Annotated in this window: 44 protein-coding genes and 2 pseudogenes (2 of these 46 running past the window's edge); 25 read left to right on the forward strand and 21 right to left on the reverse strand. The window is 62.0% G+C overall.

Features of this window, described 5'->3' with window-relative positions; translation table 11 throughout:
• The 4 genes from AC5ZGW_RS15190 to AC5ZGW_RS15205 form a co-directional block, all read left to right on the forward strand.
• Positions 1–1,250, forward strand: the 3' portion of a protein-coding gene (locus tag AC5ZGW_RS15190; protein WP_130225291.1) for an FAD-dependent oxidoreductase. It extends 139 nt beyond the left edge of the window; 1,250 of the gene's 1,389 nt are visible here — the last part of the coding sequence; its start codon lies off the left edge, out of view; its stop codon occupies positions 1,248–1,250.
• An 11-nt stretch (positions 1,251–1,261) separates the two neighbouring features.
• Complete coding sequence (locus AC5ZGW_RS15195; protein ID WP_130225254.1) at positions 1,262–2,266, forward strand: ABC transporter substrate-binding protein; 1,005 nt, start codon at positions 1,262–1,264, stop codon at positions 2,264–2,266.
• Between the two features lie 136 nt (positions 2,267–2,402).
• On the forward strand, positions 2,403–3,176 hold the full coding sequence (locus AC5ZGW_RS15200; RefSeq protein ID WP_130225256.1) for an ABC transporter ATP-binding protein: 774 nt from the start codon (positions 2,403–2,405) through the stop codon (positions 3,174–3,176).
• Positions 3,169–3,996: an ABC transporter permease gene (locus AC5ZGW_RS15205; RefSeq protein WP_165435163.1), complete on the forward strand. Its 828-nt coding sequence runs from the start codon at positions 3,169–3,171 to the stop codon at positions 3,994–3,996. The genes AC5ZGW_RS15200 and AC5ZGW_RS15205 overlap by 8 nt, the downstream gene beginning before the upstream one ends.
• A 124-nt stretch (positions 3,997–4,120) precedes the next feature.
• Here the strand turns inward: AC5ZGW_RS15205 and gtdA are convergent, their stop codons facing one another.
• Positions 4,121–5,161, reverse strand: coding sequence for a gentisate 1,2-dioxygenase (gtdA, locus tag AC5ZGW_RS15210; protein ID WP_130225258.1), 1,041 nt, complete (start codon positions 5,159–5,161; stop codon positions 4,121–4,123).
• Positions 5,162–5,265: 104 nt separating this feature from the next.
• On the opposite strand from gtdA, the gene maiA reads away from it, so the two are divergent.
• From maiA to AC5ZGW_RS15225, 3 genes are read left to right on the forward strand one after another with little or no spacing between them, the layout of a single operon-like run.
• Positions 5,266–5,898 (forward strand): maleylacetoacetate isomerase, encoded by a 633-nt coding sequence (maiA, locus tag AC5ZGW_RS15215; RefSeq protein ID WP_130225259.1) that lies wholly within the window; start codon positions 5,266–5,268, stop codon positions 5,896–5,898.
• Positions 5,888–6,403, forward strand: a complete 516-nt coding sequence (locus tag AC5ZGW_RS15220; protein WP_028167905.1) for a MarR family winged helix-turn-helix transcriptional regulator — start codon at positions 5,888–5,890, stop codon at positions 6,401–6,403. The genes maiA and AC5ZGW_RS15220 overlap by 11 nt, the downstream gene beginning before the upstream one ends.
• Complete coding sequence (locus tag AC5ZGW_RS15225) at positions 6,403–7,590, forward strand: 3-hydroxybenzoate 6-monooxygenase (RefSeq protein WP_130225260.1); 1,188 nt, start codon at positions 6,403–6,405, stop codon at positions 7,588–7,590. Before AC5ZGW_RS15220 ends, AC5ZGW_RS15225 begins: the two co-directional genes overlap by 1 nt.
• 278 nt (positions 7,591–7,868) lie before the next feature.
• Here AC5ZGW_RS15225 and AC5ZGW_RS15230 read toward each other — a convergent pair whose 3' ends face one another.
• The 3 genes from AC5ZGW_RS15230 to AC5ZGW_RS15240 all read right to left on the reverse strand — a co-directional run bounded on the left by AC5ZGW_RS15230 (position 7,869) and on the right by AC5ZGW_RS15240 (position 11,528).
• Positions 7,869–9,479 (reverse strand): benzoate-CoA ligase family protein, encoded by a 1,611-nt coding sequence (locus AC5ZGW_RS15230; RefSeq protein ID WP_130225261.1) that lies wholly within the window; start codon positions 9,477–9,479, stop codon positions 7,869–7,871.
• Entirely contained in the window at positions 9,476–10,606 is a 1,131-nt protein-coding gene (locus AC5ZGW_RS15235) for an FAD-dependent monooxygenase (RefSeq protein WP_165435164.1), read from the reverse strand. Before AC5ZGW_RS15235 ends, AC5ZGW_RS15230 begins: the two co-directional genes overlap by 4 nt.
• Positions 10,607–10,751: 145 nt before the next feature.
• Positions 10,752–11,528 (reverse strand): cysteine rich repeat-containing protein, encoded by a 777-nt coding sequence (locus AC5ZGW_RS15240; RefSeq protein ID WP_130225262.1) that lies wholly within the window; start codon positions 11,526–11,528, stop codon positions 10,752–10,754.
• 232 nt (positions 11,529–11,760) lie between these two features.
• Between AC5ZGW_RS15240 and AC5ZGW_RS15245 the strand changes: the two genes are divergently transcribed.
• Complete coding sequence (locus tag AC5ZGW_RS15245) at positions 11,761–12,960, forward strand: efflux RND transporter periplasmic adaptor subunit (protein WP_165435165.1); 1,200 nt, start codon at positions 11,761–11,763, stop codon at positions 12,958–12,960.
• Positions 12,961–12,970: 10 nt separating this feature from the next.
• On the forward strand, positions 12,971–16,129 hold the full coding sequence (locus tag AC5ZGW_RS15250; RefSeq protein ID WP_130225264.1) for an efflux RND transporter permease subunit: 3,159 nt from the start codon (positions 12,971–12,973) through the stop codon (positions 16,127–16,129).
• 180 nt (positions 16,130–16,309) lie between these two features.
• On the opposite strand, the gene AC5ZGW_RS15255 is transcribed toward AC5ZGW_RS15250, so the two are convergent.
• On the reverse strand, positions 16,310–17,311 hold the full coding sequence (locus AC5ZGW_RS15255; RefSeq protein ID WP_130225265.1) for an NADP-dependent oxidoreductase: 1,002 nt from the start codon (positions 17,309–17,311) through the stop codon (positions 16,310–16,312).
• A 212-nt stretch (positions 17,312–17,523) separates the two neighbouring features.
• On the opposite strand from AC5ZGW_RS15255, the gene AC5ZGW_RS15260 reads away from it, so the two are divergent.
• Both AC5ZGW_RS15260 and AC5ZGW_RS15265 read left to right on the forward strand, forming a co-directional pair.
• The gene (locus AC5ZGW_RS15260; protein WP_028167897.1) at positions 17,524–18,813 is read left to right on the forward strand and encodes a dicarboxylate/amino acid:cation symporter; all 1,290 of its coding nucleotides are present in this window, start codon (positions 17,524–17,526) and stop codon (positions 18,811–18,813) included.
• Between the two features lie 12 nt (positions 18,814–18,825).
• The gene (locus tag AC5ZGW_RS15265; RefSeq protein ID WP_130225266.1) at positions 18,826–19,737 is read left to right on the forward strand and encodes an amino acid ABC transporter substrate-binding protein; all 912 of its coding nucleotides are present in this window, start codon (positions 18,826–18,828) and stop codon (positions 19,735–19,737) included.
• A 235-nt stretch (positions 19,738–19,972) separates the two neighbouring features.
• Here the strand turns inward: AC5ZGW_RS15265 and AC5ZGW_RS15270 are convergent, their stop codons facing one another.
• Entirely contained in the window at positions 19,973–20,926 is a 954-nt protein-coding gene (locus AC5ZGW_RS15270; protein ID WP_349645061.1) for an ATP-grasp domain-containing protein, read from the reverse strand.
• Positions 20,927–21,217: 291 nt separating this feature from the next.
• Here AC5ZGW_RS15270 and AC5ZGW_RS15275 point away from each other — a divergent pair, with 291 nt between their 5' ends.
• Both AC5ZGW_RS15275 and AC5ZGW_RS15280 read left to right on the forward strand, forming a co-directional pair.
• The gene (locus AC5ZGW_RS15275; RefSeq protein WP_028163358.1) at positions 21,218–21,991 is read left to right on the forward strand and encodes a ferredoxin--NADP reductase; all 774 of its coding nucleotides are present in this window, start codon (positions 21,218–21,220) and stop codon (positions 21,989–21,991) included.
• A gap of 318 nt (positions 21,992–22,309) precedes the next feature.
• Positions 22,310–23,935 (forward strand): FMN-binding glutamate synthase family protein, encoded by a 1,626-nt coding sequence (locus AC5ZGW_RS15280; protein ID WP_463327059.1) that lies wholly within the window; start codon positions 22,310–22,312, stop codon positions 23,933–23,935.
• A gap of 199 nt (positions 23,936–24,134) precedes the next feature.
• Here the strand turns inward: AC5ZGW_RS15280 and AC5ZGW_RS15285 are convergent, their stop codons facing one another.
• The 4 genes from AC5ZGW_RS15285 to AC5ZGW_RS15300 all read right to left on the reverse strand — a co-directional run bounded on the left by AC5ZGW_RS15285 (position 24,135) and on the right by AC5ZGW_RS15300 (position 29,259).
• Positions 24,135–25,448, reverse strand: coding sequence for an ABC transporter ATP-binding protein (locus AC5ZGW_RS15285; protein WP_130225267.1), 1,314 nt, complete (start codon positions 25,446–25,448; stop codon positions 24,135–24,137).
• 104 nt (positions 25,449–25,552) lie between these two features.
• The gene (locus tag AC5ZGW_RS15290) at positions 25,553–27,541 is read right to left on the reverse strand and encodes a carbohydrate porin (RefSeq protein ID WP_130225268.1); all 1,989 of its coding nucleotides are present in this window, start codon (positions 27,539–27,541) and stop codon (positions 25,553–25,555) included.
• A gap of 489 nt (positions 27,542–28,030) precedes the next feature.
• Positions 28,031–28,306 carry a hypothetical protein gene (locus AC5ZGW_RS15295; protein WP_130225269.1) on the reverse strand — a complete coding sequence of 92 codons (276 nt, stop codon included), beginning with the start codon at positions 28,304–28,306 and terminating at the stop codon, positions 28,031–28,033.
• Positions 28,307–28,425: 119 nt separating this feature from the next.
• The gene (locus tag AC5ZGW_RS15300; protein ID WP_130225270.1) at positions 28,426–29,259 is read right to left on the reverse strand and encodes a creatininase family protein; all 834 of its coding nucleotides are present in this window, start codon (positions 29,257–29,259) and stop codon (positions 28,426–28,428) included.
• Between the two features lie 114 nt (positions 29,260–29,373).
• Here AC5ZGW_RS15300 and AC5ZGW_RS15305 point away from each other — a divergent pair, with 114 nt between their 5' ends.
• From AC5ZGW_RS15305 to AC5ZGW_RS15325, 5 genes are read left to right on the forward strand one after another with little or no spacing between them, the layout of a single operon-like run.
• Positions 29,374–30,393, forward strand: a complete 1,020-nt coding sequence (locus AC5ZGW_RS15305) for an ABC transporter substrate-binding protein (protein WP_130225271.1) — start codon at positions 29,374–29,376, stop codon at positions 30,391–30,393.
• Positions 30,394–30,413: 20 nt separating this feature from the next.
• Positions 30,414–31,223 carry an ABC transporter ATP-binding protein gene (locus AC5ZGW_RS15310; protein ID WP_130225272.1) on the forward strand — a complete coding sequence of 270 codons (810 nt, stop codon included), beginning with the start codon at positions 30,414–30,416 and terminating at the stop codon, positions 31,221–31,223.
• The gene (locus AC5ZGW_RS15315; protein WP_130225273.1) at positions 31,220–32,008 is read left to right on the forward strand and encodes an ABC transporter permease; all 789 of its coding nucleotides are present in this window, start codon (positions 31,220–31,222) and stop codon (positions 32,006–32,008) included. Before AC5ZGW_RS15310 ends, AC5ZGW_RS15315 begins: the two co-directional genes overlap by 4 nt.
• On the forward strand, positions 32,008–32,994 hold the full coding sequence (locus tag AC5ZGW_RS15320) for a 2-hydroxyacid dehydrogenase (protein ID WP_028163367.1): 987 nt from the start codon (positions 32,008–32,010) through the stop codon (positions 32,992–32,994). The genes AC5ZGW_RS15315 and AC5ZGW_RS15320 overlap by 1 nt, the downstream gene beginning before the upstream one ends.
• 13 nt (positions 32,995–33,007) lie before the next feature.
• Entirely contained in the window at positions 33,008–33,706 is a 699-nt protein-coding gene (locus AC5ZGW_RS15325; RefSeq protein ID WP_130225274.1) for an AprI/Inh family metalloprotease inhibitor, read from the forward strand.
• Positions 33,707–33,955: 249 nt separating this feature from the next.
• Here the strand turns inward: AC5ZGW_RS15325 and AC5ZGW_RS15330 are convergent, their stop codons facing one another.
• Positions 33,956–35,623: a methyl-accepting chemotaxis protein gene (locus AC5ZGW_RS15330; protein WP_130225275.1), complete on the reverse strand. Its 1,668-nt coding sequence runs from the start codon at positions 35,621–35,623 to the stop codon at positions 33,956–33,958.
• A 321-nt stretch (positions 35,624–35,944) separates the two neighbouring features.
• Here AC5ZGW_RS15330 and AC5ZGW_RS15335 point away from each other — a divergent pair, with 321 nt between their 5' ends.
• A complete protein-coding gene (locus tag AC5ZGW_RS15335; protein ID WP_130225276.1) occupies positions 35,945–36,319 on the forward strand; it encodes a hypothetical protein in 375 nt (124 codons plus the stop codon).
• Between the two features lie 89 nt (positions 36,320–36,408).
• Here AC5ZGW_RS15335 and AC5ZGW_RS15340 read toward each other — a convergent pair whose 3' ends face one another.
• Positions 36,409–36,600, reverse strand: a complete 192-nt coding sequence (locus AC5ZGW_RS15340) for a hypothetical protein (RefSeq protein ID WP_130225277.1) — start codon at positions 36,598–36,600, stop codon at positions 36,409–36,411.
• 202 nt (positions 36,601–36,802) lie between these two features.
• Between AC5ZGW_RS15340 and AC5ZGW_RS15345 the strand changes: the two genes are divergently transcribed.
• Positions 36,803–40,669 carry a DUF4082 domain-containing protein gene (locus tag AC5ZGW_RS15345; protein ID WP_130225278.1) on the forward strand — a complete coding sequence of 1,289 codons (3,867 nt, stop codon included), beginning with the start codon at positions 36,803–36,805 and terminating at the stop codon, positions 40,667–40,669.
• A 60-nt stretch (positions 40,670–40,729) separates the two neighbouring features.
• On the opposite strand, the gene AC5ZGW_RS15350 is transcribed toward AC5ZGW_RS15345, so the two are convergent.
• From AC5ZGW_RS15350 to AC5ZGW_RS15365, 4 genes and pseudogenes are all read right to left on the reverse strand, one after another.
• On the reverse strand, positions 40,730–41,158 hold the full coding sequence (locus AC5ZGW_RS15350; protein ID WP_130225279.1) for a GNAT family N-acetyltransferase: 429 nt from the start codon (positions 41,156–41,158) through the stop codon (positions 40,730–40,732).
• Positions 41,159–41,247: 89 nt separating this feature from the next.
• The gene (gene aac(3), locus AC5ZGW_RS15355; protein WP_130225280.1) at positions 41,248–42,087 is read right to left on the reverse strand and encodes an aminoglycoside 3-N-acetyltransferase; all 840 of its coding nucleotides are present in this window, start codon (positions 42,085–42,087) and stop codon (positions 41,248–41,250) included.
• A 152-nt stretch (positions 42,088–42,239) separates the two neighbouring features.
• A pseudogene (locus AC5ZGW_RS15360) lies at positions 42,240–42,407 on the reverse strand (JAB domain-containing protein); the annotation flags it as partial.
• Positions 42,408–42,572: 165 nt separating this feature from the next.
• On the reverse strand, positions 42,573–42,854 hold the full coding sequence (locus AC5ZGW_RS15365; RefSeq protein ID WP_130225295.1) for a helix-turn-helix domain-containing protein: 282 nt from the start codon (positions 42,852–42,854) through the stop codon (positions 42,573–42,575).
• Between the two features lie 236 nt (positions 42,855–43,090).
• On the opposite strand from AC5ZGW_RS15365, the pseudogene AC5ZGW_RS15370 reads away from it, so the two are divergent.
• Positions 43,091–43,432, forward strand: a pseudogene (locus AC5ZGW_RS15370) (aldo/keto reductase); the annotation flags it as partial.
• A gap of 363 nt (positions 43,433–43,795) precedes the next feature.
• Here AC5ZGW_RS15370 and AC5ZGW_RS15375 read toward each other — a convergent pair.
• From AC5ZGW_RS15375 to AC5ZGW_RS15385, 3 genes are all read right to left on the reverse strand, one after another.
• Entirely contained in the window at positions 43,796–44,863 is a 1,068-nt protein-coding gene (locus AC5ZGW_RS15375) for an NAD(P)/FAD-dependent oxidoreductase (protein ID WP_130225282.1), read from the reverse strand.
• A 530-nt stretch (positions 44,864–45,393) separates the two neighbouring features.
• Positions 45,394–46,671 carry a DUF7986 domain-containing protein gene (locus tag AC5ZGW_RS15380; RefSeq protein WP_496113932.1) on the reverse strand — a complete coding sequence of 426 codons (1,278 nt, stop codon included), beginning with the start codon at positions 46,669–46,671 and terminating at the stop codon, positions 45,394–45,396.
• Positions 46,608–46,808 (reverse strand): hypothetical protein, encoded by a 201-nt coding sequence (locus AC5ZGW_RS15385; protein WP_245474657.1) that lies wholly within the window; start codon positions 46,806–46,808, stop codon positions 46,608–46,610. The genes AC5ZGW_RS15380 and AC5ZGW_RS15385 overlap by 64 nt, the downstream gene beginning before the upstream one ends.
• Positions 46,809–46,987: 179 nt before the next feature.
• Between AC5ZGW_RS15385 and recD2 the strand changes: the two genes are divergently transcribed.
• Positions 46,988–49,159: an SF1B family DNA helicase RecD2 gene (recD2, locus tag AC5ZGW_RS15390; RefSeq protein ID WP_130225296.1), complete on the forward strand. Its 2,172-nt coding sequence runs from the start codon at positions 46,988–46,990 to the stop codon at positions 49,157–49,159.
• Positions 49,160–49,399: 240 nt separating this feature from the next.
• Here recD2 and AC5ZGW_RS15395 read toward each other — a convergent pair whose 3' ends face one another.
• Positions 49,400–51,310, reverse strand: coding sequence for a S9 family peptidase (locus tag AC5ZGW_RS15395; protein ID WP_130225283.1), 1,911 nt, complete (start codon positions 51,308–51,310; stop codon positions 49,400–49,402).
• Positions 51,311–52,719: 1,409 nt separating this feature from the next.
• Here AC5ZGW_RS15395 and ltrA point away from each other — a divergent pair.
• The 3 genes from ltrA (at position 52,720) to AC5ZGW_RS15410 (ending at position 56,329) form a co-directional block, all read left to right on the forward strand.
• Complete coding sequence (ltrA, locus tag AC5ZGW_RS15400) at positions 52,720–54,219, forward strand: group II intron reverse transcriptase/maturase (protein ID WP_349645062.1); 1,500 nt, start codon at positions 52,720–52,722, stop codon at positions 54,217–54,219.
• 258 nt (positions 54,220–54,477) lie between these two features.
• Positions 54,478–55,308, forward strand: a complete 831-nt coding sequence (locus tag AC5ZGW_RS15405) for a helix-turn-helix transcriptional regulator (protein ID WP_130225284.1) — start codon at positions 54,478–54,480, stop codon at positions 55,306–55,308.
• Positions 55,309–55,411: 103 nt separating this feature from the next.
• Positions 55,412–56,329: a glutathione S-transferase family protein gene (locus tag AC5ZGW_RS15410; protein WP_130225285.1), complete on the forward strand. Its 918-nt coding sequence runs from the start codon at positions 55,412–55,414 to the stop codon at positions 56,327–56,329.
• 606 nt (positions 56,330–56,935) lie between these two features.
• Here AC5ZGW_RS15410 and AC5ZGW_RS15415 read toward each other — a convergent pair.
• Positions 56,936–57,671 carry the 3' portion of an IS110 family RNA-guided transposase gene (locus tag AC5ZGW_RS15415; protein ID WP_130225286.1) on the reverse strand. 335 nt of this gene lie beyond the right edge of the window, so 736 of the gene's 1,071 nt are visible here — the last part of the coding sequence; its start codon lies off the right edge, out of view — the gene reads right to left on this strand; the stop codon is at positions 56,936–56,938.

Consider the following 57,671-nt stretch of genomic DNA (forward strand, 5'->3'; position numbering starts at 1 on the left):
GTGCGGGGCGGCGCACGCTCCTGATCGAGCGCTACGGCTTTCTCGGCGGCATGGGCACCGCCGCGGGCGTGACCAACTTTTGCGGATTGCACGCCAATGTCCACGGCGAAGCGCATCGGGTGGTGCAGGGCATCGCCTCCGACCTGCTGGATCGAATCGACCGTCTCGGCGGGCTGAACAAGCCGCATCTGATCCTCGGCAAGATCCTGGCGCAGGCCTATGACACCGCGGCCTACAAGATCGCGGCCGACGATCTCCTGGCGAGCCACAAGGTCGATATCCTTTTCCATGCGCTCGGTGCCGGCGTCGTGATGGATGGCGAGAAGCGCATCGGCGCGCTGATGGTAGAGACTAAGGCTGGCCGCCGCGCGGTGCTGGCCAGCATCTTCATCGATTGCTCAGGTGACGGCGATCTCGCCGCCTGGGCCGGCGCGCCGTACGAGATTGGCGATGAGCAGGGCAGCATGCTCTACCCCTCCATGATGTTCCGTCTCAACGGCATCGACCCCGAAAAGGCCGGGGACGCCTGGCGCACGATCCCGGCGCTGATGGAAAAGGCGGAAGCCGCCGGTACCCACCAGTTTCCGCGCAAGGCCGCCATCGTGCGGCCGCAGCGCTCGCAGATCGAATGGCGGGTGAACTTCACCCAGCTTGCGCGCGAGGACGGCTCGGCCGTCAATGGCCTCGAGCCCGATGACCTTACCCGCGGCGAGATCGACGGCCGCCGCCAGGCGATCCAGGCGTTCGAATTCCTGCGCACGGTGCCGGGCTTCGAGAATTCCTACATCGTCGACCTGCCGCCGCAGCTCGGCATCCGCGAAACGCGGCGCGTGGTCGGTGGTTACAAACTCAGCGTCGAGGATGTGCTCGGCTGCGCCTCGTTCGAGGATTCCATCGGCGTCAACGGCTGGCCGATCGAGGCGCATGTCGCCGGCGATGTCATCTTCAAGTTCCCGCCGATCCCGGAATCGCGCGGCTTCAACGAACTGCCCTATCGCATGCTGGTGCCTGAATGCGTCGACAATCTCCTCATTGCCGGGCGCTGCGCCTCGATGACCCATGAGGGACAGTCGGCGGCACGGGTCTCCGGCGCCTGCTTTGCCATGGGGGAAGCGGCAGGCTCGGCCGCCGCGCTGGCGCTGTCCGGCAATACCAGGCCGCGCGACATCGCTGTAGACAGGCTGCAACAGGGACTGAAACAGCAGGGCGCCTTCATCGGGCGCGAGCAGAAAGTTCCTGACGGATTGTGAGGAGAAAGTGGATGAAGGGTTTTGTGCGGCTTGCGCTTGCGGGCCTGCTGGCGCTGACGGCGAGCGGGACGGCGCGGGCCGATGAGCTGCTGAAGGCCAAGATCGGCGTGCTCCGGCTGTCGTCCTCGGCGCCGGTGTTCATCGCGCAGGACAAGGGCTATTTCCGCGAGGCCGGGCTCGATGTTGAACTGAAATTCTTTGACGCGGCGCAGCCGATCGCGGTCGCCACCACTTCGGGCGATGTCGATTTCGGCGTCACCGCCTTCACCGCCGGGCTCTACAATCTCGCCGGCAAGGGCACGCTGAAGGTGATCGGCGGCATGAGCCGCGAGAAGGCCGGGTACCCCTTGATCGGCTATTTCGCCTCAAACAACGCCTATGCGGCCGGGCTGAAGACGCCGAAGGATCTTGCGGGCAAGCGCGTGGCGGTGACGCAGGTCGGCTCCAGCTTTCATTATTCGCTCGGCCTGCTCGCCGACAAATATGGCTTCAAGCTTGCGGACGTGAAGGTGGTGCCGCTGCAATCGCTCTCGAACGCGGCCGCCGCGCTGAAGGGCGAAACCGTCGATGCGGCGCTGCTGCCGGTCTCGACCGCGCGCCCGCTGATGGAGACGAACGGCGCCAAACTCCTCGGCTGGGTCGGCGACGAGACGCCGTGGCAGCTTGGCGCTGTGTTCGCTTCGCCAAGGACGCTTTCAAACAAGGCGCTGGTGACGAAACTGCTTGCAGCTTTGGTGAAGGCCGACCGCGAATATCACGACGTGATCCTGGCCGCGATGAAGAACGGCACAGCACCGATCAACGAAAAGACAAAACCGCTGCTCGACATCATCGCCAAATACACAAATCTGCCAGTTGAGCAGGTGGTGGGCAATTGCGCCTATATCGATCCCGACGGCAAGCTCGACGTCAACAACGTCGCCAACCAGATTTCCTGGCTGCAGGAGCAGGGCTTTGTCGACAAGGGTTTTGATGCGGACAGCATCATCGCGAAGGAACATGTGAAGCCGGATTGATACCGTAGTCGCCGTCATGGCCGGGCTTGTCCCGGCCATCCACGCACTTTGTGGCCAGGGAAAGAAAGACGTGGATGCCCGGGACAAGCCCGGGCATGACGAGCGAGAACGAAGTGCGGAGCCAAGCAAGAGCCAGATGGACCTGATCGCCGACCATATCAGCCACCGCTTCGACACGCTCGACGTGCTCGACGACGTCTCGTTCACGGTGCGGGCGGGCGAGGTGGTTGCGATTGTCGGCCCCTCCGGCTGCGGCAAGAGCACGCTGCTCTCGATCCTCGGCGGCCTGTTGCGGCCGAGCGGCGGCGCGGCCGAGCTGCGCGGTGCGCCACCGAAGGACAGCCTCAATCCGCTGACCTTCGTGTTCCAGGATTTTGCGCTGCTGCCCTGGTGCACGGTCGAGGAGAACGTCGCGTTCCCGCTCGAGCATGCGGCACTCAGTGCTGCGGAGCGCCGCGGCATCGTCGATGATGCGCTCCGCCGCACCGGGCTTTTCGATTTTCGTGGGACCTACCCAAAACAGCTTTCCGGCGGTATGCGCCAGCGCGTCGGCATTGCGAGGGCGCTCGCCGTAAAGCCGGCAATCCTCTTGATGGACGAGCCGCTCTCGGCGCTGGATTCGCAGACGCGCGAACTCCTGATGGAGGATTTCGTCCGCCTGCTTGCCGACGGCGCAATGGGCGCAGTCTATGTCACGCATAATCTGGAGGAAGCGGTGCGGCTTGCAGACCGCATCGTGGTGCTGTCGCGCCGGCCCGGACGCATCCGCAAAGTCGTGCCCATTGCGATGACGCGCAGCGAGCGCGGCGACAGGGACGTGCGCGAAAAACTGCTGGTGCTGCAGGACGAGCTGTGGTCGCTGATCCGCGAGGAAGCGATCGATGCCGAGCGCGAGGTGCAGCATGCTTGAGCGCGCGCCACCAGAGACACCATCGGATATCGACGCCAAGCCGCGGCCGGTCGCGTTTCGCGGCGCCGGCTTCACGCCGAGCACGGGGCGCGCGTCGGGCTGGATCGCGCTCGCGCTCGTCATCGCACTGTGGCAACTGGCGGGCAGTGCCGGATGGGTCAATCCGCTGTTCCTGCCCCCGCCATCGGCGATCGCGGTCGCGACCTATAAGCTCGCGATGTCGGGCGCGCTCTGGCAGCATCTCGGCTGGTCGGTGATGCGGATCGGCGTTGGCTGGCTGCTTGGCACGGTGGCCGGCGTCATCGTCGGTTTCGCGATCGGCCTGTCGACGCTGGCACGCGGCGTCGGCATCACCTTCATCTCGGCGCTGTTTCCGATTCCGAAGATCGCGCTGCTGCCGCTGTTGATCCTCTGGCTCGGGATCGGCGAGGAGCCCAAGATCGCGACCATCGCGCTCGGGGTGTTCTTCTCCACAGCGATCTCGGTCTATAGCGGCGTCGATGCTGTGCCGCGCAATCTGATCCGCATGGCGCAAAGCTTCAACGTGCCGTTTCATGCCATCGTGCGGCGCGTGATCTGGCCGGGCGCGCTGCCCTCGATCCTGGCGGGTTTTCGCATCACCGCCTCGGTCGCGCTGCTATTGGTGGTGAGCGCCGAGATGATCGGCGCGCAGTACGGCATCGGCGCTTTCGTGCTGCAGGCCGGCAATCTGATGCAGACCGATCAACTGCTCGCCGGCGTCGTGATCCTGTCGCTGTTCGGGCTCGCAGTGGGGAAGCTGATCAATTTGCTTGAGGCGAGGTTGCTCCACTGGCGATGAGAGGTGGTTCCGCTCCACCACAGCCGTCATGCCCGGGCTTGTCCCGGGCATCCACGCTCTTGCTCTCCTGTTGCGCCAAAGGCGTGGCTGGCCGGGTCAAGCCCGGCCATGACGGAGACGGCGTTTACGCGTTGCCGCGGTCTTCACGGAACAGGTCGAGCTTCTGCTGCACCGGGCGGTCGGAGAAGCTGAAAAGCACCGACTCGACATCCGCCTCATGCGTGACCCAGTGCCAGCTCGGCACCACGAACAGGTCGCGCGGGCCCCATTCGAAGGTCTGCTCGCCGATCCTGGTGCGGCCCTTGCCCTCGATCGCGGCGAATACGGTCGCATCCGTTGAGCGATAGCGCGCGGTCTTGAAGCCCTTCGGCAGAAGCTGGATGAAAGTGCCGATGGTCGGCATCGCATAGTCGCCGGTCTCGGGATTGGAGAATTTCAGCTTCAGGCCGTGACAGGCGTCCCATTCGTCGCGCGCCTTGGCCCGCTCCAGCGCTTCGCGGGTGTAGCTGTAGGGATAGTTGAAGATCGGCGACGTCTTCGACGCGCGCTTCTGGTCGACCGGCAGCAGGTTGTGACCATAGCGCGCAAAGCTGTCGCCGGCGGGTTTTGTGATCTGCTGCTGATCTTCCTTCGCGCCCTCGGCGAAGGAAGCGTCGAAGAACTGCACCATTGGGATGTCGAGCCCGTCGAGCCAGAACATCGGCTCGCTGGTTTCGTTGGAATGGTCGTGCCAGGTCATCGACGGCGTGATCACGAAATCGCCCGGCGACATCGCGGTGCGCTCACCGTCGACGGACGTATAAGCGCCCTTGCCCTCGAGCACGAAGCGCAGCGCCGATTGGCTGTGGCGGTGGGCCGGGGCGATATCGCCGGGCACCACCATCTGCACGCCGGCAAACAGCGACGTCGTGATCTTCGATTGCCCGCGCAGGCCGGGGTTTTCCAGCACGAGCACTCGACGCTCGGCTTCCTTGGCCGTGATCAGCTTGCCTGCCTCATTCATGTAGTCGCGGATCTGGTCGAACTTCCACAGGTGCGGCCGGCAGGCGCTCCTCGGCTCCGGCGTGATCAGATCGTTCATCACGTTCCAGAGCGCGGAAAGATTTTCGCCGTCGATCTTCTTGTAGAACGCCTCGCGCTCCGGCGTCTTCTGCACCGCTTCCATGGCAGGCCTCCCGTCCATTTCTATGTTGTTCGCTGATTGACAGCATACTGACAATATGGCTAGCGTCAACTTGAAGAAAATCAGAAGACACCAGGGAGGTTCCGATGAAGCTGCACGGCTATTTCCGCAGCAGCGCCGCGTATCGGGTGCGGATCGCGCTGAACCTGAAGGGGCTCACCGTTGAGCATCTGCCGCATCATCTTCGCAAAGGCGAACAATGCGCGCCCGCCTATCTCGCAATCAATCCGCAAGGGCTGGTGCCGACATTGGAAAGCGATGCGGGCGCGATACTGACCCAGTCGCTCGCCATCATCGAATGGCTCGACGAGAGCCATCCAGAACCGCCGCTATTGCCAACGGATTCGCTGCAGCGCGCAAAAGTCCGCGCCTTCGCGCAGGCCATCGCCTGCGACACCCATCCGGTGCAAAACCTGAAAGTGCTGGCGCGGCTGCGACAGCTTGGCCTGCCTGAAGAAAAGGTAACGGAATGGGCGGCCTGGGCTAACCGCGAGGGGCTTTCGGCCTGCGAGATATTGGCTGCGGGCGGAGCAGGGCCGTTCTGCTTTGGAGCTATGCCGACGCTGGCCGACCTTTGCCTGGTGCCGCAGCTTGCTAATGCGCGGCGTTTCGGTGTCGATGTCAGCGCTTTTCCGCGGCTGCTCAAGGCGGAAGCCGCAGCCAAGGCAATGAGGGCGTTTGCCGACGCCGCTCCGGACAAGCAAGGCGATGCCGAATAATAACAAGCCAACCCTTGTTACCATGGACGCGGTCTATACCGCGCCCGGCTATCTGTTCCGGCGGATGCAGCAGATCGCTGTCTCGATTTTTGTCGAGGAGTGCAGGGCGTTCGACCTGACGCCGGTGCAATATGCCGCGCTGATCGCGATCCACACCCATCCCGGCATCGATGCGACGCGGCTGTCCGCCGTGATCGCCTTCGATCGCTCCACGCTCGGCAATGTGATCGAGCGGCTGCAGACCAAGGGTCTGATCGAGCGCAAGTCCGATTCCGATGACAAGCGCGTCAAGCTGCTCACCATCACCCGGCAGGGCGCTTCGCTGCTGCGCGAGATCATGCCCGTGGTTGACCGTGCCCAGGCGCGGATGCTGCAGCCGCTCAAGCCTGCCGACCGCAAGACGCTGATGGCGCTGCTCGCGCAGCTCGTCGATCTCAACAACGAGGCCTCGCGCGTGCCGCTGCGCGCCGAGGACGCCCTCGAACATCTCGGGAAGTCGGGCTGATGGCAAAGAGCAACCTGCCGGTCCTGATCGCAGGTGGCGGCATCGGCGGCCTTGCCGCGGCGCTCGGGCTTGCGCAGAAGGGCATTCGCTCGATCCTGCTGGAAAAGTCCGCCACGCTCGGCGAGATCGGCGCCGGCATCCAGCTCGGCCCGAACGCATTCCATGCCTTCGACTATCTCGGCGTCGGCGAGGCCGCACGGCGCATGGCCGTCTATATCGACCAGCTCCGCCTGATGGATGCACTCACCGCCGAAGAGATCACCCATGTCGATCTGCGCGAGCCGTTCCGAACCAGGTTCGGCAATCCCTATGCTGTGGTGCATCGCGGCGATTTGCATGGCGTGTTCCTGCGCGCCTGCCGCGAGCACGAACTGATCGAGCTGCGCGTCAGCAGCGAGGTGACCGGCTACGAGCAGGACAGTGCCTCGGTCACCGCGCACCTCGCCAATGGCGAGCGCGTCACCGGCCGGCTCCTGATCGGCGCCGATGGTCTATGGTCGAACATTCGCAAGCAGGTCACATCGGATGGGCCGCCGCGCGTGTCCGGCCACACCACCTACCGTTCGGTGATCCCGACCGAAGAGATGCCGGAGGATCTGCGCTGGAACGCGGCGACGCTGTGGGCCGGGCCGAAATGCCATATCGTGCATTATCCGCTGTCGGACTGGAAGGTATTCAACCTCGTCGTCACCTATCACAACGACGCGCCGGAGCCGGTCGCGGGAAAGCCGGTCAGCGATGAAGAGGTGATGCAGGGCTTTCGGCACGTCCATGCGCGTGCGCAAAACATCATCCGTCACGGCAAGAACTGGCGGCTCTGGGTGTTGTGCGACCGCGATCCGAACGAGCGCTGGGTCGACGGCCGCGTCGCGCTGCTCGGCGATGCCGCGCATCCGATGCTGCAATATTTCGCGCAAGGCGCGTGCCAGGCGATGGAGGATGCGGTGTGTCTGTCGCACATGCTGTCGCATCACGACGACCACGCAGTCGCGCTGGAGCATTACCGTGCACAACGCTTCCCGCGCACCGCGCAGGTGCAGCTTTGGTCGCGCGCGATCGGTGAGCACATCTATCACCCCGCCGGCGACCACGCCCGTTTCCGCAACGCCATCATGGGCGCGAAGACGTCCGAGGATTATTACCAGGATCTCGCCTGGCTCTATGGCGGCACGGGGTTGGGAGTATGATCCTCGCGCCACATACTCCGCCGTCGTCCCGGGCTTGACCCGGGACCCATAACCACGAATGTTGATGTGACGTGATGTCCGTGCGGCAAGCTCCACCTCTCCCCTTGTGGGAGAGGTCGGAATCCAAGCGCAGCTTGGATTCCGGGTGAGGGGTATGCCTCCGCGAGTCGTGGTCCCTCGATAGACCGCGACCCCTCACCCGGATCTCATTCCGCTTCGCTACATGCGCTCCGGCCTCTCCCACAAGGGGAGAGGCGGGGCAGTTGCGTAAGCGGATATTACATCTTCATCACCGCCTGCCGGTCGATCTTGCCTGTTCCCGTTTTCGGCAGCTCGTCAATAAACTTGATCTCGCGCGGATATTTGTACGGCAGCAGCTTTGCCTTCACGTAATCCTGCAGCCGCTTCGCCGTCTCCTCCGCATCGAACGCGCGGTCGTTCATCACCAGCACCGCCTTCAGCGTCATGCGTCTATCAGGCAGTTCGGCGGCGAAGACTGCGCATTCGCGCACGTCGGGATGATCGGCGAGGCAGAGCTCGACCTCCAGCGGATAGACCCATTGGCCTGATATCTTGATCAGGTCGTCGGCGCGGCCGCGGAAGAAATGGAAGCCGTCGCGGTCGCGGACGAAGCGGTCGCCGGTGTAGATCCAGCCGCCATCGCGCACGGTCTCGGCGGTCTTGTCGGGACGATTCCAGTACAGCGGCGTGTTCGAATCGCCGCGCACCCACAAAATGCCTTCTTCGTTGTCGGCGACCTCGCGGCCGTCCTTGTCGCGCAGCAGGATCTCGTAGCCGGGGACGCGTACGCCCGCAGCGCCCAGCTTCTTCCTGTCCGCGCGGTTGCAGAGATAGATGTGCAGCACCTCGGTCGAGCCGAGACCTTCGATGATCTCGAGCCCGGTCAGTGCCTTCCAACCGTTGAAGACGTCGGCCGAGAGCACCTCCGCGGCCGAGATCGCCATGCGCAGTGAGGAGAAATCGGCCTTGTCAGCACCGTCGGCCTTGGTCAGCGCGGTGTAGAGTGTCGGCAGTCCGAAGAACACGGTCGGACGATACTGCTCGATCGCGGCGAAGATCGATGCCGGCTTCGGCTGGCCGGGCAAGAGCAGCGTGGCGGCGCCGACCGAGAACGGGAAAGTGATGGAATTGCCGAAGCCATAGGCGAAGAAAATCTTCGGCACCGAGAAGCAGATGTCGCCCGGCGTCAGCTTCAGCACGCTGCGGGAGAATGCCTGCTCGCTATAGGCCATGTCGTGGTGTAGATGCACGATGCCCTTGGGTCGGCCGGTCGAGCCGGAGGAATACATCCAGAACGCCATCTCGTTGCGATGGGTGTCGGCTGTGGCGAGCTCGGTCGAAAAACGCGGCAGCCATTCATCGGCCAGCAGGGCCTGCGGTACGGCAGGCTCGCCGGCCGCGCCATTGACCACGATCAGCGTTTGCAGCGGCGTATCCGTGCAGGCCTCAATGCTGAAGCGCGAGCAGAACTCGGCGTCGGCAACCGCGACCGTTGCGCTCGCGTCCGAAAGATAGAACTGCAGGAGGTCCGGCGGCGTCAGCGTGTTGATGAGCAGCGGCACGAAGCCGGCGCCGATAGCACCGAAGAAGGCCGCCGGATAGGCGGGGGTGTCGTCCAGGAACAGCAGGATGCGATCGCCGCGCTTCAGGCCCAGAGAAGCGAAGCCATGGGCCCAGCGCGCGGCGTCGGCGCAGAGTTCGCGGTAGGTCCGCGTTCCCGCCGGGCCGGTCAATGCCGTCAAATCCCCGCGGCCCTGCGCGAGATTGTCGAACAGGATGCGGCTTGCGTTGTAGCGCTCGGACAGCGCAAAGCCGATCTCGCGCGCGCCCGGACTGTCCGATGGTACCTGGTCGGCGATCTCGTTCACGACTTGCTCCTCGAGGCCTCGTAGCCTGCCATGAAGTTCGGCGACATCGCGCGCAGCCGCGCGTCGTCGATCCGTCCCGAACGGGTGATGTAACTGAAGGCAAAATCCATCGGGTCGAGCTTCATGTGTTCGGGGAATTTCTCGTACCAGTCGGCGCTGGTGCGCGCCGCCGTCACCAGCTTCTTCACGATCGGTTTGCGTTCGGCTTCATAGCGGTGAAGGGCGGTGGAGACATGCGCCTCGGATTCGAGCGCCTTCGTCAGCGCAATCGCGTCCTCGATCGCAAGGCGGGTGCCGGAGCCGATCGAGAAATGCGCCGAGTGCAGGGCGTCGCCGATCAGCACCATGTTCTTGAACGACCAGTGCTCGTTCCAGATCCACGGGAAGTTGCGCCACAGCGATTTGTTCGAGATCAGCGGCTGTCCGCCGAGCGTCTCGGCAAACACCTCCTCGCACACGGACTTGGCGTGATCGGCGTCCTTGTTGGCGAAGCCATAGGCGTGCCAGGTGGCACGGTCACACTCGACCAGGAACGTGCTCATGGTCGGCGAATAGCGATAGTGGTGAGCATTGAAGGCGCCGCGTTCGGTCTTGACGAAGGTCTGCGATAGCGTCTCGAACCGCTTCGCGGTGCCGTACCAGACGAACTTGTTGGACGAATAGGACAGCGAGGTCCCGAAGTCGCCCTCAAAACTCCGGCGCACCAGCGAGTTCAGCCCGTCCGCGGCGACGATCAGGTCATAGCCTTGCAGCGCGTCGACCGACTGGATCGGTTTTTCGAATTGCGGGGTGACGCCGACCGCGCGGACGCGCTCCTGCAACAGGGAAAGCAGCGCAAGTCGGCCGATCGAGGAGAAGCCGACGCCGTCGATCTCGACGCTCTCCCCGCGCAGGTTGAGCGTGATGTTCTTCCAGCTTTCCATGTTCGGCGCGATGGCGTCGACCGTATCGGGATCGTCGGCGCGCAGGAATTCCAGCGCCTGGTCCGAGAACACGACGCCGAACCCCCAGGTCGCACCGGCCGGGTTCTGCTCGAACAATTCGACGACTGCGTCCGGGTGCCGCCGCTTCCAGAGATAGGCGAAATAGAGGCCGCCGGGACCTCCGCCGATCACGGCGATACGCACGATATTCCTCCCGATTGACAGTGTACTTACGATTTTGCGCCTAGACTATCCGCAGGGCGCGCCCGGCGCCACCGGAAAGTTTCGGTCAGCCTGATTCAGCTTGTTCTCGTGTTCCGCTGCGCGGAGCGGGCCGGTCGCGGCGGGCTCACCGCGCCGCGAACTGTCCCAGCACTTCCTTGCAGGCGGGCGACAGCGAGGCGGCATTCGAGGCTAGGCACTGCGCGATCCGGCCGCCTCCCGGCGCAACGCCGCCACACAGCGAGCGTACGTCGGCGCCGCAGGCCGACCGCACGACGAGCAGTTCTTCGCGCGGACGCAAGGGCCGCAGTACGATCCCTGCCGCAGGCGCCGCCGGCGCGGTAGCCGCAGCAGTGGAGCCGTCGCCTGCCGCTGGCGCCGCACCACCACTCGCGGCCGCAACTGCCTCACCGCAAGCGGGCGAGAGCCTCGCCTTGTTCTTCTCGAGGCATCGCAGTGCGGGGGCGCCGCCGGTCGGCACGCCGGGACAGACCTTCTGATAGTCGGAACGGCAGGCGCTCCGGATCGCGGAAACCTGCGCCTCGGTCGGCTTGGCCTGCGTGCCCGCCGCTTTCGGCTTCGCTGCGCTGGTTGCCGCCGCCGGCGCCTCGGTCTTGGTAGGGGCCGGCGCCGTCTCCGCCTTCGGTGCGGCCGGTGCTTCTACTGCACGCACCGCACCGGCGCAGCCTGCAGACAAGCTCGACATGTTCTTCTGCAGACATTGCAGCGAAGCTTCGCCGCCGGGCGGAATGCTGGAGCAATGCGCCATGTAATCGTTGCGGCATTGCGACTTGATCGCCTCACGCTGGGCCTCGCTCGGCGCCTGCGCCAGCGCTGCGGTCGCAAACAGCACGACGGAAAACGGCAGGGCGCGCCCGCATGCGCGCTTCAATGTCTTGATCATGTAAGCAAACCCTTTGTTGTCGACGGAAGCCGCCGCTTCAACCGAAGTTCATTCTTGCGAAGTTCGTTCTTGAAGAAGGTCGCTCTTGAAAAGTCTGGTACGGCAATCTTAGTGGGCGGTATCATTTTCTGTTTCGGGTTCCACTGCAAGCCAATTGTTGCTATGGATGCATCGCGACAGTCGTCTCCGGATGAACGCCTCTTTGCGGGGCAAGTTGAACTGGTGCACGGAAATGAAGCTTGCGCGCCCATCGGCCTGTTGCGGATCGAACCATGGCGCGCGACCGGCCGCTGCGCCCCTGTTGCGCATTAGCTTCCTGCTGTCCGTCTTGGTCGGTTCAAGTGGCTGCGAGCAAAATACTTTCGTGCCACCGCCGCCACCAAAGGTGGAAGTCGCGATTCCGGTGCAGCGCAGCATTACGCGTTTCCTGGAGACAACCGGCACCACCGCGCCGGTCAAGAGCGTTGACCTGGTGGCGCGCGTGCAGGGTTTTCTGCAGTCGATCGATTATCAGGACGGCACCTTCGTCAAGCAAGGCACCACGCTGTTCACGATCGAGCCTGAGACCTACAAGTTGAAGCTCGAGCAGGCAAAGGCGGCGGAGGTGGGCGCGCAAGCGACGCTGAAGCAGGCGGAGACCGATTTCAAGCGCCAGATCGACCTGGTGCAGCGACAGGCGGTCTCGCAGGCGACACTCGATACGTCGACGGCGAATCGCGACAACGCCCAGGCCAGCCTGCAGCAGGCGCAAGCCAATACCCGGATCGCAGAGGTCAATTACGGCTACACCAATGTGACGGCACCGTTCGACGGCATCGTCAGCGCGCACCTCGTCTCGGTCGGCGAACTCGTCGGCTCGACTTCGCCGACGCAGCTTGCCAGCATCGTCCAGCTCGATCCGATCTGGGTCAATTTCAACGTCAACGAACAGGACGTGTTGCGCATCCGCGAGGACGCGAGGCGGCGTGGTCTCTCCGTGGCCGAGCTGCGTCAGTTGCCGGTCGAGGTCGGCCTGCAGACGGAGACCGGCTATCCGCACAAGGGCAAGCTCGACTACATCTCGCCGATCCTCACCCAGTCGACCGGCACGCTGCCGGTGCGCGGCATCTTCGACAATCCCGACCGCACGTTGTTGCCGGGCTTTTTTGTCCGCGTCCGCGTGCCCTATGACCAGCAGCAGGACGCGCTGCTGGTGCCCGCTACCGCGCTCGGCAGCGACCAGGCCGGCCGCTATGTGCTGGTCGTCAACGCCGACAACGTGGTCGAGCAGCGCAAGGTGGAAACCGGACAGCTCGAAGGCGAATTGCGCGTCATCGATAGCGGGCTGAAGCCGGACGACCGCGTCCTCATCGCCGGATTGTTGCGCGCGATCCCCGGCCAGAAGGTCGATCCGCAACTGCAGAAGATCGAAGCCTCCGCATCGGCGAAGTGAGGGGGCGGCCATGATCTCGAAATTCTTCATCGAGCGGCCGGTCCTTTCCAACGTCATCGCGATCCTGATGATCCTGATCGGCGGCGTGGCGCTGCTCAACCTGCCGGTCGCGCAATATCCCGACGTGGTGCCGCCGACCGTGCAGGTGACGACCCGCTATCCCGGCGCATCCGCCAAGACCGTGATCGACACCGTGGCGCTGCCGATCGAGCAGCAGGTCAATGGTGTCGAGGACATGCTCTATATGCAGTCCTATAGCGGCGCCGATGGCACCTATACGCTGACGGTCACCTTCAAGATCGGTACCGATCTCAATTTCGCGCAGGTGCTGGTGCAGAACCGGGTGTCGAGCGCGCTGTCGCAATTGCCGCAATCGGTGCAGAGCCAGGGCGTAACGGTGCAGAAGCGGTCGACCTCGATCCTGCTGTTCGTGACGCTAACCTCGCCGAATAAGACCTATGACAGCCTGTTCCTTTCCAACTACGCGACCATCAGCATCAGGGATGAGCTGTCGCGGCTGTCAGGGGTCGGCAACGTCACCGTGTTCGGCGCCGGCCAATACTCGATGCGGGTCTGGCTCGATCCGAACCAATTGCAGGCACGCGATCTGGTGCCGCAGGACGTCATCCAGGCGATCCAGCAGCAGAGCCAGCAGGTCACGGCGGGACAGGTCGGCATGCCGCCGACGCCGCCCGGCCAGGCGTTCCAGTACACGCTGAACGTTGCCGGCCGGCTTGATGACACGAGCCAGTTCGAGAACATCATCGTCAAGACCGGAAACGTCGGCGACGTCACCCGCGTCCGCGACGTCGGCTGGGTCGAGCTCGGCGCCCAGACCTACAGCCAGATCTTCTCGCTCAACAATAAGCCTTCCACCGGCATCGGCGTGTTCCTGTCGCCCGGCGCCAACGCGCTCGAGGTCGAGAAGGCGGTGGAGAAGAAGATGGTGGAACTGGCCAAGCAGTTCCCGCAGGACATCAAATACGACACGCCGTTCGACACCACCATCTTCGTCCAGGCCTCGATCAACGAGGTCTACAAGACGCTGATCGAGGCCGGCCTCTTGGTGCTGATCGTGATCCTCGTCTTCCTGCAGGACTGGCGCGCGATGCTGGTGCCGGCGACCACAGTGCCGGTAACCATCATCGGCGCGTTCGCGGCGATGGCGGCGCTCGGCTTTTCCATCAATCTCTCGACGCTGTTTGCGATCGTGCTGGCGATCGGCATCGTGGTCGACGACGCCATCGTCGTGGTTGAGGGCGCCGCGCACAATATCGAGCGTGGCCTGTCCGGCCATGATGCGGCGATCAAGGCGATGGATGAATTGTTCGCGCCGATCGTCGGCATCACGCTGGTGCTGATCTCGGTGTTCCTGCCGGCGGCGTTCCTGCCGGGGCTCACCGGGCGCATGTACGCGCAGTTCGCGCTGGTGATCGCCGCGACCGCTCTGATCAGCGCCATCAATGCCGCGACCCTGAAGCCGACGCAGTGTGCGCTGTGGCTGCGCCGGCCGGTGCCGCTGGAGCAGCGCAATGTCTTCTACCGCGGCTTCAATGCCCTCTATGAGCGGCTGGAGCGCGGCTATGCGCGGCTGATCGGCGGGCTGGTCAGGCACAGCAATGTTTCGGTCGTGGCTGCGCTGATCCTGATCGGTCTTGCCGGCTACGGCCTGTCGCGGGTGCCGACCGGCTTCATCCCGATCGAGGACCAGGGCTATCTGCTGGCTGCAGTGCAATTACCCGATGGTGCTGCGTTGGATCGGACACAACGTGTCCTCGAAAGGGTCAGCGAGATGGCCGGCAAGTCGCCCGGCGTGCAGCAGGTGGTCTCCATCGCCGGCATCTCCGCGCTCGACAATAGTTCGAGCCTGGCGAATGCCGGCGTCGCTTATTTGATCCTGAAGGATTGGAGCCAACGCGGGCCCGGCGAGGATCTGCGCTCTCTGGTGTTTGGGCTGAACGACAAGCTGGCCGAGATCGAGGAGGCGCGCATCCTGGTGATTCCCCCGCCGCCGATCCAGGGCATCGGCAATGCCGCCGGCTTCGCGATGCAGGTCGAACTCCGCGACGGCAATGCCGATTACGCCAAGCTGCAGGCGATCACCGGCGCGGTCGTCGCCAATGCGCAGACGCAAAGCGCGCTGCAGCGGGTCAGCTCGTCCTTCCGCTCCATGGTGCCGCAATACGACGTCGAGGTCGACCGGACCAAGACCCAGACGCTGAACGTCACGACCGACCAGATCTTTTCGACGCTGTCGAGCTATCTCGGCGCGAGCTACGTCAACCAGTTCAACAAATTCGGCCGCACCTTCCAGGTCTATGTGCAGGCGGATTCGAAATTCCGCCTGAACCTGCGCGACATCCAGAACCTGATGGTGCGCAACAGCCAGGGCGAAATGGTCCCGCTTGGCACCGTCGCCACGATCACGCCGTCGGTCGGGCCGTCGCTGATCAGCCTCTATAATCTCTACCCGTCCGCCTCCATCATCGGCCTGCCGGCGCAGGGCTACAGCTCGGGACAGTCAATGGCGTTGATGGAGCAGATCGCCGCAAAGACGCTGCCGCCGGGTACGGGCTTTGAGTGGACGGCGATGTCGTATCAGGAGAAGGCAGTCAGCAACCAGATCTACTATGCATTCGGCCTTGCCTTACTGCTGGTCTACCTGGTGCTGGCCGGTCAGTATGAGAGCTGGTACGCGCCGATCTCGGTGATACTCGCTGTGCCGCTATCGTTGCTCGGCCCGATGCTGGTGTTGTCAGCCTTGCGGATCGACAACAACCTCTACACCCAGATCGGCATCATCTTGTTGATCGCACTGTCGGCGAAGAATGCGATCCTGATCGTCGAGGTCGCGCTCGAGCATCACGTGCGAGGCCGCGAGCCGCTGATCGAATCGGCGATCGCGGCGGCACGCGCCAGGTTCCGCCCGATCCTGATGACGTCCTTTGCCTTCATCCTCGGTGTGGTGCCGCTGGTGCTCGCGACCGGCGCCGGAGCCAATGCGCGGAAGTCAATCGGCATCACCGTGTTCTCCGGCATGATCGCCTCGACCTGCCTTGCCGTGCTGTTCGTGCCCGCGTTCTTCGTTGTGGTGCAGGGCTTCGAGAATTGGCGCAAGTCGCGCAAGGAAAAGGCGCCGGCTACGGGGATTGTCCCGCAGGCGCCGTAACGGCTCCTTCACTGCACCTCGCCCCGCTTGCGGGGAGAGGTCGGATCGCATCGCAGATGCGATCCGGGTGAGGGGGAGTCTCCGCGAACTCAGCTATTACCGTGTTTGCGGAGAGAGCCCCTCACCCCAACCCTCTCCCCGTAAGAACGGGGAGAGGGAGAAGGCCGCATCGCCAGAACATCACACCCGGATCATGCGCTTGCCGCGGTTCTCGCCGGCGAGCAGGCCGATCAGCGCGGCCGGCGCGTTCTCCAGCCCGTCGATCACGTCCTCCTGCACCTTCAGCCTGCCGGAGGCGATCCAGGACTGCAGGTCGGCGAGCGCAGCGTCGCGCTGGTCCATGAAGTCCATCACGATGAAGCCCTGCATGATCAGCCGCTTGACAACGATCAATCCGGGCACGCCGCGCGGGCCGTGAGCGGAGGGGACGCCGTCATATTGCGAGATCGCACCGCAGCAGGCGATGCGGCCGCGATTGTTCATCTGCGGCAGGCAAGCCTCCAGGATGTCGCCGCCGACATTGTCGAAATAGACGTCGATGCCATCAGGCGCAGCCGACCGTAGCGCCTTGTAGGTGCCGCCGTCCTTGTAATCGACCGCGGCGTCGAAGCCGAGTTCGCTGGTCAGCCAGTGGCACTTGTCCTTGCCGCCGGCAATGCCGACCACGCGGCAGCCCTTGATTTTTGCGATCTGTCCAACGATCGAGCCCACCGAGCCGGCGGCTGCCGAGACCACGACGGTCTCGCCTTCCTTGGGCTTGCCGACATGGAGCAGGCCGAAATAGGCGGTGAGGCCAGCGATGCCGTAGACGCTGAGCAAATGCGTCATCGGCTCGAGCTTTGGCATCTTGGTCAGATGCTTTGCCTGCACCGCGGCATAATCCTGCCAGCCGGTGTCCCCGAACACGATGTCGCCCGGCGCAAGGCCTGAGGCCTTAGACGCCACCACCTCGGCGATGCCGCCACCGGACATCACGGTGTTGGCCTCGACCGCGGCGCGGTAGGTCGCGCCGTGCATCCAGGCGCGGTTGGCGGCATCGAGCGAGAGATAGCGCAGCCGCAGCAAGGCCTCGCCGTCCTTCGGCTCGGGGATGCTGCCATTGACCATCCTGAAGTGCTCAGGTCCGAGCCTCCCGGTCGGCTTCTCCACCAGTAGGATCTGACGATTATTAGCTTCGCTCATGGTGTCCCTCCCTTGTTGGTCAATCCCGATGCAACTGCGTGCGCGTTGCGCGCCAGATTGCACAGATTGTGCGCTGCCATGACGCTAATCCCCGCGTGTCTATTCCACAACTGGAACATGCAGCTCCGCTCGCGGAGAGCGAAAGCGTGTTGCGCGCCTGCGTAAATCTGCCACACTCCATCGCTTGCCGGGCGACTTACGGGAGTAAGAGCATGTCGAGCAGGTTCACGCAGTACATCCTCATCGCGATGGTGCTGGGCATCGTGATGGGTGCCTTCGTCTACAACTTTCTGCCCGACAGCCGGGCGGAGATCGCGGCCGACGTAAACCTGATCGCGATGCTGTTCCTGCGGCTGATCAAGATGATCATCGCGCCGCTGGTGTTCGCGACATTGGTCGGCGGCATCGCGCATATGGGAAGTGGCGCGCGGCTTGGGCGCATCTTCGCGAAGACCATGGGCTGGTTCGTCAGCGCTTCCTTCGTATCGCTCCTGCTCGGCCTCGTCATGGTCAACCTGCTGCAGCCCGGCGCCAACTTTCCGGGCACGCTGCCCGACAAAGCCCAGTCGACCGGCCTGCCGGTCTCGGCCTTTTCATTTGAGAAATTTTTGATCCACCTGGTGCCGACCTCGATCGCGGACGCGATGGCGCAGAACGAGATCCTGCAGATCGTGGTGTTCGCGGTGTTCTTCGCGGTCGCGCTCGGCGCAATGCCGGAGCGGGCGAAGCCGATCATGGCCCTGATCGACGACCTCGCCCACATCATGCTGAAGGTCACGAGCTATGTGATGCTGTTCGCGCCGCTTGCGGTGTGGGCCGCGATCATGGCGACGGTGTCGAAGAACGGACTTGGGGTGCTCTGGAAGCTCGTCGTGTTCATGGGCGGCTTCTACGTCTCTCTCCTGATCCTGTGGGCGATCCTGGTCGTCGTCGGCTTCATCGTAATCGGGCCGCGCTACAGCCACCTGTTGCGGCTGATCCGTGAGCCATTGATGATCGCGTTCTCGACCGCCTCGTCGGAGGCCGCCTATCCGAAGACGCTGGAGGGATTGAACCGCTTCGGCGCCTCGGCGCGGATTTCGGCCTTCGTGCTGCCGCTCGGCTATTCCTTCAATCTCGACGGCACGATGATGTACTGCACCTTCGCCAGCATCTTCATCGCGCAGACCTATCATATCGACATGTCGCTCGGCACCCAGCTTGCGATGCTGGCCACGTTAATGATCACTTCCAAGGGCGTCGCCGGCGTGCCGCGCGCCTCCCTCGTCGTGATCGCCTCGACACTCAGCCAGTTCGGCATTCCCGAGGCGGGCCTGCTAATGATCATGGGCATCGACACCTTCCTCGACATGGGCCGCAGCGCCACCAATGTGATCGGCAATTCGCTCGCCACCGCCGTGGTCGCCAAGTGGGAAGGCGAGTTGAAGGAAGAGCACGAGCTTGGGCCTGACGATGCGGTGCCGTCCGATGCGGTGCCGGGTGCGGTGATGGCCGGCCATTGATGGGAGGGGTGCATGCATCACGCCCGAAGCTTGGCCGCGGCGCTGTTGTCAGCAAGCCTGCTGGCCGGCGCCGCGGTCGCTCAAACGGTGGAGGGCCTTAGCCCGACGCTCGCCAATATCAAGAACACCCATGTGGTGCGGCTCGGCTACCGCGAGAGCTCGCCGCCGTTTTCTTTCCTCGATCAATCCAACCGGCCGATCGGCTACAGCCTCGAATTGTGCGAGGCGATTGTGGAGGAGATCGGCGTCGAGGTCGACGATCCCAATCTCAGGATCGACTACGTCAAGGTCACCTCCGACGATCGCATTCCTGCTGTTGTGCAGGGCAAGGTCGATCTCGAATGCGGGTCGACCACGGCGAATGCCGAGCGGGCCAGGCAGGTCGCGTTCTCTCCTTTGATCTTCGTCGCCGGCACCAAATTGATGGTGCCGAAGACCTCTTCCATCTCCGGCGTGACCGATCTCAAGGGCAAGACGGTGGTGGTGACCAAGGGGACCACCAACGAACAGGCCATGCACAATGTCGACAAGAAATTTTCGCTCGGGCTGAATATCGTGACGTCGCCCGATCACGAGCAGTCCTACCAGATGTTGGCCGACGGCAACGCGGATGCGTTCGCGACTGACGACATCCTGCTCTACGGCCTGATCGCGCGGCACAAGTCGCAGGACAGGTTCCGCGTGGTCGGCGACTACCTATCCTACGATCCCTACGGCATCATGTACCGCAAGGGCGAGCCGCAGTTGAAGGACGTGGTCGAGCGCACCTTCCGCAAGCTCGGCTCCGGCCGCGACCTGATCCCGCTCTACAACAAATGGTTCATCGCGCGGCTTCCCACCGGCGAACGCCTCAACGTCGCGATCTCGCCGCAGCTCGAGGAGGCTTTCAAGGCGCTGGACGATAACGAGGGGACAAGTAATTAGCTTCTCGTCCGTCATTGCGAGCGCAGCGAAGCAATCCACGCTTCCGCAAGCGGCGCCATGGATTGCTTCGCTACGCTCGCAATGACGGGGAGAGAGCGCCGCATTCCGACTTCTCCCCTCACCCCGAGGAGGCCGCGCAGCGACCGTTTCGAAGGGCGAGGCCACCGGCGGGGCCTCATGGTTCGAGACGCGCGTTCCGCGCTCCTCACGATGAGGGTCTCACAGCGTCACTGCCTTACTGCGCAAACACCCTATCCAGCGCCGCTTCATACGCGGCATAAGCCAATTCCGGGTGCGAGCGGCTCAGCGCTTCCATCTTCACGCCGGCGTTGACTTCGAGGATCCGCCAGGCGCCATCGGTGCGTACGACGTCGATCGAGCCGAAGCGGATGCCGATCGCGCGGGCGGCCTTGATCGCGATCTCGATGCAGGTGTCGCGCGTCTCGCCCTGCTTCAGCAGCACCGGTCGCGCGCCGGAATCGAGGTTGTGGCGCCAGTTGAGGATGCGCCGCTCGCCCTCCGGGACGATCGCATCGAGCTCGGCCCGCCCGATCGCCGCGATCAGGCCGGGCAGCGCCGTCGATCGCCGCTCGGCAGGCATGGCCGCGAGCGCAAGCTCGAGCAGCGAATGCCTGCCGTCGCCGATCACGAACGGGCGCTCCTTGCTGTAGACGACGACCGGGAGATCATCGACCAGGACAACACGAATCTCGTCCTCGATCTCGACATAGGGCGAGATGGCGAGGCTTGGGTAGGCCGCCAGGATCCTGCCGACCGCGAGCTCGAGCGCATGCTTGGTCGTCACCCGGAAGACTCCCTCGCCCGACGTGCCCTCGTTTGGCTTGACGACGAGCCCGTTGGGATGCTCGGCCAGCAGGCGGAGCATCGTTTCCCAGGAGCCGGCCGACCGCGTATAGGCCGCAAGCTTCGGCCCAAGGAACAGGGTGTGGGGGATGCAGGGCACCCCAAAACATTGTAGCACCTCGGCGGTAGCCGCCTTGTCGTTGGCGATCTGGTGCGCGACCGCGCTGTTCAGCCCGACGTCATACGCGAAGGCGAGGTGCCGCCGCTGCCCACGTTGCATGACGATCAGCCAGGCCTCCGACCGCACCTCGACCGTAATGTTACGGGCCAGGCAATATTTCGTGACCGCGTCGACAAAAATCCGCTGGCTGATCGGGATCGCCAAGTCGATTTTTCCTCTCTCAATGGTGCCGCGTGGAATTAACTGCTCTACCGGCATCGTTTCCAGCAAGTTAATTGCGCCGCGCCGGAAACCTTAACAACGATGTTTTGAACCATTCTGCGAAATCAATCGACAGCCATGCTGAGTTCGCAATTGCACAATGGATGAATTCCATTATGTGTGTCAGCGGCGCGACGGGCAGGCGGGCTTCCCCTTGATGTCAGTCAATTACGTGCGGTCGAGCAGCCGCTACTCGACCTCGTTTATGTAAGGTCAATCGGAAAAACCAGACACATGAGCGCGTTCTATCGAGAGAAGGTCCTTTCTGTTCGTCACTGGACCGATACGCTTTTCAGCTTCCGAGCCACCCGCGATTCCGGCTTCCGCTTCCAGAACGGCCAGTTCGCCATGATCGGCCTCGAGATCGATGGCCGGCCGCTGCTGCGCGCCTATTCGATGGCGAGCGCCAATCACGAGGAAGAGCTCGAGTTCTTCTCGATCAAGGTGCAGGACGGTCCGCTGACCTCCAAGCTGCAGAAGATCCGGGAAGGCGACATCATCCTGGTCGGCCGCAAGGCGACCGGCACGCTGATCACCGACAATCTCATCCCCGGCAAGCGGCTGCTGCTGCTGTCGACCGGCACGGGTCTGGCTCCCTTCGCGAGCCTGATCAAAGACCCCGAGGTCTATGACCGCTACGAGACCATTGTGCTGGTCCATGGCTGCCGCCAGGTCGCCGAGCTCGCCTATGGCGAGGATCTGGTCGCCAATCTGCGCGACGACGAATTGTTCGGTCCGCTGCTCGCCGAGAAGCTGCTCTATTATCCGACCGTGACCCGCGAGCCGTTCCGCAACCGCGGCCGCATCACCGACCTGATCACGTCGGATCAGCTCTTCAACGACATCCACCAGCCGCCGCTCGATCTTGAGACCGACCGCATCATGATGTGCGGCAGCCCGGCGATGCTGGAGGACCTGCGCAAGCTGTTCGAGGGCCGCGGCTTCACCGAAGGCAGCCACAGCACGCCCGGCCATTTCGTGATCGAAAAGGCCTTCGTCGAGCGCTGATCGGCTTCGAGTTTTAAGCCAACTCTCTCGCCCGTCATTCCGGGGCGCGCGCAGCGCGAGCCCGGAATCCATTTCTCCGCGGCGTTTGTGGCCCGATGGATTCCGGGCCCGATGCTTCGCATCGACCCGGAATGACGGCGGGGTGCCTCTTCCCCCTTTCGTTGCAGCGCAATACACCACCCCGGATCGTGTAGCGTCGGTGTCACATCCGTGAACCCGAAGACCCATTATACCGTGTAGCGTGTGGCGGACGGGGCGGGATCGATTAGGCTCTCCGCCCGCCGATAACCAGTTCGGCAGGATCCGCTGAGGGGTTTCATGGCAACGCTGCTGCTTCCGTTCTCGCCGCGCTTCATCGTGCTCACGATCTGCTCGGTGGTCACTGCGCTTCTGCTCGTGTTCGGCATCGTCGACCGGAAGCTGATCGACGTCATCCTGATTCCCTTACTGATCTTCGGCGCGCTGACGCTGCTGGGTGTCCGCGACCTCATGCAGAAGCATCACGCGGTGCTGCGCAACTATCCGATCTCGGCGCATCTGCGCTTCCTGCTCGAAGAGATCCGCCCGGAGATGCGGCAGTATTTCTTCGAGAGCGAGAAGGACGGCATGCCGTTCTCCCGCGACACCCGCGCCGTCGTCTATCAGCGCGCCAAGATGGTGCTGGACAAGCGGCCGTTCGGCACCCAGGAGGACGTCTACCGCGAGGGCTATGAGTGGATGCATCATTCGGTGGCGCCGAAGCCCCATTCGAACGAGAAATTCCGCATCACCATCGGCGGCCCCGATTGCGCCAAGCCTTATTCCGCCTCGGTCTTCAACATCTCCGCGATGAGCTTCGGCGCGCTCAGCCCGAACGCGGTGCGCGCGCTGAATGCCGGCGCCAGGAAGGGCGGCTTTGCGCATGACACCGGCGAAGGCGGCGTCAGCCCGTACCACCGCGAGAAGGGCGGCGACATCATCTGGGAGATCGGTTCCGGCTATTTCGGCTGCCGTAATCTCGACGGCACGTTCAATGCGGACGAGTTCGCGCGTATCGCCACTGAGGAGCAGATCAAGATGGTCGAGCTCAAGATGAGCCAGGGCGCCAAGCCCGGCCATGGCGGCGTGCTGCCGGCGGCAAAAGTCTCGGAAGAGATCGCCAAGATCAGGGGCGTTCCCCTAGGGGAAGATTGCATTTCGCCGGCCTCCCACAAGGCGTTCTCGACGCCGCTTGAGATGATGGCCTTCGTCGGCGAGATGCGCAGGCTGTCGGGCGGTAAGCCGGCCGGCTTCAAGCTCTGCATCGGCCATCCCTGGGAATTCCTCGCGATCTGCAAGGCGATGCTCGAGAGCGGGATCTATCCCGACTTCATCGTGATCGACGGCAATGAGGGCGGCACCGGCGCTGCGCCGCTGGAATTCATGGATCATCTGGGCATGCCGATGCGCGAAGGCGTCAATTTTGCCCACAATGCGCTGGTCGGCATCAATGCGCGTAACCGCATCAAGATCGGCGCCTCCGGCAAGATCGCGACTGCCTTCGACATGGCACGCGCGATGTCGATCGGCGCCGACTGGTGCAATTCGGCGCGCGGCTTCATGTTTGCGCTCGGCTGCATCCAGTCCTTGAGCTGCCACACCGACCGCTGTCCGACCGGCGTGACCTCGCAGGACCCGATCCGCAATCGCGCGCTCTACGTGCCCGACAAGATCGAGCGCGTCTGCAATTATCACCACGCGACGCTGCATGCGCTGGCCGAGCTGCTCGCCGCCGCCGGCCTCGAGCATCCGCAGGAGTTGCGGCCGATCCATTTCACCCAGCGGACATCGACCACGGAAGTCCGCACCTTTGCCGAACTCTACCCGGCGCTGCGCCCGGGCGAATTGCTCGAAGGCACCCAGGACCGCCGCTTCCGCGACGCCTGGGCCATGGCCCGCCCCGATTCGTTCCAGCCGGCGGGGTGAGCACGTTTCCCTCTCCCCGCAAGAACGTGGAGAAGGCGAACCGCCCATCCCGGTCATTCCGGGGCGCCACGCAGTGGCGAGCCCGGAATCCATGTTTCCACCCGCATCTGCTGCTCGATGGATTCCGGGCTCGCCGCTTCGCGTCGCCCCGGAATGACAGGGTTTGTTGCGGCGGCGAGGTAGGGACAGGCCGCGTCGGCTAATGCGGGTTCTCCAGGCTGAAGGTCTCCGACTGTTCGTCATAGGCGAACAGCTCGGCATAGCGTCCCCATGAGACGATGGTCTTCAGCGTCTCGTCCGCATAATCCTCGGACATGTAGTCCTCGAGCTCGTTGCGGAATCGCGCGGCGGGGGCTGTGTGGGACGGGCGTTCGTCAAGCACGCGTTTGATCAGGCCCATCACCGGCACGTAGCTGATCAGATGTTCGGCGAACAGTTTCTTGCGCGCGTCGGTTTCGAGATTGGCAAAGCGCAGACCGGCTTCGGTCAGCACCAGGTCGCCCTCGCTTAAGCGCGCGAACCGCAATAGCTGCAGCGCCTCGCCGAGATGCAGGATCTCGTCCGTCTCCATTTGCAGGCTGCCGGCGAGAACCGGCAGGTCGGCGTGGCCGTGATAGGGCGGCCCTGCCAGCGTCTCGATCAAGCCGGACAGTTCGTTGGACGAGACATGGCCGAGCGCCGTGCCGACGCCCGCGCCGGAAGCCGCCTCGGCTGCTGTGGTCGACTTGCCGTCGGTCCGCTGCGTCATGCGCCCATAGATGTTGTCGACGAGCTGCCGGAACGCCGGATCGAGGCGGTTGCGCGGATGCGGGAAATCGACCTTGATCTCGGTCGCCACTCTGCCGGGATTGGACGAGAACACGAGAATGCGGTCGCACATCAGCACCGCCTCCTCGATATTGTGCGTCACCATCAGCACCGATTTGATCGGCAGGCGGCCGTCGGTCCACAGATCGATCAGGTCGGTGCGCAGCGTTTCGGCGGTCAGGACGTCGAGCGCCGAGAACGGCTCGTCCATCAACAGCAGGTCCGGATGCACCACCAGGGCGCGCGCGAAGCCGACGCGCTGGCGCATGCCGCCGGACAATTCCTTGGGGTAGGCGGATTCGAAACCGTCGAGGCCGATCAGGTCGATCGCGGCGAGCGCGCGGGTGCGTCGTTCTGCGGCATCGATGCCGAGTGCTTCGAGCCCGAGCTCGACATTCTGCAGCACCGTGAGCCAGGGAAACAGCGCAAACGACTGGAACACCATCGCGACGCCATTGGGGGGACCTGCGATCTTCTTGCCGCGGCAGACCGCCTCTCCCGAGGACGGGTCGACGAGGCCGGCGATGATCCGGAGCAGCGTCGATTTGCCGGAGCCGGAGCGGCCGAGCAGGCCGACGATCTCGCCGGCGCGGATGGTCAGGTCGACGTTTTCGAGCACCAGCAGGTTCTCGCCGCTGCCCTTGGGAAAGGAGCGACAGACGCCGCGGATATCGATGAGGTTAGGCTGAGCGGATTGTTCGAGCATGGCGGCTCCTCATCACCCGAGGCGAAGGCGGCGGGACAATGGCTCCTTGAACCGATCTCCCGCGATCCTTTCATTTGAGCACGATCTTCCTGTGAAGATATGCTCTAGAATTCCCCGTGCAGCCTTCCCGCGAAGATGTGCACGGGGCCACGGTCGGCGTTATAGGCGGGGTTTGTGATGAACTGATAGTCCGCCGTCAAGGTGAAGTTCTTGCTGATCGAATACGCGTAGTACGTCTCGAAGATGCGCTCGTGGCTGTAGTTGAGCCGACCGTCGCCGATCAGGAGGCCGAGGCCGCCAGCCGCCAGGAAATCGCGATGCGCGGCGGACAGGCCGTTGATCGCGCCGCCAATGCCGAACGTGTCGCTTGGCCGGCCCCAATAGCTGCCCTTGACCGACAGGCCGCCCGAAACGCTGCGGTCGACGTCGGTGAACGAGAGAATTTCGGCGCGGCCGTCGTTCCAGCTCGCGCGGGCAAACAGGCCAATGTCCGTGGCGAGCTGCTGCTCGAGGTTGGCGTAGAAGCCGTATTTGAGATTGTCGCGGCGGATGGCCGTCATCACGTTATTGATGTCGAGCGCCGGGTTCAGGCTCTCGATATCCAACGCCTCCTGATAGATGCCGGTATTGCCGCGATTGGCAAATGCGCCGAGCCGCAGCTTGCCGGGCTTGTCGGAGAGCGCATAGCGCCCTTCGAACTCGACCACGGTGCCGCCGGTCTTAAAGGTCAGGACGTCGCTGTTGGGCGCATCAGGCACCTGGAACAGGCCGGCGCGCACCGCCCAGTCCTTGCGGTTGAACTCGACCACCGCGCCGCGCGTATAGCCAGGCAGGTCGGCCGGGAAGTCGTAGGCGGCAGAGGCCCACATCGCCCAGTTCATGAAATCGGCGCGCGGGTCCTTTGCATAGGAATTGCCGTCGAAGAAGTCGCCGACCGCAAAGCGCCCGACGACGACGGTGATGCGGTTGATGTCGCGCTTGCCCGGCAACTGGTTGGGACCATCGGCGACCTCTTCCTGCTCGCCTCCAAGTCCAAAGGTCTGCTTGAGGAAGTAGCGTTGCGGCCGCAGCTTCGGAAAGGCCGCTCCTGCCTTTTGCGCTTCGCCGTTGGGGAAACCGGCAAGGCCGAGCGTGCCGTTGATGCCGAAGCCCTGCGCCAGCTCCGGATTGAAATAGAGCTCGCCGCCTTCCCACAGCCTGAGGCCGAGAAACGCCGTCGTGGTCCAGGTCGCCTGGAGTTGTCCAGGCCCCGGCAGGCTGTTGGTGCCCATGTAGGGCGAGCGGAACGACGGATAGCCCTGCGGCAGGAACGTGGTCTGCGCATGCACATTCCAGTCGTTCGACTCGGGAAGTTTGGTCGGGCTTGCCGCGACCGGCCAAGGCGCGTCGCCAAACTGATAGTTCAAGCCGAACTTCAGCAGATGGAGATCGGGCTTGATGCTGACGGAGGGCAAGCCGAATTCGCCGAGGTCGTAGGTCCGTTGCGCGAGGTTGACATAATCGTATTCGAGCTTCGCGCTCCAATTGCCGCTCAGCGCGAATTCGGCACCTGCGCCGACGGTCCAGCCGGTGTGATATCGACCGGGGGTCGAGACGATCTCGCCGTCGGCGTCGTTGATCCTGACATGGCTGTGCCCCCAGGCGAAGCCGCCGGTCAGATAGGGCATCCACCATCCGAATGCGTAGCCGACGCGGCCACGCAAGGTGCCGGTGTAGTCGATCGAGCTCTGGAAAGGGCCCGGCACCAGCCGCGGCACGTCCGTCGGGCTGGTGAAGGTGGCGTCGGCCTCGATGCCGAGCACCATGCGATTGAAGAATTGGCGATTGTATCCGGCCTGGTAGCCGCCGAGCAGCCCGGTAACGGTCGGTGGAAAGAACACGGACTGTTCGGGGAGGGGATTGGTGCGTGGGCCCAGGCTGCCATCGCCGTAGCCGGTGTGGCCCCCCAGATAAAAGCCGGTCCAATCGTAGACGGCGGCGTAGGCGGGAGCCTTGAAGGCGATATCGGCGGCAACCGCCGGGCCGCTCAAGGCGACGGTCGCGGCCGCCGCGTGGCCGAGAATCTTCGCAAAGGATCGGCTGCAGGGCGGCATGGCGGAGATGCTTCCAAACTGGACGTCGCGAGGGTTCGGCGTGCCCGTTCCCGAAGCGTTGCTACGACGCCTTCCCGCACACGAAATCATCACGCCGCCTTTGCCCCGGTCGCATGTCCTGATTCCCCTCCATCGCGCCAGATCGGGGAAGCTACACCGTACCACAATCCCTATTGCGAATAATTCGCAATAGCAAGAAACGGCGAGTCATTACCGCTGGATGGCATCGCTCAATGACAGTTTTGCAACAGAAGCGCGATCATCTTGTCGCGGCCAGATCCGGATGTGGATGACCCGCCCGGGGGGACAGCCGGGCGGGTCCGGGTACGACACGGGGTGGATGAGGCGCCCGTGCCGGACGCACAATCCACGGTCGACGTGTTTTCGAGCGAAGGAGGTTTACCGGTTCGCGCCGCAATCAAATTTGCGCAGATTGCGTGGACTTATCTGTGCAGAAAACGCGTCAACCAAAACCGCTCCGTCGATCGATCAGAAATTGCAGGTACGCACGCGGCCCATGTAATTGCCGAACGCATCGTACTGGCGAACCCAGCCGCAGCGGCGATAGCCGTCGTAGTAGTAGCCGTTGTTCGCGGCGATGGCGCTGCCGACAACCGCTGCGCCGACGAGGCCGGCACCGACGCCCAAGCCCCAGTGGTGGTGGTGGAACGGCTTGGCTTGCGCCTGGGTGGTCGACGTCGCGATCGTGCCGGTGACAGCGAGCGCGGCGAGGGCGAGAGCAGCAATCTTGGTCTTGATCGACATGGATAACTCCATCCTGTTGAAGGCGGCGCCGGGATGGCCCGCACGCACCGTTGGACGGAGCCTCCGCGATTTGGGTTCGAAGCGGAGGAGGAAGGCTATGGCTGTCGATTATTTTGCTGTCAGAACAGCGGCTTAGTGGATAAGCGCGGCCCGGCTGCGAGCTTGTTCACGTCGAAGTTATCGACGTCGATAAGCAGCTCGCAGAACGCGCGTGCGCCGTGATCGAGCAGGCGCTCGCCCTTCTCCGCGGCAGCCTTGGTCGCATCGCCGACCGCGCCGCTTGCGTGCAGGTCTTGCGTTTGCCAGGCGAAAGGCGCGGGCCGTTGCGTCGATAGCCAGCGGTGATCCTTCTCGATCGCGATGCTGGCGGGATGAAAATCCGAGATCGCGCCCCTAAGCACCGTCTGCGGATAGCGCGCCAGCATGATCGAGGTCTCGACCGCGCCGCCATGAATGCCGTGATGCACTTCTTCCGCATCGAACAGCTTTTCCGCCGCGCTCAGCCGCGACCAGCTTGTGGTGACCACCAGCATCTCGTGTTGCGCACGCAGATCCTGCGCGACCAGGCTCATCGCGGCGCTGTTGCCGCCATGGCTCGTGACCATCACCAGCTTTTTGACGCCTGCGCGCGCCACGCTGTCGCCGAGCGTCGTCCACGTCTTCAATGCGACATCGGCCGGCAGCGTCAGCGTGCCAGGAAAGTCGATATGCTCGGTGGAAATGCCAACCGGCTGCAGCGGCAGGAAGGTCGCGGGGAGGCCGACGGGCAACAGCTCGCGCACAAGCGCCAGATAGGCTTCGGCGATCATGACGTCGGTGCCGAGGGGCAGATGCGGCCCGTGTTGCTCGGTCGCTGCGAGCGGCAATACCGCGATCCAGCGCGCCGGATCGGCGCCAGCGACCTCCGGCCAGCGGATTTCGGTCCAGTCGCGGGGTGGAACAGTCGAAGTCATTTCTCTGCCAAGCGTTCCTTTGCGCGGATTTGCGAGGTAATTTGCCGGCCCTGCCGCGGGCGCATTCGGCGTCCATCACCCATCATGGGCCATAACCAGCGACGGAGTCCAACCATGAAGCGGGCCTTTTTGCTGCGAGCGTTAACCATAGCCGTGTGCGCCCTGGTTGCAGCCTTTGCGCCCGCAAAGGCCCAGACCCTGGACAAGGTTTCGTTCGGCACCAACTGGGTCGCGGAGGCCGAGCATGGCGGCTTCTTCCAGGCGGTAGCCGACGGCACCTACAACAAATACGGCCTCGACGTCACCATCGTTCCCGGCGGTCCCAACAACAACAATCGCATCCTCCTGATCGCCGGCAAGATCGATTTCTTCATGAGTGCGAACTCGCTGCAATCCTTCGACGCGGTCACCAACAACGTGCCGCTGGTCGCCGTCGCCGCGATGTTCCAGAAGGATCCGCAGGTGCTGTTGACCCATCCTGACATCAAGGCAACCAAGCTCGAAGATCTGAAGCCGCTGACGCTGCTCGTCTCCAAGGAGGGTATGACGACCTACTTCCAGTGGCTCAAATCCGAATACGGATTCAGCGAGAGCAAGGTGAAGCCGTACACCTTCAACCCGCAGCCCTTCATCGTCGACAAGAAAAGCGCGATGCAGGGCTATGTCACCTCGGAGCCGTTCGCGGTGGAGAAGGCCGCAAGCTTCAAGCCCGGTATCTTCCTGCTCGCCGATTACGGCTTCAACACCTATTCGACCCTGATCGAGACCCGCCGCGACACGGTCGAGAAGAAGCCCGATCTCGTGCAGCGCTTCGTCGACGCCTCCATCATCGGCTGGTACAACTATCTCTACGGCGACAATACCGCTGCCAATGCCATGATCAAGAAGCTCAATCCGGAAATGACCGACGAACTGCTCAGCTATTCCATCGACAAGATGAAGGAATACGGCATCGTCGATTCCGGCGACTCGCTGAAGAACGGCATCGGCGCCATGACCGACGAGCGGATGGCGAGCTTCTTCGACAAGATGGTGCGGGCCGGCGTCGTTCGCTCCGATATCGACTTCCGCCAGGCCTATACGCTGCGCTTCGTCAACAAGGGCGTTGGGCTCGACCTGCGGCCGAAGAACTAGGCACGAAGAGAGCTCTCGTGATGGCCGAGCCAGCCCCGAGCGAACTGGACGCCGGCTCCTCGCTTGCGGTGAGCCTGCGTGGGGTCACGAAGGTTTATGACAGCGGCGTCGCGGCGCTCGGCCCGCTCGATCTCGAGGTCAAGCGGGGAGAATTCGTGACGCTGGTCGGGCCGTCGGGGTGTGGCAAATCCACTGCGCTGCGGCTGATCGCTGGCCTTGCGGCGCCGACCGCCGGCACCGTCAGCGTCTCGCATCTCGCGGCGGAAGTACGCGGCCATCACTCGATCGGCTTCGTGTTCCAGGAGCCGACCCTGATGCCGTGGGCGAGCGTGCGCGACAATGTCCGCCTGCCGCTGAAGCTTGCTCATGCGCCGACGAGCGAGGCGGATGCGCGCATCGACGAGGCGTTGGCGCAGGTCGGGCTCGCCGAATTCGCACACGCCTATCCGCGCGAACTGTCCGGCGGCATGAAGATGCGCGTCTCGTTGGCCAGGGCGCTGGTCACCGATCCCGATATTCTCCTGATGGACGAGCCGTTCGCGGCGCTGGACGAGATCACGCGTTTCCGCCTCAACAACGATCTGCTCGCGCTCTGGCGCAAGCTGCACAAGACCGTGATCTTCGTCACCCATTCGGTGTTCGAGTCGGTGTATCTCTCGCAGCGCGTGATCGTGATGACGGCGCGGCCGGGGCGGATCGGCGCGGAGTTTCGCATCAGCGCGACCGAGCCGCGCAGCGAGGAATTCCGCACCTCCGCCGAATATGCCGGCTTCTGCCGCCAGGTCTCCAACGCGCTGGCGCCTGCCTATGCGGGACAGGCCGGCGCATGAAGTCCTCGCGGCATGCGGTCCGCCTGCTCTTGCCGGTCGTCGTCTTCGCGGCTGCCATCCTGCTGTGGGAAGCGATCGTTCGCGTCAACAATATCCAGCCCTATGTGCTGCCGGGGCCGGTGGCGGTGTTCCAGACACTGATTGGCGACTGGCCGGTGCTGTCGCAATCGCTGGGCGTCACGCTGCTGACCACGCTCGAAGGTTTCGTGGCGGCCGCGATCGGCGGCATCGCGCTGGCGCTGTTGTTCAACCAGTCGAAATGGCTGGAATATTCGCTGTTCCCCTATGCGGTGATCCTGCAGGTCACGCCGGTGATTGCGATCGCGCCACTGCTTCTGATCTATCTGCAGCAACAGACCGCGGTGGTGGTCTGCGCCTGGATTGTCGCCTTCTTTCCGGTCCTGTCCAACACCACGCTCGGGCTCAATTCGGTCGACCGCAACCTCGCCGGATTGTTCCAGCTCTACGGCGCGACGCGGCTGCAGACGTTATGCTTTCTGAAACTGCCCGCGGCGTTGCCGTTCATCCTCGGGGGGGTAAGGATCGCGGGCGGCCTGTCGCTGATCGGCGCCGTCGTGGCCGAGATCGCGGCCGGCACCGCGGGCGCAGGCTCCGGTCTCGCGTTCCGCATTGCCGAGTCCGGCTATCGTCTCAACATTCCACGTATGTTCGCGGCGTTGTTCCTGCTCTCGGTCGCCGGGATTGTCATCTATGGGGTGCTGGCGCTAATTTCGCACCTGGTATTGCGGCGCTGGCACGAGAGCGCGCTTGGAAAGGAAAGCTGATGGCTGCAACTATCTCTTCTGACAAGATCGACCTTTTGGTTTACGGGCCGATCCGTCCCATTCTGCAGAATGGCTTTCCCGATCAGTTCATCCTGCACACTGCGGAAAACCGCGCCGATCTCGAACGCTTGACGCCGGAGACCAAGGCCAGGATCCGCGGCATGGCCGTGACCTATCACACCGTGTCGACCGACAGGACCGTGCTGGCGCAATTCCCGAAGCTCGAGCTCGTCGCGAGCTTCGGCGTCGGCTACGACCATGTCGAGTCCGCCTATGCGCGTGAGCACAACATCATCGTCACCAACACGCCCGACGTTTTGACCGAAGAGGTCGCCGACGTCGCCATGGGCCTTTTGATCGCGACCCTGCGCGAATTCATCAAGGCCGACCGCTACGTGCGCTCCGGCCTCTGGCAGACGCAGAACTATCCCTTGAGCGTCGGCTCGCTGCGCGACCGCAAGGTCGGCATCGTCGGCATGGGTCGGATCGGGCAGGCGATCGGCCGCAGGCTCGAGGCTTCGCTCGTTCCCGTCGTCTATCATTCGCGCAATCCCGCGGCCGGCGTGTCCTACCAGCACTATCCCGACCTGATCGAGATGGCGAAGGCGGTGGATACGCTTGTCGTGATCGTGCCCGGCGGCGCCTCCACTGCGAAAATGATCAATGCCGAGGTGTTGAAGGCGCTCGGCCCGCGGGGCGTGGTGATCAACGTCGCGCGAGGTTCGGTCGTGGACGAGCCGGCGCTGATCGCGGCCTTGAAATCGGGGACCATCCTGGCCGCCGGTCTCGACGTGTTCGCCACCGAGCCGAACGTGCCGGACGAGCTGAAGTCGATGCAGAATGTCGTGGTGCTGCCACATATCGGTTCGGCTTCCGTGGTAACGCGCAATGCCATGGATCAGCTCGTGGTCGACAATCTCAAGAGCTGGTTCGCCGGCAAGCCGCCGCTCACGCCGGTTGCGGAGACCCCGGTAAAGGGACGTTGATCAGGGATCGTCGATGTCAGTCCGCCGTTTCAGCATCGTGGCCGTGCTGCTGGCAATTGCCGGCGGCGCTGGACCTGCGTCGTCCCAGGATGCCTCGTCGCTGAAACAGGAAATGATCGGGCAGTGGGAGCTTGCCACCACTGAGCGCAGCAAGACCTGCGTCGTGACGCTAAAGGGCGATGCCACGGCGCAAGGCCTCAAGCTCGAGCTCGAGCCGTCCTGTCCGGCCGCGCTGCCCTTCACCAAGGACATCGCCGCCTGGAACATCAAGGGCCTCGACATCGTGCGGCTGCAGAATGCGGCCGGCGAGCCGGTAATCGATTTCACCGAGGTCGAGAGCGGCATCTTCGAGGGGCACCGGACCGGCGAGGGCGTCTACATCCTGCAAAACCTCGCCGCGGCCCGCGCGCTCGCCAAATCGATGGACCAGATGATCGGAGACTGGTCCATGGTGCGCGGCAACGGACAGGCGATCTGCGGCCTGACGCTGACCAACACCGAAGCCGGCCAGGACAATTTCCAGGTCTTCCTGAAGCCGAAATGCGATCCGGCGGTGACGGCATTCGCGCCGACGGTTTGGCGGCTCGATCACGGCCAGATGCTGTTGATGTCCGAGAAGGGCGAGACCTGGCAGTTCGAGGCTGACGACAATGCGCAGTGGCGCAAGGTCCCCGACACCGCCGCCCCCCTGATTATGCTGCGTGATCAGTAGCGGCGCCGCAGGGCGTGACGACTCTTGTTTGACTCGGCGTGACCGCCGTTGTTCACCTCTCCCACAGGGAGAGGTCGGCGCGCAGCGCCGGGCGAAGGGTTACGGTCCCTCGATGGAGTTCATCCCCCTCACCCGGATCGCATCTTGCGATGCGATCCGACCTCTCCCCGATGGGGAGAGGTAAGGCACCTCCGACGTGGTACCAACTCGCCTGATCTCGCGATCCGCGCCCGTGGCGATCCGCTACTATCACCCGATGGCGGCGGCCTCGTTGGCGGCGCGCTGCATGCTCGACGACATCTCGCCGGTGACGACGCTCTGCTCCTCGACTGCGGCCGCGGTCGACGTCACATATTCTCCCACCGCCTCGATCGAGCGGCGGACCGTGCCCAGCGCAGTGACCACGTCGACGGAAATGCCATTGAGCGAGTCGATCTCGACGCCAATCTTGTCGGTCGCCTGCTTGGCCTGGTTGGCGAGGTTCTTGACTTCAGCGGCGACCACCGCAAAGCCACGGCCGGCCTCGCCGGCGCGTGCGGATTCGATGGTCGCGTTCAGCGCGAGCAGGTTGATCTGGCCGGTGATGTCGCCGATCATCTGCAGGATGCCGCTCATCGAGGCGGCTGCGGCGGTCAGCCGCTGCGCCTGGTGGTCGGCGGATTGCACATGGTCGGTGGCGGCCGCAGCCGTTTCCTTCGACTTGACCATCGCCTCCGAGATCTCGCGCACCGAGGCATTCAATTCCTCGGCGCCGGCCGCGACCTGCTCCATCATGCCGCGGACGCGCTCGCTCTTCAGTCGCGCGATCACCTGGGCGGTGACGTCGGAGGAGTATTTGACGACTTTGAACGGCCTGCCATTGAGATCCATGATCGGATTGTACGAGGCCTGGATCCAGACTTCGCGTCCGCCGGCGCCGACGCGGCGAAACTCACCGGTCTGGTATTCGCCGCGATTCAGCGCAGCCCAGAATTCGCGATAGGCAGGCAGGTCACGCTCGGCCGGATCGACGAACATGCTGTGGTGACGGCCCTGGATGTCGTGCAGCGTGTAGCCAAGCGTCTTCAGGAAATTCGCGTTCGCCGTTTTTACCGTGCCGTCCATCGCGAACTCGATCACGGCCTGCGACTTGTCGATGGCCGCGATCTGGCCGGCAAAATCGGCATTGCGCAGCTTCTGCTCGGTCACGTCGGTGGCGAATTTGACCACCTTGAACGGCTTGCCGTTCTCGTCGAACACCGGATTGTACGACGCGAGAATCCAGACCTCCCTGCCGCCCTTGCCGATCCGCTTGAATTCGCCGGTCTCGAATTCGCCCCGGTTCAGCTTCTGCCAGAACTCCCGATAGTTCGGGCTGTCGCGGAATGACGCCTCGACAAACATGCTGTGGTGCTTGCCCTGGATCTCGGCCAGCGAATAGCCGAGCGCGCGCAGGAAATTCTCATTGGCGGTGATGACAGTGCCGTCGAGATTGAATTCGATCACCGCCTGGACGCGGCCAATGGCCGTGGTCTGCGCCCGGAAGTCCAGGTTCTGCAGCCGGATCGAAGCATCGGACCATTCCACGGCGAAGCCTGCGCGCTGCCCGTCGTCGGTGGTCAGCGGCGTGATCATGAGATCAAAGGCACGGCCACCGAACCTGATGGTCTCCCGCTGCGGCGTCTTCAACTGCGCCAGCGCGTGGCGCTCGGCGGAATCCCTGTAAAACATGTCGATGCTGCTGCCGATCAGCTTGCCGACCGAGAAGCCCGGAAGCTCCTTGCGGATATCGGCTTCCGCGTCGGTGAGCAGCCTGGTCACCGCACGATTCATGTAGGTGATGGTCAGTGACGCATCTGCGATCATCAGGTTGGCAGTGATGACGTCGGCGGCAGTCTTGGCAATGTCACCGGCACGCGATTTCCGGCTTCCAAACATGTCTGGGTTCCTGCGTTGGCGGGCCAGGCGACGCAATTGTCGATCTGGTATTCATGATCGGCGAATCAAAATTCCAAATGTCACCAGAAGCTTCTCAGCATGGTGTGAACGGTCCCTTAAATATCCCGCTACCGCTGGCAAAATTGCCGAGCTCCGATATTGCGTCGCGGCCGAACACGCAAAACCGCGTGCTCGGCGCTTTCTTCGAGCAGTTCTTCACCCGCTCTCACCTGTCCTTGTGCTGGGACGAGGAACGCCCTTGGCGTGTGCGGCGTTGGCTGTTCATGTCTCGATCCGGCTTCTTCGGACCAGGAGCGCGCTATGGCGACGACCGTGCTTGCAATTGGCATCGATCCCGCATTCGCGGATTTCAGCGCCTTTCCGCAGCTCACGCCGGACCTCATCAGGAACTATATCGACGCGCAGATCGATCAGTTGCGCAGCCACGGCTATGAGGCGGACGCCTGCCTCGTCGACCTCGGCGATACGGCGGAGCAGGTGGTCGCTTCGGCGCTGCAGTCGAAGCGGTTCAACTGCGTCGTCATCGGCGCGGGCTTGCGCGAACCCTCCGCCCACCTCCTGCTGTTCGAGAAGATCCTCAATCTGGTCCACCGGCTGGCGCCGGAGGCCTCCATCTGCTTCAATACCACGCCTGCCGACACGATCGATGCGGTGCGGCGCTGGGTCGGGCCGTAACTCTTCGGCGATGCGAACGATCCGAGTGTTTCTCTCTCGAAGCTCCGCACACAATCACAACACTGATGTACCCCGACCGGGGAATCTCGTCAGGGCGCCGAGGGATGGAGTCTGTCGATGTAGTCGGTTACCTCCTTGTATGTGACCGGCTTGGCAAGGCTTTTCATCGGCGGCTCGCTACCTTTGCGGATCTCCAGGCTTTTTCCGTCACGAGCGTGCGTGACCTGATAACCGCGATACAACCAGGTTTTGCCTTCGGTCCAAGTCGGTCGTTCTTGCATCGGATCATCACTCCCTGACTGATCGGTTAACCTCTGGCGCCGGCGGTTAGTCTCTCAACAATCGAACGTGGTGTCACGGCGCCATCGCAATCGCACTAGATTGTGAACGTCGATTAATGAACGCTCGAGTAGTCGTTCGATACCAAGCTCTGCAGACGACGATTTATTGCAGTCACGTTTCCCACAGCAAAGATGCTAGCAAATGGCACCAAATCCGATCGTTATCGAAAACCAGAACACCGGCACCCCTCAAGACGTATGGGACCTCAGCGGTCCGGCGGCCACCAATATAGAAGGCTTCGCCACCAGCATCAGTGTCAATAGTGGAAGCCAGATCGGCTTCAAGATCAATACCGATTCGACGAACTACCGGATCGACATTTATCGCCTTGGCTATTACGGCGGCGCCGGCGCTCGTTTTGTAACGTCCATTCAGCAGAACACCGCGTCGATCCAGCCGTCGCAACCGGACGGTGATCCGTCGATCGGTCTGTACGATGCCGCCAACTGGAACGTCACCGTCACGTGGACCGTCCCCGCGACGGCGGTCTCCGGCGTGTATATCGCAAAGCTTGTCCGTCAGGACACGACAGCCGGCGAAAGCCATATTACCTTTGTCGTCCGCAATGACGGTGTGGCGCGGGACATCGTCTTCAAGACCTGCGACACCACATGGCATGCCTACAACGGCTGGGGCGGTGCAAGCCTGTACGGAGGAAATGCGACGCAGAGTTCTGACGGGCGCGCTTACAAAGTCAGCTACAACCGGCCCTTCGGTACACGTGACGGCATTGGGCTATATGCTGGCCCGCAGGATTTCGTGTTCAGCGCGGAATATGCAGCAATTCGCTGGCTCGAGCGAAACGGATACGATGTGACCTACATCTCAACCGTCGACGCGGGGCCGGGCAACATCCCGCTGACGAACTACAAGGTGTTCATGTCGGTCGGACACGATGAATATTGGTCCGGCGATCTCCGGACCAATGTAGAGGCCGCACGTGATGCGGGCGTGCATCTCATCTTCATGAGCGGCAACGAGGTTTACTGGAAAACGCGATGGGAAGCGGATGCGAACGGCACGGCGAACCGCATTCTCGTCTGCTACAAGGAAACCCACGCCGCCGCAAAAATCGATCCGACGCCGGAGTGGACCGGCACCTGGCGCGATCCGAGCTTCAGCCCTCCGTCCGATGGAGGACGTCCTGAAAATGCGCTGACCGGCACCATCTTCCAGGTGGATTCATTTCGCGGCGACAAGATCACGATTCCTTCGGACCTCGCACAGTTCAGATTCTGGCGGAATACGGCGGTGCAAGCCGGCCAGACCAACTCTCTGGCAATCGGTATGCTTGGCTACGAATGGGACGAAGCGCCTGACAACGGCTTCCGGCCGGGCGGATTGATTGCGGTGTCATCGACGGTCCTTCCGGTGGACACCTATCTGCTCGATTATGGGAACACCACCGGCGCCCGAACTGCGACACATAATCTCGTCCTGTATCGCGCGTCGAGCGGGGCAATCGTGTTCGGTACGGGAACGGTCTTCCTGTCTTTTGGCCTCGACACGACGCACGACTACTGCAACCTTAGCAGTGTGGGGCCGACGCCCGAGGATCCCAACGTACAGCAGGCCATGGTGAACGTGTTTGCGGACATGGGCGTGCAGCCGCAAACCCTGCAGACCAACCTCGTTGCCGCCAGTGCATCAACGGATCACACGCCACCGGTCTCGACGATCTCTACTCCCGCTTCAGGTGCAAGCCTTGTCCAGCAGCAAGCGGTGACGATTTCGGGCACCGCTGGAGATGTCGATGGGCTGGTTGCGGTCGTCGAGGTCTCGACCGACGGCGGAACGACCTGGCACCCGGCCACAGGCACCACGAACTGGACATACACGTGGTGGCCACTGCAGCCGGGCACGTTCACCATCAAGTCCCGGGCTGTCGACGACAGCCTCAATATGGAGACACCCGCCGCCGGTGTAACCGTAAGCGTTATACCTGGAGCGGTCGTGAGCCTTTTCACGCCTACTGATGCGCCGTTCGTGGTACTCGCCAACGATCCCCTGGCAATAGAGCTTGGTATCCGAGTGCAGATCAGCGCTGCCGGCACTGTCAGCGGTATCCGTTTCTACAAGGAGCCGCTCAACACCGGCCCGCACGTCGGCAATTTCTGGAGCGCTGACGGAACGTTGCTTGCAACCGCGGCCTTCTCCGGCGAAACGTCAAACGGCTGGCAGCAGGTCAATTTTCCGACTCCGGTCACTGTCAATGCAGGCGCGACATACGTTGCGTCGTACCACACCGCTACGGGCCTCTATTCTGCGGACTTGAACTACTTTCTCAATACGCGGAGCGCGGGTCCGCTGCGCGCACCGGCCGCCGGCGCCAATGGTGTATTTGCCTATGGATCGACGAGCATTTTTCCCGCGAGCTCAAATCTGAAAGGCAATTACTGGGTCGATCTGGTATTCAACCGCGCTGGTGGAACCGGGAATCTTCCACCCATCGCGAATGACGTCGGAGGCTTTATCACCCCTCCGAACTCGATCCTGTCCATTCCGGCCGCCTCGATCCTGGCTAATGATACGGATCCAAATGGCTACACACTATCCATCTCAGGCGTCGGCAGCCCGGTCAATGGAACTGTAAGCTACGATGCAACAACGCAAGTCGTTAGCTTCACGCCGACGACCGGTTACCTTGGGACAGCCAGTTTCATTTATACAATCACCAACGGCCATGGCGGCACCGCCTCCGCGACCGTATCGCTGACCGTGAGTGCCGGCACCGTCAGCCTGTTCGGTCCATCGACGACACCGGCAACGATCACAGTCAGCGACGCCAACCCGGTCGAACTCGGGGTCAAGTTCGAGACATCCGTTGCGGGCCAGGTCCTCGGAATTCTTTTCTACAAGGGTCCGCAAAACACAGGCACGCATGTCGTCAATCTGTGGACCTCGTCGGGTACCCTGCTGGCCAGCGCAACATCCAGCAACGAAACCGCGAGTGGTTGGCAGACCGTGGGTCTGACCACACCGGTGACCTTGACCGCCAATACGATCTATGTCGCTTCCTATCACACCAACGGCTTCTATTCTGTGGACGGGAACTACTTCGCCACTGACCATACCAGTGGGCCGCTCACGGCCCCCAACAGCGCCGGCAGTAACGGCAATGGAGTCTTCTCCTACGGCGCCAGCGGCAGCTTCCCAACCAGCAGTTTCGACGCAAGCAACTATTGGGTCGATGTCCTCTTCAACCCGAGTGGCAGCGGAAACCTACCTCCCGTTGCGAACAACGACAGCGGATTTACAACGCTCCAGAATACAGTCCTTGCCATTCCGGCCGCTACGATTCTGGCCAATGACTCCGATCCCAACGGCTTTGCCCTGTCGATCTCGAGCGTCGGCGCCCCGATCAACGGAACGGTCAGCTACAATGCAACGACGCAGGTGGTCAATTTCACGCCGACCAGCGGTTACCTCGGAGCGGCGAGCTTCACATACACAATCACCAACGGCCACGGAGGGACCGCCTCGGCAACCGTCTCACTGACTGTTATCCCATCCGCTGCCATCAGCCTCTTCACCGCCACGACCAGCCCGGCAAACATCACGGTCAACGATTCCAGCGCGGTCGAACTCGGGGTCAAGTTCGAGACGTCGACCGGCGGCCTCGTCTTTGCAATTCTCTTTTACAAAGGGCCGCAGAACACTGGTCCGCATATCATCAACCTATGGACTGAGACCGGGACCCTGCTAGCCAGCGCGACATCCACCAACGAGACCCCCGGCGGCTGGCAAACTGTCAATCTCGCTACACCGGTGGCTTTGACCGCCAACACGATCTACGTCGCTTCTTATCACTGTAACGGCTTTTACTCGGCGGACTCCAACTATTTCGCCGCCGACCATGTCAACGGCGCACTTACGGCGCCGGCCAGCGCGAGCAGCGGAGGCAATGGTGTCTATGTCTACGGCACCAGCAGCAGCTTCCCGACAAATACCTTCGGCGCCAATAACTACTGGGTCGACGTGCTGTTCGTCGCCGGCGCTGGGCCGTAAGCGAGACAAGCGGGAAATGCAAAGTGAACCGGCTGCCGACTCAACCAATGGCACCACGCTCTAAGCCGAGGCCGCGATCAAGCCCTTCTTGATCGCGGCGTCCTCGCTGCTGAAGATGGCCATCGCCGTGAGCATGCGCCGGAAGCCGAGTTTTTCGTAAAGTCCCTCAGTCCCGGGATTGGCGTACAGGATGATCTTCCTGTGGCCGCGCGACAGATCCCGCAATCGCGTCGCGATCTCCTTGCCGAGGCCTCGCCCCTGAAAATGCGGATGGACCGCAATGTCGCAAATGTAGGAGCAATCGACACCATCAGCGACGGCGCGTCCTGCGCCGGCCAGGATGCCGTCGTCGAACGCGAAGCATTTGTACATGCTGTTTCCGAACGCGCGCTTCAGCTCCTCCGGTTTCTTGTCGCCCAGCGGAGCGATCCGATAGAGCTCCGACAGCGCATTCCAGTCGATCCGGTCCTGGTCGGATGTCCATTCCATGTCGTTGCTCCTCTCGGATCATGTGCTAGAGCAGATTTGGTCAGAATGATCATTGATCATGGCCTATGCTGCAAATGTCGTTTGAAAGGCTAGTCGCTTCGGGGATCATCCAAGGGCGACGACGTCCGGCCAAAACGGCGCTCAAGATAGGTCACGCCAAAGGAAACGATGTCCTGCGCGTCGAACAGGTAGCAGGATGCGTCTCCTACTCGGTCAATCCGGTGCCGATCGAGGGCAGCGTATGCATGCGCGATCGTTTCGACCGCGTCAGGCTCTCCGTCGACCGTGAAGCGATCGAGGATGCCGTTCGAGTCGAAATCCTCGGCCCACTCCCAGACGGTTTGACCATCGGGGCCAAGTAGCGGCATCTCATAGGTCACGCGGCGTTTACCAGGAATATCGGCAATAGCCTCGGCATAGTGCAGTGCGGTGACTGAGTTCAGCGGAGCGCCTAGCAGAAGAACTTTTCCGCCCAGCTCGACGAAACGTTCGAGGGGCGAGCCTTTTCCCAACGCCTGACCAAGGTGATGAGACTTTGTCAAAGTTTCTGCGAGAGGACCTATAGCGACCATCGATGCGTCCGGATGTGCGCTACGTCGCGCACCGGGGGTCTGGACAAGGAACTGATTGAGCAGGCCGAAGCCCGCATATGTTCCAGAGGTTGCAGGGTCAAACGGAGGCCAGGTGCGACGGAGTTCTTCGTCCATCTGAGCGCCGTTCAATGTTTCCTCGTACGGTGATCGGTCCCATGAGGCATAGCCCATTACGGTACCCGTCGGCCCGACGGCGTCGAGAAGAGCGTCGACGACGGTGGCCGCGCCGCCCTCGACACTACCGATGGCCTTCAACGAGGCATGGACCATCACGAGATCTCCCGGTTGGACGCCCAGTCGTTGAAGGTCTGCTGTGATTTCGGTTCTTGCTCTCATTGGAATCTCTCTCCCAGTTTCTTCTCGGCTGGATCGGCCGTGCCGAGGGGCCGACCTCGAGGAAAAGTACCAGTAGGAGGTAAGCCGGCGGTACGTATTGGTCGACGTAGCTGACCGTCAGGGCAAACCGGGGCGCTGAAACCAGCATGGATTCAAATCAGCCGCATCCCCTTCAAGCTCGCATGCCCGTTCTTGCCGACGATAATGTGGTCATGCACGGAGATGCCGAGTGGCTTGGCGATGTCGATGATCGCTTTCGTCATCTGGATGTCGGCCTGCGAGGGCGTCGGGTCGCCGGAAGGGTGGTTGTGCACCAACATACTCGAAGGAAGAATCTTATTTAGAGGCAGGCTTCTAGTGATTTTCTAAGTTCGGAAGGGGTATGTAATTGGGGTTAGTTCCTCGTTACAGATCGTGATGGGCCCGACTTGTCATGCAGATGCTTTCATGAGACTCCACGATCACGTTGTAGCACGGATTCCGAATCAATATCTATCTCGGCTGGTATCGCTCAGCGCTAACTGCCGGATCCGGCACATTTCACCCCGCCGCTTCCTCCAAAGGAGCAATCGCGAAGGTCGGCAAACGACTAGGTTTCTGCGGTCCCAGCGATCGAGCTCCTCCAACGGATAGAGAGTGGCTTTGCCGATCTTCATGAACGATGGACCGATCCTCATCGAACGCCAGTTGCGGAGGGTTCCCTCGCTGACCTGCGCGCGATAGCGCTCAACAACTTCCTCAAGAGTGAGAAATACTGGGCCCGACAGAGGTGTGAACGAACGGCTGGTGACGATTTTGTGCAACAAGCTGTTGCGCGTTCCTATTTGCATGAGGCTAGGATCACTGGTCATCGAGGAGACTCCAACATGTGCAGACCGTGTTCTGCAGTCGATCATTGACTGATGCGTGCCTCACCCTGCTCGGTAATGAGAAGAACGTCGAGCGGCGCTGCAAATGTAGCATCAAGCCGGCTGACCAGAATGTCGACGATGGCGGGCTGGGTACCGCCGAGGTCTATGGCCCGTTCCGAAATGAGGAGATTGCGGGAGAGGCACTCGCTCCAGTCCAAGATCAGGTGTGATCGCCACAAAGTTGTTGGGACATCGATCTTCAGACGGGAAAACACTTCGAGCGGATGAACAGCCGTCCCGATCACATCAAGGCCGCGACGGAAGGCATGCTGAAACGGCTCAAGACCGATTGCATCGACCTGCTCTATCAGCACCGCGTCGATCCCAATGCTTCGATGGAGGATGTCGCGGCAGCCGTGAAAGACCTCATACAAGCGGGCAAGACCAGACACTTCGGCATGTCTGAAGCCGGTGTGCAGTCGCTCCGCCGCGCGGCGCGGCAATCCCTGCGCTCCGAGCTAAATCAAATGTCAGTACTTGCAGCGGCTTGAACGACGCCTACTCTCCGCCGCCGCGCTCAACACGCAAATGGTACACAGGACCTCACAGATAGCGCTAGACCCTGACCCTCTCAAGGTTCGGGCCGAAGCCAGATTATGATTGAATTTGAGGCAGCACCGAAATTGATGACCACTCGGGGAGCCTTGGGGGATGAAAGGCGAGCGGATCTCCGTTGCGAGCCTGACCGCAGTTGCGGAGCGCGCTTATGCAGTCCGACCCTGCCCGCTGGGAGGGGTTTTGATAAAGGCGAGATCCACGAGGCGAAGCTGGATCATGCATCGTGCCCATCCCACCGGTCACACCTCGGCCATCTTCGCGAGCACGCGCTGCACGAGGGCGGGCTCGAGATAAGCGCTGCGCGGCCTCAATAGATTTTGGACTTCGGCGGTCAGCTTGTGGACGGCCGGATCTTCGGCGGCGAGCCGGGTCAGGGCGATACCGAATTTGAGCGTTGTCTCAAAATCCGCCGGACGTTGCCCGCGTGTATCGGGAAACGCGAAGTCGAGTATGGCCACCGACCACGGCGTCTCGATCAACGTCTGCACCTCGGCGAAGAAAGCGGGTGCCAGCGCAGCGATTGGATCGCTGTCTTCCCCTAGTCTCCCGAGCAGCCTCTGGAGCAGGCACGCCTCCAGCGCGGCCACGCTCATGCCTTGGCCGTAGACGGGATTGAACCGGCAGATTGCGTCACCTATGGGCAATAGCCCGCGTGGAAAGACGTCAAGTCGCTCGAAATGACGCCGCACGCTCTCGGGGAAGCCATAACGCGCGACTCCGTCCAGGCGCTTGGCGTGACCGATCGCATTGTAGATCGTGGGCGTCCGCAGTGCCCTGGCGTAAGTCAGAAATCCCTCCGCATCGCCGGGCCGCACGTCACCGTGGCGCCCACCAATGGTCGCCATCCAGCGATTGCCCTCGAGCGGCAACATCAGGCCACCACGGCCGTTCTGGGGCGCTTGGCCCAAAGTCATAACGCCATTCCAATCGGTCGCGGCGTCGTCGGGGATGTCAAAGATGCATGCGGCATAGCCGAGATCGATGCCAATTGTGGTCTCCTCCGGCAGTGGTTGTCCGATCGACTGCAGCAGAGCGAGAGTGACGGCGCCGCGTCCGGACGCGTCGACGACGAGATCCGCCGTGATCGTCTCGCTTGCGCCGTTGCTTTTCTCGTAGCGCACGCCGGTGACCGCTTCTCCATTTGGTGTAGCCAACACTTCATGGACCCGGCAGCGCTGGCGCAGCGTGGTGTTTGCGCGGCTTTCCACCCGCCGTCGCACGGCACGCTCGATTGTCGGCCGTGAGACGGCGTAACTGGACCAGCCGAGATCGCGTTGCGGGAAGGGGTCGTAGCCCGGGCGCTCAATGCGAACATCGAGACCGGACGCACGAGATCCTGCTCGAAGCCTGCGAACAGCTCGCTGAGGGCGCGCTGGCCGCTGAGCAGCAGCGCATGCACGTGCCGGGCCCGCGGCGTCCCCGCGCGATACGCTGGCTCCGCGGGCAGAGTGTCGCGCTCCAGAACAACTACCTGATCGAAGCGGCCGGCGAGCGCCCCCGCGGCCCGAGCCCGCCCATGCCGGCGCCGATCACGATGGCCTGCTTGCCGATCAGAGTTGACGTCATTGTCACCTCCCAGCTGCGAGCTCCTCCGGCAGCAGAGGTGCCGACGTCAATCGAGCATATCGCCACGCACCGGCGCAAGGAAACGACGAAATCGTCAGAAACCAGCGAAGCCAGCCACTGTCCGCCGTCACTGTTCACTTTTTAGATTTCCACGACGATTTGGCTCAGATCGCACTACCTACTTTCAATCTTAAATTCAGATGGCCGCCTCCTCGCGCGCCAGATTGCCACCCTTCAGAATAACAGTGCGAACTCACCTCGCCGATTGTCCTCATCGTTTCAATCCTGCGACGCCAAGTTCCGTCCATATCCAGTTGAAGCTGTAATTCGCGATCTCACCGTTGCGGCCTGCAGACTTGGCCGCGTGGTTTTCAAGGGTTTTAAGCCAATCGACGACTTTGACGCGACCTTTCGCAGTCCTGACCGCCGCGCGTGGCGACTTATTTCCCAGCATCGGGATCGGCTGGTCGAGCAAGTCGCGATAGTGCCGGTCCAAGCTGTCATGAATGATAGCGCTGCGCTCTTCCTCAGACATGTCCAGCTTTGACGGCACAGGAGCATCCTGCGATGCCGTGAGCTGCTCGATGGATTGCATCTCGACCAAGGGCTGCCCTACCAATCCCCCGAGCGTCTTGGATAGTAGCGCGCGCCCCCGGTCGGAACGTTCCCGAGAATTTACCGAGAGCACCAACGCCTTGTCCTTCAATTCCACACCGCCGAGTACGAGCGAGCCATCGCCGAGAGACGTGATGAAGATCTGCGATTTCGGCAGATGCTTGTCCATATCCAGGGTCTTGGTCGGTTTCCCGGAACTGATCCAATTCCAGAACGTCGCATTTTCCGGACGCAGCTCAGGACAGCGCCCTAACGCCGATCGAATGTCATCGGTCGTGGTGCCAGCCACGAAAGGATAATGCGCGGTACAGAACAAGAGCTCATCACCCTCGGCGTTACACACCTCGGGAATTTGCGGACGTAATGCGCGATCAATCGTGTCGATGAGCCAAACGGTCGTGATCGTTGGGGTAACGGCATGCAGAACCGCGGTCTCGGAGAACCCGTTGGCAATTGCCGGGTTGTCGACGCCGCGGCCAACCAACTCGGCAACCGCTTGTTTCTTCCTTTCGACGCGCTTCGCGACCTTGCGCAACAATTTGAGGAGTTCTTCCGATGTATCGCGATCGAGCAGCAGTATGGCACCACTGATTTGGGTTTGCGATCCAACCTGCACAACGCGCGTCGCGATCCGGTCCCACGGTTTAAGGGACCGGGTCGCCGAACGCTCACTGATCAGGATCGATTCGCCTCCGCGCACAAGGTCCCGCGCGCGGAACGAGGTGTCCCGGACGATATCGCTGACTTCATAGAGGCTCATCACTGACGTTCGCAAGGCGGCCATGTAGGCCCGAGTGGATGCGCCTTCCTTCCAGCCCCGGCGTTTCAGATAGTCATCGACGACATTGCTTCCGTCTTCGAAATCTCGGGTCAGAAAGTCCTCGAAAGCACACCCCAGACGGTGCGCATGAACCAGGCTTCGCCGAGTATGGATCTGATCTCCTCTGCATCGAGATCGGTTTGGTCGCAGGCGGGCAGCAGATGATCGTCATAGACATCCGCGAACCGATCGCGCCATTCGTCGCGGGTCAGCCATTTCATCAATCCTTGGAGCAAATGCGTGCCGGTCATATCTTGCTCGCGTCGTGGAATCATCGATCACTGCCCCAGCCTTCGCGGTGGTGTAGTCTAGCCAATGGACATCATCGGCTCGACGGCCGGGCTTCCTCGAGAGGGTCGAATCAACAGGTTTTCTCGGATAAACCGGATTTGCTGAAGGGGCGCCCTCGCGTGTGGCGGTTATTGTGAGTATGGAACCCACACCATCCGATCGCGAGATACTGGCTGGATTGGTTGAGCGCGTCACTTATCAGAACGCCGACAACGGCTTTTGTGTCATCCGGGTTAAGGCCCGCGGGCACCGTGATCTGGTCACCCTGGTTGGCCATGCCGCCACGATCTCGGCCGGAGAGTGGATTACGGCGACCGGCGACTGGGTCAACGACCGCACCCACGGACAACAGTTCAAGGCCCGGTTCCTCAAAACCTCGACGCCTACATCGAACGAAGGCATCGAGAAATACCTCGCCTCCGGAATGATCCGCGGCATTGGTCCGGTCTATGCCAAGAAGCTTCTGCGCGCCTTCGGCAACAGGGTGTTCGATGTCATTGAGGCAGAACCCGACCGCCTGCAGGAGGTGGATGGCATTGGTCCGGTCCGAGCCGGCCGCATCACGGTCGCCTGGGCGGAGCAGAAGGTGGTGCGCGAGATCATGGTGTTCCTGCACAGCCACGGCGTCGGCACGGCGCGGGCGGTGCGCATCTACAAGACTTACGGCGCCGATGCCGTGCAGGTCATGTCAGAAAATCCCTATCGTTTGGCGCGCGATATCCGCGGCATCGGCTTCAAGACTGCCGACGCTATCGCGATGAAGCTCGGCGTCGACAAGACTGCCATGATCCGCGTGCGAGCCGGCATCTCCTATGCGTTGACCGAGGCAATGGACGACGGGCACTGCGCCCTGCCCACCAACGAATTGGTGCCGCTTGCCGAACAGCTCCTTGAGATACCGCAGGATCTGATTCGTACGGCGCTCAATCTCGAACTGGCTGAGGGGACCGTCATCGCCGACCAAGTTGGTGAGACTGACTGCATCTTCCTTACCAGTCTGTATCGCGCCGAACGGGCTATTGCCGAACGGCTGTTGACGCTTGCGAAGGGCGAACGTCCCTGGGCTTCGATCGATCCCGACAAGGCCATTCCATGGATTGAGCAGCGGATCAACCTGACGCTCGCCGAAAGTCAAAAAGCGGCGGTCCGGCTGGCGCTTGCTTCCAAGGTTCTGTTGATTACCGGCGGACCGGGGGTCGGCAAGACCACGATCGTCCAAGCCATCCTGCGCATCCTGTCGGCCAAGCATGTAAGGCTCCTGCTGTGTGCCCCCACCGGCCGCGCGGCCAAGCGGATGAACGAAGCCACCGGCCTTGAGGCCAAAACGATTCACCGCTTGCTCGAAATTGATCCGGCGAAAGGTGGTTTTCGGCGGAATAACGAGAATCCGCTCGACTGCGATCTGCTTGTTATCGACGAAACATCGATGGTGGACGTGCTGCTGATGCATGCGCTGCTCAAGGCGGTGCCGGATAAAGCCGCCCTGCTGCTGATCGGGGATGTCGACCAACTGCCTTCGGTTGGCCCGGGCCAGGTCTTGGTCGATACAATCGCATCCGGCGCCATACCGGTGGTTCGGCTCATCGAGGTGTTCCGCCAGGCGGCCAAAAGTCGGATTATCGTCAGCGCGCACCGTATCAACGAGGGCGGCATTCCCGATCTGCGCAAACCTGACGGTGACAGCGATTTTTATTTCGTGGAGGCGGACGATCCGGAAACTGCAGTGCAGCGCATTGTCGAATTGGTCAGGACGCGGATTCCCAAACGTTTTGGCCTCAATCCCGTCCGCGACATTCAGGTGCTCTGCCCCATGAACCGAGGTGGTGTTGGCGCGCGATCGCTCAACGTCGAACTGCAGGCAGCTTTGAACCCTGCCGGCGCGTGTAAGGTCGAGAGATTCGGCTGGACCTTCTCACCTGGCGACAAGGTCATGCAGATCGAGAATGACTACGATAAGGAGGTCTACAACGGCGATATCGGCTACGTGAAGGCTGTCGAGCCCGATGACGGTGAGCTTACCGCAACCTTTGACGAGCGGCTTGTCACTTATGGCTTCGGCGAACTCGACACCCTGGTGCCGGCTTACGCCGCAACCATCCACAAGAGCCAAGGCTCGGAATACCCGGCCGTGGTAATTCCGGTCATGACGCAGCACTACACCATGCTGCAGCGTAATCTGCTCTACACCGGGGTCACGCGGGGCAAGAAATTGGTCGTGCTGGTCGGACAGAAGAAAGCGATTGCCATTGCGGTCCGCAATGTCTCTGGCCGGCGCCGGTGGTCGAAACTAGCTGAATGGCTACAATGCTAGCCAACAGACCCATCAGAGCCAACCGTTCACAAAATTATATCGTAGTTTCAATAATATAGACGGCCAACCGCTTGCGGACTACCCCGATAAGCCGACTATTTCAGAACCCGGCCGGATTTCGCAGTAGGGCCAGAACGCGACATCACCAGAACAGCGGACCTCGGCCACCAAGGACGAAGGAGCCAGCAGGGGGTAGTGTGGCCGGTATCGCGCCGAATGCTCGAGTGCTCCGCCGTGACATCACGATGTAAGCGGAGCCCGTGTCAGGTTCATGGAATAGAACAGAAGCTCCGCTTCAAGCGCGTGGCGAAGATGTGCCGACTGACGAAATCCGTGCTTCTCGTCCTGGAATATAAGCAGACAGGTCGGGATATTTCGGCGTTGAAGCGCCGAATACATCCTTTGAGCCTGATTGATCGGCACGACTGGATCGTCCTTACCGTGGAGGAATATCACTGGAGCAGACAGCCTATCGGTGAAATTGATCGGCGAACGGTCGTAGTAAAGTGCGCTGTTCGGCCTAAACGGCTCAATAAGCCAGTCGGTGTAATGCAGCTCGAATTTATGAGTCTCAGTTGCGAGCGCGACCAGATCACTGATTCCGTAGTAGCTCGCACCGACGGCAAATTCGGTATGAAAAGTGAGCCCGCACAACGTCGTATAGCCGCCTGCGCTGCCGCCCGTGATCGCCAACCTTCCGCCGTCGACATCGCCCCGAGCGGCAAGGAATTTCGCGCCCGAAATGCAATCCACGACGTCAATAACACCCCACTGACCGTAAAGCCTTTCCCGGTATTTCCTTCCATACCCGGTGCTTCCGCGATAATTAACGTCAAGAACACCGAATCCCCGACTAGTCCAGAATTGTACCGAAAGATTGAGCGCCGAATCGGTCGCGGTGGTCGGCCCGCCATGGCTCTTCACGAGCAAGGGAGGTCTTTCCGAAGCTGGCGCCTGCCAGTCCGGATTGTACGGACGATAATAGAAGGCGTGGGCGATGTCGCCGTTGCTAGTCGGAAATTCGATCGGTTGCGGCGTCGAAAAGTAGTTTTGAAATTTTTGCAAGCTGCCTGATGGAACCAAAAGCTTGATCGGCGAAACCGCTCCCGTGTTCACATCGACGGTCGCGATTGCCGGCGGCGAGGTCATTGTGGCACAACGCAGCACTACGGTTGTTGCCGACGCATGCACACCCGACAAGGAGGAAAATTCCATCGGATAGTCGTGACCGATCAGTGTGGGTATTTCTAACCGGCCCAGGCGCCATGTACCGTTTTGGGCAAACGAGTAGATCAGAAGGTCTGGTGACGCAAACGCGTAGGTCGAGAGACCGAGTTGCCACTGAGGGACACCGAATTCCGCGTCTCGAGCTAGGACCCGCTCCACGCCGGAGGCGTTCCAACGGTATAGGTTCCAGAAATCCGTGCGGTCGGAAATGAAGTAGAGCCTCCCGTCCGGCGACCATTGGGGTTGAAATATCGACTCGGAACCGCCTTGGACGATCAGTTTGTCGGTCAGCGCGCCCGCCTGATCGAGAGCTGCCACATTCAGATAGGTGGAAGTCCACGGCATATTTGGATGTTGCCAGCTCAACCACGCAAGCCTTGAGCCATCCACGTCGAGCGTCGGCGACGAGTAGAAGTCACATCCGCTGTCGAGCGTTGCTTCGCGGCCCGTCGCGATGTCGATGGCGACCAGCGTATGGATCGCTTTGATGACGTCGCCGTTCGGACGCTCCTCTCTTATCGCGATCAGTCGATTTCGTGCGGCGTCGACGCAAATATCTGCAAACAAGCTTTTCGCACTAGACGTGATTTTCGTCGGCGCGCCGCCCGCGAGCTGCTGGTAGATTTGATTGTCGCCGAAATTGACGAAATACACGACGCTGTTGCTGACGGCATAGGCGCCCCCACCGTAACTATAGACCTGCGATCTCACGCTGAAGGGGGACGGCGTAATGTCTCTGATCGTGCCGTCGGCGGCTCTGGCCACCACGACGTTGCGACCTTTCTCGAGGGGTCTCCCCTCGATCCAGTAGATATTGTCGCCGTCAATCCGCGGCTGCGAGAGTGACCCGGTTTCGGCCACGGCCGCGTCGGCCGTGATGGGGGAGATCCATGATCCGAAACTCCCGGTCTGCTGACCCACCATGAATCTTTCTCCGTCGCAGTCAAGAACACCCGAATACTCGCGCGCCTAGGCCGCAAGACGCGCTGAATGACGACCGATTACATGGGCCGTGATCGGCGCCGTTCGACCTTTCAAGTCGAGTTGGCGCGCCTGCAGCACTGCGGGATTGCAGCCTGTAGCGGCCAACGCGGCTGATTAGCGCCTCTGCTGGCGCCGCCATGCTGGAGAGGCGAGAAGCCACAGTGACGTTGCCCCGAGCGGCCGCACGTCATGCTATCCGCCCTCAGCGCCAGCCACAAACCTGCAATATCAAACGCTCTCGCGCCTTTGCTCTCGCCACGGACGCCGAGTCGCCCGCCCCCGGACCAATTTTCGAAGTATGGAATGAGTGCATGCGTGAACACGCCGTCCTAACGCGCCGACCAACGCTGCCATAGGGTATTCGCTTTTGGCGGCAAAAGCACCGGCCGCGCTGATTCTAACTTAGCTACTGTCAATTTCGGCTGCCAAGACGAAGCGGAAGTTACGCAAGTGGCAGATGTCGCTTATGGGGCAAAAGCTGCGGTCTTGCGCGAGCGAGGTCCGGTCTTCTTCGGAAAGCCGACCTAAGAGCGTCCATCCGCCCATTTCGGTTGAGGGCCCAATTTCGGACTCATGCACTGCAGCAAAGCACCCACTCCATCACCTCGTCGACATGGGCGGGAGATGTTGCGCATTGGCTATTGCTATCTACTAAACTCAAGTCAGCCGTAGCCGAGTCTGTCTCTGCCCCTTCTTCGATCTCGGGGCACGTTATCGACGGGGATACGATCGGCCTGGATGATGGTCGGCCGAACATTCGCCTAGTGGGATTCAACGCCCCCGAACCAGGAAATCGGGCGCAGTACGAAGCAGAGCGCCAAAAGGGCGAAGCCGCCAACGCTCCTCGCAGACCTGTTCATGATCAGGATCGCCATAGCTGCTGAGAGTTGCTGGACTAAGCCTAACCCTGCGCAGGTTGAGCTCCGCACGTCCGGTGTTGGCGGTGAATCGGACAAAGGTCATGGTTATCAAGAACTTCCGAGTCTGACCCTCAACGGAGTGCGCCAGGAAAGCTGGCAAAGAATAGGAGGTGAAAGTCCCCCATGGGGTAAGGACTAGCCATCCGCCCCGACCCCGAGTGATGCGCGGCGTCCCGCGAGGGACCGTCGTGAAGCGTTCACAGGGGAGGGCCAAGTATTGAGCTGCGAAACGGGTCTAATTCCGGGGTGCCGATCTCATTCCGTTGAAGAGAAGGCAACATCGTCTCATGGCGAATGGCTTGCATGGGAAGAACCTCGCGCAGTCGGAGACCTTGTGCACGTGGAGAAGTTCTTTGCACGGAACCTGGGAAGTCTCATCCGTGTCCGGACAGGCAAGCCGGGCCGGTTCATGAAGGCAACAGCCGAACGATGAACATGCACGCGGATGAGAATTCGGACGGGGTCTTAGTACCCGAGAAGCGGCCGAACAAAGAGGGCGTGCCCTCGGCGGAGGCTGTGGAGGGAAGGACCCCGCCCAAGGGAAACGGCGGCGGGACGGCCGCGGCCCGGACACTGCGCCGGGACACCGCGTCGAACGGACTCACCGCCGTGCGCCGAGCGGCGCGACAGAGCAAGAGTGTACGGTTCACTGCGCTGCTGCATCACATCACCATCGATCTCCTGAAGCGGAGCTACCTGTCTCTTGAACGGGACTCCGCGCCGGGCATCGACGGCGTGACGTGGCAGACCTACGGAGAGAACCTCGAAGAGAAGCTAGAGGACCTGCACGACAAGGTGCACCGGGGCAGTTACCGAGCGCGTCCGGCCAGACGTACCTACATTCCGAAGGCTGATGGCTCGAAACGGCCGCTGAGCATTCTTTGCCTGGAGGACAAAATCGTCCAACAGGCGGTCGCGACGGTTCTCGCAGCAATCTACGAAGAAGACTTCCTCGGGTTCTCCTACGGGTTCCGGCCGGGGCGCGGTCAGCACGATGCGCTGGACGCCCTCCACGCCGGCACTCTCAGGAAGCAAGTGAACTGGGTGCTTGACGCGGATATCCGGGGCTTCTTCGATGCCATGGCCCATTCATGGATTATCCGTTTCCTCGAGCACCGTATCGCGGACAAACGCATCCTGCGCCTCATTGCAAAATGGCTCAAGGTCGGCACTGTCGAAGATGGACGCAGAACACAGGGCGTATGTGGCGCTCCGCAAGGCGCGGTGATCTCACCAATTCTGGCGAACGTCTACCTGCACTATGTGTTCGATCTATGGGTCCATCGCTGGCGCCTCACCAAGGCGTCGGGCGACATGATCGTCATCCGCTATGCGGACGACACCATCGTCGGCTTTGAGCATGAGCACGAGGCACGGGCGTTCCTTGACGATCTCAAGGAGCGAATGCGCAAGTTCGAACTGGCGTTGCACCCGGATAAAACCCGGCTGATCCGCTTTGGCCGCCGCGCGGCCAAGCAACGTGAAGAGCTTGGAGAGGGGAAACCTGAAACCTTCGACTTCCTCGGCTTCACGCACTTCTGCACGCGATCACGCAAATGGGGCTCGTTCGTCATCGGGCGCAAGACGATCAAGAAACGGATGCGAGCCAAGCTGCTGGCGATCAAGATCGAGTTGCGCAGGATAATGCACGACCCCATCGCGAAAACCGGCGCTTGGGTGAAACAGATGCTGAAAGGGCATCTGAACTACTTCGCAGTCTCGGGTAACCACCCGAGCCTGTGGTGGTTCTTCAACAAGGTGAAGCGGCTCTGGCTCGCATCGCTCAAGCGACGCAGTCAAACGGCACGCCTCAACTGGGAGAGGTTCATCCAGCTCGTCGCCCGCTTCTTTCCGCCAATCAGAACTATACACCCGCTGCCTTGTCACCGCTTCGACGCCAGAACCCGAGGGAGGAGCCCGGTGCGTTAGCAGCGCACGCCGGGATCTGTGCGGGGGGGGGGGGGCGAGGAGAAATCCTCGTCCCTACCGCGACCGCTCTATTGGCATCTGTTGACTGCAGGGGCTCGGTGCCCGAGTGCGAGCCGGGGCGCTGTCGACATTTGGACGGAGGTTTGAACTTAGCAGGATTTGCTATGTTCACTTTGGAACAATAGGAACAAGCGGTCTGCCCCTCGGGTTGGGCCAAGTTGGGGACGAACTCGACGCGGCCGGGTAGGCAATTCAACTATGGCTGAAATCAACTCCCACCGACTTTTGGCGACTGACACCGTAGCGGTGTGGGACGTTTTGTGCTCAGGCGCGTGCAAGCACAAAAGCGCCGAGGAATGCGTCAGCACAACACATCTCGTGTTTCCTTACCGCGGCGTCTACGTGCATCATACAGGTCAGGTCGAGACAGTCGTGGAAGCGAATCAGGTGGTGTTCTTTAATGAAAGTGAACCCTATCGAATTAGCCATCCTCTTGAAGGCGGCGATGCAAGTCTATCGATCGGAATCGATGAGGCGACGCTGTTGGAGCTGGCGCCTGCCGACTTTCTCCATACCAAAGATCGAATCCTTTTCAACCGGCCTCGCATGCGTATCGATGCGCGCGCGCAGTTGCTCGCAGCACTTGGGCGTCATCGTCTTGCCCGCGGAATGACTGAGACTCTTGAAGCTGAGGATTTGATCCTTTCGCTGGTAAGCCGCGCCCTCGGGAAGCGCACATCGTACGCCGCATCCGGCAGCATAGGGCGGCAAAAACTGGTGGACCGCGCCAAACTTGTGCTTTCTTCAGATCTTGGACGCCGATGGACTTTGGCTGAGATTGGCAGCGCCGTCGGCGTCTCGCCGGTCTATCTCACTCAGGTGTTCCGGCAAGTCGAGGGTCTGCCGCTTTATCGTTATCAACTCCAATTGCGGCTCGCCCGGGCGCTTGACCTACTTGATGCTTGTTCAGATTTGACGGGCTTGGCGCTCGACCTCGGTTTTTCAAGCTACAGCCATTTCAGTACCGCATTTAAGCAGGCTTACGGCCTTACACCCTTGGCGTTTCAACACTCCTCTCGACTTTCCTGAAGTTGGCCGCCGCCGAACGTAAGATCGCTAAAGATTATGGTAGAGCCGGTGATATGAGCGGGATATCCAGCGGAACGATCATCCCAAAACGAGAGCCGTTTCGATGACCGATATCATCCTGCATCACTACGAGACCTCTTCCTATTCGGAGAAAGTTCGGCTCGGTCTTGGTCTGAAGGGCTTGGCCTGGGGATCGGTGGAAATCCCCGTCATCATGCCAAAACCCGACCTGACGGCGCTGACCGGAGGCTACCGCAAGACGCCCGTGTTGCAGATCGGCGCAGACATCTATTGCGATAGCCAGTTGATCATGCGCGAACTCGAGCGCCAACATCCTACCCCGAGCTTTTATCCCGCCGGCCACGGCGCGGCCGATGCGCTTGCCTGGTGGGTCGAGAAGACAACGTTCAGCCCGGCTGCGAGCATCGCGTTCGCGAAGAGACCCGACGCGTTGCCCAAGGGGTTTCTCGAAGACCGGGCCAAATTCTCCGGCCGAAATATCGATCCCGCCGCGATGAAGGCGGCGGTACCGAACTCGCTCGATCAGTTGCGTGCGCATTTCGATTGGCTGAATCAGATGCTGACTGACGGGCGCTCATTCCTGCAGGGCTCTGCCCCTAGCCTTGCCGATCTCGCCGCCTACCATCCGGTTTGGTTCTTGCAGCAAAAATTCGGACCACTGGCGGCGCCGCTCGACGGCTTTCCGAGCCTGCTGAGTTGGACCGAGCGCATTGCCGCAATCGGCCACGGCAGGCGGAGCCCAATGACCTCGAAAAAAGCGCTCGATGCGGCGAGGGACGCTACGTCGAACGCCAGCGTAATCCCCGATCCACGAGATCCGATCGGCCGGAAACCTGGTCAGACAGTGACCGTCACGCCGGATGACACCGGACGCGACCCGGTCGTCGGCGAGTTGGTCGCCTCGGGCGTCCATGAGATCGTCATCCGACGCAGCGATCCCGCGGTCGGAGAGGTCTGTGTGCATTTCCCACGCGCCGGTTTTATCGTGATGTCGGCCTGACTTGCCGATTGAGCAGCCGACGCAATTCGAACTCGCTGTCAATCTCAAGACGGCGAAAGCACACTCGGTCTCGCACTTTCTCGAGCGTGATCGCCCGCGCTGACGAGGTGATCGAATAACCGACTGACTTCCGGTTATGGCCCAATGTATGGTCCGGCCGTGCGTTGCAATGTATGGTCCGGCCGTGCGTTGCAAGAGGTTTCGTCAACCTGGCAGATGTGGTCTTGCATCAATGTATCCGGCCTCTGCTTGGAGCGCGTTGTGCTCCGGGCCATCATGGATATCAGCGCGCATGCGATCTTATCATGCGACAGGCCTCGACCGGGCCATTTGGGCCACCAGTGTTCGCATGCGCCGGGAAGACCGATCCTCCATCGTCGTCTCATCCTCTCGCAGACCTCGGCGGGCAGACTAAACTACATCATCGATAGCTCCTCATTTGTGCTGTTCCTTTGTTCGTGCCTGGCGGCCGTTCCTTCGTCCCGGCCTGCGCGCGTGGAGACGCGCCGCGCGGAATGTCTTGTCAAGGCTGGCCGTCGCGCAGGCCTCGCCTCTTGCGTCGTGATGCCAGGCCACGCCTTGACGGGACCGAGCACGGCGCGAGGGTTACGCTGGACGGGACGCCATCGCATCGGTCTTGTCGCACGTGAAGGCGCGCCCCTTGTGGAGAACCACCCAAGCGATGCGGGCGAGCTTGTTGGCCAGCGCAATGGCAAGCACGTTGTGGTGCAGTCGCTTCTTCGCCGCCTCGATCCAAGATTTGAGCCCATAGCGCTCCCAATGTTTTGGTCCGAGCTTGACCAGCACGACCCAGGCTGCCTGAACGAACAGAGTGCGCAGATAGCGATTGCCTCGCCTTGATATGCTGCCGAGGATAGTCCGGTCTCCCGTCGAGATTTGTTTCGGTACCAGCCCGAGCCAGGCGCCGAAGTCACGGCCTTTGGAGAACACCTCTCCGGTGCCGATCGCCGCCACCATCGCGCTCGAGATGATCGGACCGATGCCGGGCACCGTCATCAGCCGCTCGCAGTGCTGATCCTGATGGGCGAGCGTTTCAATCTCGCCGGAGAGGCCTTCGATGCGTGCATCCAGGTGGCGCCAGTCTGCTGACAGATCTTCGAGGATGCGCACAATGCGAGGCGAGAGCACATCGGTGCGCGTTGCGAGGATCCCCGGCAACTCGGACCGCAGGAAACGCAACCCTTGCCGCACCGCAACGCCTCGCTCCAGCAGGAAGGCGCGGATCTGATTGATGATGCCGGTACGCTGACTGACCAAGCGCTCGCGGACGCGGTGCAGGGCCTGCAGGTCAAGTTGGTCCGCGGTCTTGGTCGCAACGAAC

The sequence above is a fragment of the Bradyrhizobium sp. Crot121 genome, from assembly GCF_059512385.1.

Excerpts from the sequence above, each read along its gene's own strand:
- AC5ZGW_RS15195 (WP_130225254.1), top strand. The coding sequence starts at position 1,262 with ATGAAGGGTTTTGTGCGGCTTGCGCTTGCGGGCCTGCTGGCGCTGACG.
- AC5ZGW_RS15200 (WP_130225256.1), top strand. The coding sequence starts at position 2,403 with ATGGACCTGATCGCCGACCATATCAGCCACCGCTTCGACACGCTCGAC.
- AC5ZGW_RS15205 (WP_165435163.1), top strand. The coding sequence starts at position 3,169 with ATGCTTGAGCGCGCGCCACCAGAGACACCATCGGATATCGACGCCAAG.
- gtdA (WP_130225258.1), bottom strand. The coding sequence starts at position 5,161 with ATGGAAGCGGTGCAGAAGACGCCGGAGCGCGAGGCGTTCTACAAGAAG.
- maiA (WP_130225259.1), top strand. The coding sequence starts at position 5,266 with ATGAAGCTGCACGGCTATTTCCGCAGCAGCGCCGCGTATCGGGTGCGG.
- AC5ZGW_RS15220 (WP_028167905.1), top strand. The coding sequence starts at position 5,888 with ATGCCGAATAATAACAAGCCAACCCTTGTTACCATGGACGCGGTCTAT.
- AC5ZGW_RS15225 (WP_130225260.1), top strand. The coding sequence starts at position 6,403 with ATGGCAAAGAGCAACCTGCCGGTCCTGATCGCAGGTGGCGGCATCGGC.
- AC5ZGW_RS15240 (WP_130225262.1), bottom strand. The coding sequence starts at position 11,528 with ATGATCAAGACATTGAAGCGCGCATGCGGGCGCGCCCTGCCGTTTTCC.
- AC5ZGW_RS15245 (WP_165435165.1), top strand. The coding sequence starts at position 11,761 with ATGAAGCTTGCGCGCCCATCGGCCTGTTGCGGATCGAACCATGGCGCG.
- AC5ZGW_RS15250 (WP_130225264.1), top strand. The coding sequence starts at position 12,971 with ATGATCTCGAAATTCTTCATCGAGCGGCCGGTCCTTTCCAACGTCATC.
- AC5ZGW_RS15255 (WP_130225265.1), bottom strand. The coding sequence starts at position 17,311 with ATGAGCGAAGCTAATAATCGTCAGATCCTACTGGTGGAGAAGCCGACC.
- AC5ZGW_RS15260 (WP_028167897.1), top strand. The coding sequence starts at position 17,524 with ATGTCGAGCAGGTTCACGCAGTACATCCTCATCGCGATGGTGCTGGGC.
- AC5ZGW_RS15265 (WP_130225266.1), top strand. The coding sequence starts at position 18,826 with ATGCATCACGCCCGAAGCTTGGCCGCGGCGCTGTTGTCAGCAAGCCTG.
- AC5ZGW_RS15275 (WP_028163358.1), top strand. The coding sequence starts at position 21,218 with ATGAGCGCGTTCTATCGAGAGAAGGTCCTTTCTGTTCGTCACTGGACC.
- AC5ZGW_RS15280 (WP_463327059.1), top strand. The coding sequence starts at position 22,310 with ATGGCAACGCTGCTGCTTCCGTTCTCGCCGCGCTTCATCGTGCTCACG.
- AC5ZGW_RS15285 (WP_130225267.1), bottom strand. The coding sequence starts at position 25,448 with ATGCTCGAACAATCCGCTCAGCCTAACCTCATCGATATCCGCGGCGTC.
- AC5ZGW_RS15290 (WP_130225268.1), bottom strand. The coding sequence starts at position 27,541 with ATGCCGCCCTGCAGCCGATCCTTTGCGAAGATTCTCGGCCACGCGGCG.
- AC5ZGW_RS15295 (WP_130225269.1), bottom strand. The coding sequence starts at position 28,306 with ATGTCGATCAAGACCAAGATTGCTGCTCTCGCCCTCGCCGCGCTCGCT.
- AC5ZGW_RS15300 (WP_130225270.1), bottom strand. The coding sequence starts at position 29,259 with ATGACTTCGACTGTTCCACCCCGCGACTGGACCGAAATCCGCTGGCCG.
- AC5ZGW_RS15305 (WP_130225271.1), top strand. The coding sequence starts at position 29,374 with ATGAAGCGGGCCTTTTTGCTGCGAGCGTTAACCATAGCCGTGTGCGCC.
- AC5ZGW_RS15310 (WP_130225272.1), top strand. The coding sequence starts at position 30,414 with ATGGCCGAGCCAGCCCCGAGCGAACTGGACGCCGGCTCCTCGCTTGCG.
- AC5ZGW_RS15315 (WP_130225273.1), top strand. The coding sequence starts at position 31,220 with ATGAAGTCCTCGCGGCATGCGGTCCGCCTGCTCTTGCCGGTCGTCGTC.
- AC5ZGW_RS15320 (WP_028163367.1), top strand. The coding sequence starts at position 32,008 with ATGGCTGCAACTATCTCTTCTGACAAGATCGACCTTTTGGTTTACGGG.
- AC5ZGW_RS15325 (WP_130225274.1), top strand. The coding sequence starts at position 33,008 with ATGTCAGTCCGCCGTTTCAGCATCGTGGCCGTGCTGCTGGCAATTGCC.
- AC5ZGW_RS15330 (WP_130225275.1), bottom strand. The coding sequence starts at position 35,623 with ATGTTTGGAAGCCGGAAATCGCGTGCCGGTGACATTGCCAAGACTGCC.
- AC5ZGW_RS15335 (WP_130225276.1), top strand. The coding sequence starts at position 35,945 with ATGGCGACGACCGTGCTTGCAATTGGCATCGATCCCGCATTCGCGGAT.
- AC5ZGW_RS15340 (WP_130225277.1), bottom strand. The coding sequence starts at position 36,600 with ATGCAAGAACGACCGACTTGGACCGAAGGCAAAACCTGGTTGTATCGC.
- AC5ZGW_RS15345 (WP_130225278.1), top strand. The coding sequence starts at position 36,803 with ATGGCACCAAATCCGATCGTTATCGAAAACCAGAACACCGGCACCCCT.
- AC5ZGW_RS15350 (WP_130225279.1), bottom strand. The coding sequence starts at position 41,158 with ATGGAATGGACATCCGACCAGGACCGGATCGACTGGAATGCGCTGTCG.
- AC5ZGW_RS15385 (WP_245474657.1), bottom strand. The coding sequence starts at position 46,808 with ATGACCGGCACGCATTTGCTCCAAGGATTGATGAAATGGCTGACCCGC.
- recD2 (WP_130225296.1), top strand. The coding sequence starts at position 46,988 with ATGGAACCCACACCATCCGATCGCGAGATACTGGCTGGATTGGTTGAG.
- AC5ZGW_RS15395 (WP_130225283.1), bottom strand. The coding sequence starts at position 51,310 with ATGGTGGGTCAGCAGACCGGGAGTTTCGGATCATGGATCTCCCCCATC.
- ltrA (WP_349645062.1), top strand. The coding sequence starts at position 52,720 with ATGAACATGCACGCGGATGAGAATTCGGACGGGGTCTTAGTACCCGAG.
- AC5ZGW_RS15405 (WP_130225284.1), top strand. The coding sequence starts at position 54,478 with ATGGCTGAAATCAACTCCCACCGACTTTTGGCGACTGACACCGTAGCG.
- AC5ZGW_RS15410 (WP_130225285.1), top strand. The coding sequence starts at position 55,412 with ATGACCGATATCATCCTGCATCACTACGAGACCTCTTCCTATTCGGAG.